The organism is Tahibacter soli, assembly GCF_025717065.2.
Taxonomy (GTDB): Bacteria; Pseudomonadota; Gammaproteobacteria; order Xanthomonadales; family Rhodanobacteraceae; genus Tahibacter; species Tahibacter soli.
Genome location: NZ_JAOVZO020000003.1, coordinates 115,344 through 172,336 on the forward strand (window position 1 = coordinate 115,344; position 56,993 = coordinate 172,336).

A 56,993-nucleotide genomic window follows, 5' to 3' on the forward strand; every position below is an offset into this window, starting at 1 on the left:
CGCACGATCGACCAGATCGCGTGGGTCGTCGACGAGATCCGCCGCAATCCCGATTCGCGCCGCCTCGTCGTCAGCGCGTGGAACGTCGGCGACCTGCCGCGCATGGCATTGATGCCCTGCCACGCGCTGTTCCAGTTCCACGTCGCGAACGGGCGACTGTCGTGCCAGCTGTACCAGCGTTCGGCCGACGTGTTTCTCGGCGTGCCGTTCAACATCGCGAGCTATGCGCTGCTCACGCACATGATCGCGCAGGTGTGCGGGCTGCGAGTCGGCGATTTCGTACACACGTTCGGCGACGTGCACTTGTACCTTAACCATCAGGAGCAGGCGCGCGAACAACTCGCGCGTACTCCGTTGCCGCCGGCGCGGCTGCGTCTGAATCCGGATGTGCGTTCTATCTTCGACTTCCGCTACGAGGACGTCGCGATCGACGGCTACGTTTCGCATTCGGCGATCAAGGCGCCCGTGGCCGTCTGACGACGAGGCCGACATGACGAACGCGATCGCAAGAATCCACAACGACATCGAACGCTGGTGCGCCCGCCCCGACCTGGGCCTGCTGTTGCTGCGCCTGGGCATCGGCGGTCATCTGATCTGGAGCACGCAGGACAACGTGTTCAGCTGGGCGCGCATGCTGGAATTTCGCGACTTTCTGGAAAAATTCGAGTTTCCGTATCCGTTGTTCTGCGCGGTGCTGTCGGTGACGGCGCAGTTCGTCGGCGGACTTGCGCTCGTCGCCGGCGCGTTCACGCGCTTCGCCGGAGCGGTGCTCGCGTTCAACTTCGTCGTGGCGATCGTCATGGTCGACGCGAAGCGCCCGTACCCGGCCGCGTTCGCGGCGCTCGCGATCGTCGTCGCGTGCCTGTGCCTGATGTTCGCCGGCGCGGGACGCTGGTCGCTCGATCACCGCTGGCGGCGCGCGTGAGCACGATCAGCCTCGTCGCGGCGGTGGACCGTCAGCTCGCGATCGGACGGCGCGGCGACATGCCGTGGCACCTGCCGGACGATCTGCGCCGCTTCAAGCGGCTGACGCTCGACAAGCCGGTGCTGATGGGGCGCAAGACGGCGCTGTCGATCGGGCGCGCATTGCCGGGACGGCGCAATCTGGTGCTGAGCCGGGCGGGGCACGCGCCGTACGAAGGGCAGACGACGGTGCGCAACCTGCAGCAGGCGGTGTCGCTGGCGGGCGTCGAGGAACTGATGGTCATCGGGGGCGGCGAGATCTACGCGCTCGCGCTGCCGCTGGCGTCGCGCCTGTACCTGACGCACGTCGACTGCGCGGCGAGCGACGTCGACACGTTCTTTCCGGCGTTCGACCGCGGCCAGTGGCGCGTCGTCGCGCGCGAAGCGCACGCGGCCGACGACCGGCACGAGTACGCGATGGAATTTGTGGACTACATCCGCGCCTGATCGTCGTCCGTGCGGACCCGTTGGGGGACGCCGCCGACTGCTTCGTCACAGTGGAACAACGTCGCCGCGTCGCGGCCGACCGCCTTCCGCACTGCACGGAGCGCAGAAATGCACTTTCGATATTTGTTGCAAAATTTGCTCGGCGTCGCGGCGGCGTTCGCCGCGGCGACGGCGACGGCCGGCGCCTCGTGGCGCTATCTCGAGCCGCAGGCGCCGCGCGCGGTCGAGCCCGCCGACTACCGGCTCGGCACCGACGGCAGCCTGTGGCTGTTCGGCAACGACGGCGTCCGCCGCGTCGATGCCGGCGGCGCGACGACCGGGTTTCTCGCGGCTCTGCCGCAGACCGGCGGCTACCCCGCGGGACAGCTGACGAGCGACGGCGGCGCGGTCGTCGCGTCGCCGAACAACTGCTCGCTGACGCGCGTCGATTCCGCGGTGCGCGTGCGCTGGAAGCGCCTGTTGCCGGAGTACTGCGTGTTCGTGCCGGCGGCCGACGACGCCGTCTGGGTGGCCGACAACGGCGGCACGCTGATCAAGCTCGGCGCGGACGGCGGCATCGCGCGGCAGGTTTCTATCGCGCCGGGTCTGCCGTTGCTCGCGGCGATGCCGGACGGCGGCGTCGCCGTCTCGATGAACCTCGGCACCCCGCTGCGTTCGACGCTGACGCGCTACAGCCGCGACGGCGAGCCGCTCTGGTCGCTGTCGCGCAATGTGTATTTTGCGGATATCGCCGCGAGCCCCGACGGCACGCTGACGGTCGGCGGCGCCGGTGCGGACACCGACGGCATTGCCGTCTACCGGTTCCGGGCGGACGGAACGCCGGTCGCGGAGTACATCGCGCCGCGCGACCCGGCGCGCAACGAAGGCAATATCGTCGTGCGGCTCGCGCGCGACGGTTCGGCGAGCGTGACGACGGCGTACTACACGACGGCGGCGATCGTGCATGCCGTGTATCGCTTCGGCACCGACGGACAGCTCGCGTGGCGCAAGGAAGCCTGCGTGCAGCCGTCGAACACGTACATGCCGACGGAAGCCGTGCTGCCGCTCGACGGCGGGGAGGCGGCCGTCGCGTGCAGCGGCACCGACGAGGCGCGCTTCCTGCGCTTCGATGCGCACGGCACGGCGGTGGCCGACACACTGCTGCCGACGCTGAGCGCGGAGCTCGGCCTGCGTGCCGACGGCACGCTGCAGGCGCTCGGCTATGCACCCGGCACCTACGCGATGCGCCTGTACGCGATCGACCGCGACGGCAAAACCGTCGACGCGCCGATGCCGTCGGCTCCCGAGCCGCTCGATCTCGCCGGTCGCGTATTCGCCGACGACGGCGCGAGCTATCTGCTGTCGCGCGCCGCGCTGCTTGCCGAGCCCAGGCGGCTGACGCTCGCGAAGATCGACGCGAACGGCGCGCTCGTCTGGCGCCGCACGTTCGCGGCGATCGCGCCGCTCGCGCAGCTGTCGGTGGCCGGTGGCCAGGCCTGCGTCGCGCAGTCGCGCCTGAGGACGTCGCCGTGGCCGTCCGGATTCACCGGACCGCCGCCGCCGCCGCCCGCGCCGGTCTCGATCGCCTGCGTCGCGAGCGGCGACGGTGCCGATCGCTGGGTACGCACGTACCCGACCGACGGCGCCCAGCACTGGTTCGGCGCGCAGGACGACGGCACGTTCGCGCATCTTTCGTCGCAGGGATCGACGCATACGATCGTGCGCCACGACGCGGCCGGCAACGAGGTCGCGCGCGTCGAGCGCAGCGGCTATGCGAACTCGGGAGCGATCGATGCCGCGGGCGACATCGCCGCGGGCGTGTACGACGCCGTGACGCCGCGCCGCTTCGTCGTGCGCTACGACGCGCAGGGCGCGGCGCATTCGGCCGACATCGAGACGACGGCCGGACTCGAAGTCGTCGGCGTCGTCGCCGGCCGCGTGCAGGCGCTCGTGGGCACGTCGTCCGGACGTGAATACCGGTGGTTCGGTACCGATGGCGCGTTCCAGTGGTCGCGCCCGATGGTCGGGCTGGTCGCGCTGCCGGTGCCGGATCGCGGCGGCGAGTCGGTCTATCTCGCCGAGCGATTGACGCTGTCAACGCCGCAGCGGCTCGCCGTGCGCCTCATGCGCCTGCGCGCGACCGACGGCTCGGTGGTCTGGAGCCGGTCGCCGGTTTTTCTCGCGCCGACCGAATTTTCGCGCGAGCGCATCGCGCTCGACGCGTCGAGCGCGCAGGTCGTGCTCGCGTACGCGACGTCGAACCGCGTGCAGGCCCAGCGTTTCGACGCGCGCGACGGCGCGCCGATCGGCGAGCAGGCCGACGCGTGCGCCGTGTATTGCGGCCTGATCGACGCGGTCGGCATCGATCCGCAGGGGCTGGTGCGCGCGGCGCTGCCGATCACGCCCGGCGACGCGACCGCCGCGACGACGGCGATCGTCGCGCTGCGCGACACGTTCGCGCAGCCGCCGGTGCGGATCGACCAGGTCGGCCTCGGCGGCGCGTGGTGGGCGCCGTACGCGAGCGGCGAGGGTTTCGTCGCCGACTGGCTGCCGGGTGCGCGCACGTGGTTCATGCCGTGGTTCACGTATTCGCGCTACGGCGCCGGCGGCGGTCTCGCGGAGCAGCGCTGGTACGTCGTCGCCGGCACCGTCGGCGAGGGCGCGACGCAGGCGCAGCTGCCGATTCTCGAAACGACCGGCGGCACGTTCGACGCCGCCGGCGGCGCGACCGTGCGCCGGGTCGGCACGGCGACGCTGCGATTTACCGATTGCGACAACGGTACTTTGAGCTACGTCTTCGACGCGCCGCACAACGACGGGGCGACCGGCGCGATCACGTTGTCGCGCCTGTCGCCGGCGACGCGCGACTGCACGCTCGCCGACGGCACGATAGAGCCGCACGCGGCGGCGACGGCCGGCGGTTTCGACGCGCGCATGTCGGGCTCGTGGTACGAGGAGGCGACGTCGGGGCAGGGGCTGCAGTTCACCGTGCAGCCGGGCGGCGTGTTCTTCGCGCCGTGGTTCACGTTCGATCCGGCGGGCGCTTCCGACGATCCGGGCCGGCAGCGCTGGTACACGCTGCAGGGTTCGCTCGCGAACGCGACGCAGGGACGCGTCGTGGTGCCGATCGCCGAGGCGACCGGCGGCGCGTTCGACAGCACGCCTGCGAGCCGCACGGTCGTCGTCGGCGCGGCGACGCTGACGATGCAGGGCTGCGACCGCGCGACGCTCGAGTACGCGTTCGACACCGCGGCGGGCGATCTTGCGGGCAGGACCGGAACGATCGACCTGGAGAAGGCCGGCGGCTGTACGCCGTAGCTCGTCCCCCTCTCCTCCAAGCGTCGCTTGGGGGAGAGGGCCGGGGTGAGGGGGAGAACGTGTGGTACTTCGTCGCGGGCGGGGAAGGGCGGAGCGTCGCTCCTCGTCCTGAGCCTCAATCCATCTCGCGCCCGGCCGGCGGCTTGCGCGTCGACTTGATCGTGACGAAGTACGGATCTTCCGCATCGAGCCGCAGCGCCGTCAGCGCGCCGCCCCAGACGCAGCCGGTGTCGATCGCGTAGATGCCGAGGCCGGCGAAGCGGCCGAGCGTCGACCAGTGCCCGCAGACGATGCGCGTATCGCGCTTGATGCCGCCCGGCACTTCGTACCACGGGTAGAGCCCCGGCGGCTGCGTGCCCGGCGTGCCCTTTTCGGCGAACGCGATGCGGCCGCGCTGATCGCAGTAGCGCAGTCGCGTGAGCACGTTGATGCTCGCGCGCATGCGCTCGATGCCCTTCAGGCGGCCGGACCAGATCGCCGGCTTGTTGCCGAACATCGACTTGAGCAGGCGTCCGTATTCGGGGCCGCGCAGCTGCCGCTCGACCTCGCGCGCGGCGCGCTGCGCCTGCGGCAAGGTCCAGCGCGGCGCGAAACCCGCGTGCACCATGGTGAAGTTGAGGCCCGCGTCGTGATGCAGCAGCGACTGGCCGCGCAGCCACGCGAGCAGCTCGTTGCGGTCCGGCGCGAACAGGATGCTGCGCAGTTCGGGATTGACCTTTTCCTGCTCGGCCTCGGTGCGTTCGGCGACAGCGAGCAGCGACAGGTCGTGGTTGCCGAGCGTCACGACCGTGCCGGCGCCGAGCGTGCGCACGAGGCGCAGCACTTCGAGCGACTGGCCGCCGCGGTTGACGAGGTCGCCACAAAACCACAATGCATCTTTTGCGGGATCGTATTGGATTTTTTCGAGCAGTCGGGCCGTCTCGTCGTAGCAGCCCTGCAGATCGCCGATGGCCCAGGTCGCCATCAATGCAGCGTCCGTGGAATCGACAGCGTGAACTGCGGTATCGCCGCGTCGAACTCGGTGCCGTCCTCGGCGACCATGCGGTAGCTGCCGCGCATCGTGCCGACGCTGGTTTCGAGCACCGCGCCCGACGTGTATTCGTAGTCCTCGCCCGGCCGCATGCGCGGCTGCTCGCCGACGACGCCGTCGCCGGTCACTTCCTGCACCTTGCCGTTGCCGTCGGTGATGATCCAGTGCCGCGACAGCAGCTGCGCGGTGATTTCGCCGAGATTGCGGATCTTGATCGTGTACGCGAAGACGTAGCGGTTGTCGGCCGGTCGCGACTGCTCGTCGAGAAAACGCGCCGCGACCTGCACTTCGATGTCGTAGGGTTGCTTGCTGCTCATGCGGAAATTCTCGGCGACGTGCGTATTTATCGCAACCTCGACGCTTTCGGGTTCACGCCGAAGCCGCCACGACTTTCGCCAGATCCACGAAGCGCTGCGGCGCCAGCTGCTCGGCGCGCGTGCGCGGATCGATGCCCGCGGCGTCGATCTGCGCCGCCGTCGCGACGCCGGAGAGCGCGTTCGACAGCGTCTTGCGGCGTTGTCCGAACGCGTGGCGCACGATGCGCTCGACGAGCGCGGGATCGGCGTCGTGACGCTTGTCCTGCGCCAGCGGCGTCAGGCGTACGACCGCCGAGTCGACCTTCGGCGGCGGGTTGAACGCGCCGGGCGGCACCTTGAACAGCGGCTCGACGCGGCAGTAGAGCTGCAGCATCACCGACAGGCGCCCATACACCTTGTTGCCGGGCGGGGCGGCCATGCGGTCGACCACTTCCTTCTGCAGCATGAAATGCATGTCGGCGATCGCGCCGGCATGGTCGAGACAGTGGAACAGGATCGGACTGGAAATGTTGTACGGCAAGTTGCCGACCACGCGCAGCGTGCCGCCTTGCGCGAGCGCCGTGAAATTCACCGTGAGCACGTCGGCGTGGATGACGCCGAGCGTGCCGATGCCGGCGGCCGCCGCTTCGATGCGCGGAATCAGATCGCGATCGAGTTCGATGACCGTAAGTTCGCCGTGTTCGCGCAGGAGCGGCAGCGTGATCGCGCCTTCGCCGGGACCGATTTCGATCAGCCGGTCGCCGGGTTTCGGCGCGACCGCCTGCACGATGCGGCGGATCAGGCCCGGGTCGTGCAGGAAGTGTTGTCCAAAACGCTTCTTGTGTACATGTTCTCCCGAAGCGTCGTCGGTGGGGGCGAGATGGCGGCGGCTCACGATGAGGGTTCCTGTGGCGGCGCGAGCGGCGAGGCGGCGGCGATTTCCTCGGTCAGCCAGGCGCGGAATCGCTGCACCGACGGCTTCTCGGCATGGGTTTCGGGACAGACGAGGTAGTAGGCGTACAGCGACGGCACGCGCAGCGCGAACGGCGCGATCAGTTCGCCGGAGGCGAGGCGGTGCGCAACGAGCGACGAGCGCGCGAGCACGACGCCCTGGCCTTGCGCCGCGGCGCGCAGCGCGAGTTCGGTATCGTCGAACACCGGGCCGCGGCGCGGTTCGGTCGTGCGCACGCCGGCCGCGCTGAACCAGCGCACCCAGTCGTTCAGGCGCGCGTGCTGCTTGATGCGCACGAGCGGCAGGTCGAGCAGTTGCACCGGTTCGCGCAGGCTTCGCCGGTTGCGGCCGAGCAGCTTCGGACTCACGACCGGAAACAGCTCGTCGTCGAGCAGTTTGTCGCAGCGCAGGCCGGGCCACGGGCCGTTGCCCCAGCGGATCGCCAGATCGACGCCGTCGTTGCGGAAGTCGGCGAGCGCGCTCGTCGATTGCAGATTGAGTTCGATTTCGGGATGCCGCGCGATGAAGCTGCCGAGCCGGCCGACGAGCCAGGCCGACGCGAACGACGGCAGCACGCTGACCGTGAGCATGTGGCCGGCGCTGCGCTCGCGCACGCGCGTGACGGTCGCGGCGAGCTGATCCATGGCCTCGCGTACGCCGATCGCGAGCTGGTGGCCCGCGTCGGTGAGCCACGTGCGCTTGCCTTCGCGTTCGAACAGCTTCAGGCCCAGTTCGTCTTCGAGCGCCTTGATCTGCAGGCTCACGGCGCCGTGCGTCAGATGCAGTTCGGCGGCGGCGCGCGTCCAGTTGAGGTGCCGCGCGGCCGATTCGAAGATGCGCAGCGTGCGCAGCGAGGGTAGATGCTGCCAGGCGCGCATCTGTGAGTTCCATTAACGTTAGCGCCCAGAAAGTATCGATTTCTTGGCTTGTTGTCGAGTCATACCATGCACATGTTGCAGCGCAACCGTTGGCGTGGCTGACATCGCTGCGAGGAGTCCGGTATGAGTCTGTCGTTGATCGTGCGTCTCGTCGTGCTTGCGATGATCTGGGGCGGATCGTTCCTGTTCATGCGCATCGCGGTGCCCGTGTTCGGCACCGGTTTCACCGCCGCGGGCCGTCTGGCGCTCGCCGCCGTCGCGCTGCTCGCGTTCGCGGCGATGCAGGGCGCGCGGCTGAATTTTCGCGCCAACTGGAAGGCGTATCTGTGGATCGGCGCGCTGAGCGCGTCGATTCCGTTCCTGCTGTTCGCGTTCACGGCGCGCTATCTGCCGGCCGGCTACTCGGCGGTGCTGAACGCGACGGTACCGCTCTTCGCGGTGCTGCTCGGCTGGTATCTGCACAAGCAGCGGCCGTCGCTGTCGAAATTCGTCGGCGTCGTCGTCGGCCTCGCGGGCGTCGTGACGATCGCGCGCTTCGGCACGGTCACGCTGACCGCGCTGACGTTCCTGTCGTTCGCCGCGGGCCTCGGCGCCGCGATGCTGTACGCGGTCGGCGCGGCCGAAGTGCGGCGCCTGTTCGCGACGACCGATCCCGTCGTCGTGGCGACCGGCAGCCAGGTCGGCGCGGCCGTTCTGCTGCTGCCGTTCCTGATCGCCGACGCGCCGACGACGGTGCCGGCACTCGCGCCGGCGCTGGCGCTCGCCGCGCTCGGCCTCGTCTGCACCGCGATCGCGTTCGTCATGTATTTCCGCATCCTGCGCGAAGCGGGCCCGGAGCGCGGCACGACGGTGACGTTCATGGTGCCGGTATTCGCGCAGGTCTGGGGCGCGGTGTTCCTGCACGAAGCGGTGACCTGGGCCATCGTGATCGGCCTCGGCCTCGTGCTGTTCGCCGTCGCGCTCGTGTTCGAGAAGGTGAAGCTGCCGCGGCGCAAGAGCGCGGTCGTGCTGCAGGCCGCGATGGCGCCCTGCGCCGAGAAGTGATCAGCGTTTGAGTGAGGCCAGCCGCAGCGCCATGCGCGCTGCGGCGACGAGGCTCGCCGCGTCGGCGGTGCCCTTGCCTGCGAGATCCAGCGCGGTGCCGTGATCGACCGACGTGCGGATGAACGGCAGGCCCAGCGTCACGTTCACCGCCGAGCCGAAGCCCTGGGCCTTGAGCACCGGCAGTCCCTGGTCGTGGTACATCGCGAGCACCGCGTCGCAGCGTTCGAGCTGCTCCGGTACGAACGCGGTATCGGCCGGCAGCGGGCCGATCAGGCGCATGCCCTCCGCGCGTAACGCGTCGAGCGCGGGCTTGATCGTCTCGATTTCCTCGGAGCCGAGATGGCCGCCTTCGCCCGCGTGCGGGTTCAGGCCGCACACCGCGATGCGCGGCTCGTCGATGCCGAACTTGTCGACGAGGTCGGCGTGCACGATCGCGAGCGTGCGCACGAGGCCTTCGCGCGTGATCGCGTCGGCGACGGCGCGCAGCGGCAGGTGCGTCGTGGCGAGCGCGACGCGCAGGCTCGGCGTCGCGAGCATCATGACGACGTCGCTGCCCGCGCGCGCGGCGAAGAATTCGGTGTGGCCGCTGAACGGCACGCCGGCGTCGTTGATGATGCCCTTGTGCACCGGGCCGGTGACGATCGCGTCGAATTCGCCGGCGAGACACCCGTCGGCCGCGCGCGCGAGCGTGTCGAGCACGTAGCCGGCGTTCGCGCGATCGAGCGTGCCCGGGACGACCGGATGCGCGGTGGCGACCGGAATGCAGCGCAGCTCGCCGGGGGCGCGTTCGGCGAGCGGGGCGCCGTCGTACTCGCGGATCGTGAGCGCGAGGCCGCGCGCGGCCGCGGCGGCGTAGAGCAGCGCCGGATCGGCGATCGCGACGAGATCGGCCGCGATATCGCCCGCGGCGAGCTCGGCGACGAGTTCGGGTCCGACGCCGGCCGGCTCGCCGGGCGTGAGCGCGAGGCGGGGCAGGCGTCGGGTCATGCGGTCCGTCAGCCGCCCGAGGCGGCCGGCGCGTCCTTCGGCTTGCCCTCGGCGTCGAAGCCGGCGAGGCGGTACTCGACGTAGGCTTCCGAACGCAGCTGGCGCAGCATGTTGCCGTATTCCTCTTCGGCCTTGCGCTGCTGGATCGCGTCGCGCGCCAGCTGGCGGCGCGCCTCGTCGGTGCGGTCCTGCTCGCGCATGCCGAGGCGCTTGACGAAGTGCCAGCCCACGTTGCTGCGGAACGGTTCGCTGACCTCGCCGTCCTTCAGGCGCGACACGACTTCGGCCACCTGCTGGCCGTACGTGTCGATCGGAAACCAGCCGAGATCGCCGCCGTTGTTCGCACTGGTGGAATCCTGCGAATTCGCCTTGGCGAGCGCGCCGAAATCCTCGCCGCCCTCGACGATGCGACGGCGCAGATCGTTCGCCTTCTTTTCGGCTTCTTCGACGCCGACGACTTCGGTCACGCGGATCATCATGTGCAGTGCATGGAATTCGGTGACGACCTGCTTGGACGACTCGCGCTTGTCGACGAGCTTCAGGATGTGGAAGCCGGCCGGACCGCGCATCGCCGGCGACACCTGCCCCGGCGCCATGCCCTGGATGAGGTCGGCGAACATCGCCGGCACTTCGTCGTAGCGGCGCCAGCCGAGGTCGCCGCCCTGCAGCGCGTCCTGACCGTTGGACGAGCGGATCGCCGCGGCGGCGAAATCGAGGCCGCCGTCGATGTCGGCCTTGACCTTCTCGGCCTTCTCGCGCGCGGCCGCGATCTGTTCGGCGCTCGCGCCCTCGGGCACGTCGATGAGGATGTGCGCCAGGTGCACTTCGCCGGTCTTGAGGCTGTTGCTGGCGAGCAGGATGTCGATTTCGGCGTCGGTCGCCTGGGTCGATTGCGCGACTCGCTGGCGCAGGCGCTGCCCGACGAGGTCGTCGTGCAGGTTGCGGCGGAATTCGTCGTAGGAAATGCCGTCGCGCGCGATCGCGGCGCGCAGCTGGTCGACGTCGAGCTTGTTCTGGCGCGCGATGCCGGCGATCGCCTGGTCGACTTCGACGTCGCCGATGCGCACGCCGGTCTGTTCGGCCTTGGCGACCTGCAGCTTGGTCATGATCAGGCGGTCGAGCACCTGGCGTTCGAGCACCGGCCGCGGCGGCAGCTGCTGCGGATTGCGCTGGTACTGCGCGAGCACCTGGTTGACCGCGCGGTCGAGTTCGCTCTGCAGCACCACGTCTTCGTCGACGACGGCGACGATCTTGTTGAGCGAGTTGGGATCGCCCGACGGCGCCTGGGCGGCGGGCTGCGTCGGCTGCAGGAACTGGGCCTGCGCGGCGCCGGCGAACGACAGAGTCAGGGCAACAGCGAACGCGAGCTTTTTCATCGGCGATCCGTGGGATTGACGCATGCCCGGCGGCGTAGCCGCGGCGGGCGTTGGAATGTGGGTCGAACCAAGAGCCGCCGAGTGTGCACGGCGACCCGTACTGCGGCCTGAACGGCGACGTCCGGGCTCATTGATAGCCAAGAATACCACGGCGCAGGAAGTCGTCGGTTTTCTGGCCGATCGCGCCGATGCCCTTGAATTCGATCTCGAAATAGAGGCCGTTGCTGGCCTTGCCGGTCGCGTCGCGCACGTACTGGCGCGCGAGCACGCGCCAGGCGATGCAGCAGTCTTCGTGCTCGACGCCGATGAGCCCCTCGAACGTGTCGTTGTCGCGCAGCGAGTAGTTCCAGCGGCCGATCAGGCGCCAGCGCTCGTTCAGCGGGATCAGCGCCGACACGTCGGTCTGCTCGAGGAAGTCGCGCCGGTAGCGGTAGCCGAGGTTGAGCACGCCGCGCTCGCCGAAACGGTACTGCAGGCTGCTGGTCGACAGGTCGGTGTGGTCGCCGTTGGGGTTCCATTGGTCGGCGAGCTTGAGGCGCCAGCGGTCGGACAGGTGCAGGTCGAGTTCCGCGACATAGGCCGAGCCTGCGTAGTCGGTCTTCGGCACGCCCGGCATCTGCACGCGCTGGTCGTCGAAATAGCGGATCTGGCCGAAGCTCGCCGACAGGCGCTCGGCGCCGGTCGCGGTTTCGGACAGGCGCGTCGTCACCGCGGCGGTCAGGTTGTTCGCGTCCATCTGGCGGTCGGCGCCGGTGAAGCGGTTCGTCGAGAACAGCTGCGGAAAGTCGAACGACAGCGGCTGCGTGTCGAAGATCGGCAGGTCGTCCTGGTTGCGGTACGGCACGTACAGGTAGAACAGGCGCGGTTCGAGCGTCTGCGTGTACGCGGTGCCGAAGAGGTTGGTGTCGCGTTCGAAGATGAGGCCGGCGTCGACGCTGGTGATCGGCGTCGTGCGCTTGGGCGAATCGTTGCGGTAGCGGAAGCGGTCGGCCGTGTTCTCGACCGTCGACCAGGCGTTCTGCGTGACGTCGTAGCGCGTGTAGCGCACGCCGACTTCGGGTCGCAGGAACCAGGACGCGCCTTCGAGCGGCAGGTTGAGGTACGGGTAGAGGTCCAGGCGCTCGCCGTTCGGCGGGCACAGGATGTTGTCGCCCGACAGCGTCCGGCTGTCCTTGGCGCATTCCTTGTAGAACGAGACGAACTCGCTCTTGATGCCGCCGCGCAGGCCGCCCAGGAGGCCCAGCTCGCCCTCGAACGTGCCGCGCGGCAGGCGCCGGTACGGTTCGAACTGGTCGCCGAGCGACGGATCGGTGATCTGGTAGCGGTCGCCGCCGATGCTCGCGGTCCAGCCGCGGCCGGAGCCGTTGAAGTACGCGTTCGACGGCAAGAGCGCGGTCGACACGGTCGACAGGCTGTCGCCGAAGTCCTCGAAGTAGCGCTTGTCGGAAACGTGGTTGAGGTTGGCGGAAAAATTCCAGTTCGACGCCAACGCGCTGAAGTTGTTGAAGTGGAAATAGCCGCGCTCGCGGTCGGCGTCGCGGTCGTGCGGCATGTAGGTGAATTCGAGCTGCCCGCGATGGCGGTCGGTCAGGTAGCGGAACTCCGCGCCGGCGAGCAGGCCGCGCTGGCCGAGGATGCGCGGATACAGCGTCGCGTCGTAGTTCGGCGCGAGATTGAGGTAGTACGGCAGCGTGAAATCGATGCCGGCGCGGTTGTTGTAGCCGAAGCTCGGGTACAGAAAGCCGCTCTGGCGCTCGTCGCTGATCGGAAAGCGCGCGTACGGCAGCCACAGGATCGGCGTATTGCCGATGCGCAGGGTCACGTCGTGGCCGCGCGCGATGCCTTCGGCCTGGTCGATCGCCATGTCCTTGGCGGTGAAGCGCCAGCGGACGTCGTCCGGATCGCAGGTGGTGAATTCCACTTTCTGCATCGTCGCGTGGTCGGCGTCGATGAGCTTGGCTTCGGCGGCGGTGCCGTTGCCGCGCGAATTGAGCATCTGGTAGCGCACGTCGGTCATCGTCGCCGTGTTCGGCGTCGTGGTGCCCTGGCCCTTGGACGCCGACATCAGGAGACCGGCGTCCTGATAGCGCACGTTGCCTTCGGCGAGCCAGGCGGTGGTTTCGGTCCAGTAGGTCAGGCGGTCGCCCTGCACCTGCTGGTCGACGCGGTTGATCTTCGCCTTGCCTTCGAGCACGTACTTCGTGCGGTCGGCCGACTCGAACCGGTCGGCCTCGAAGTCGGCCGGCGCGGCGTTGCGGTCGCCGGTCGTCGGCAGGCCGGGCGTGTAGAAGTCGAGGAGGGCGTTGGGCTTGCACAGGCTGAAATCGTCGGCCTTGCACTGGATCGCGCGGGCCGGACAACCCGTGCTCGCGGGCGCCGCGGCGAGCGCGCTCGCGCCGTACAGCGACAGCGCGGTGGCCCGGACCAGGTGGCGCAGCATCGGAGAACGCGAAAGATTGCGCGGCACGGGAAGGTCTTCAAGCGGGGATGAGGCGCGTAAGATGCCCGAAAGCGCTGCACTGCGGCAATCGGCATCGCGCCAAGTCGTTGATCGCCCATTAATCGCCGCCATGTAACGGGCAGCAAAAACTCCACGGAGAGCCCATGAACGACAAAGTCGAGAAGACCGATGCGCAATGGCGCGAAGAACTGACGCCCGAGCAATACGCGATCTGCCGCTGTTCGGCGACCGAACGGGCGTTCACCGGCAAATACTGGGACCACCACGACGCCGGCACGTACCTGTGCGCGGCGTGCGGCGCCGAGCTGTTCGGGTCGGACACGAAATACGATTCCGGCAGCGGCTGGCCGAGCTACTACCGGCCGTTCAGGCCCGAGGCCGTCAGCGAGCACGAGGACGCGACGCTCGGCATGCGCCGTGTCGAGGTGCGCTGCGCGCGCTGCGACTCGCATCTGGGGCACGTGTTTCCGGACGGCCCGAAGCCGACCGGTCTGCGCTACTGCATCAATTCGGCGGCGCTCGATTTCAAGGAAGCGTAAGACGCTTCCGCGTCGAACGACGAGGCTCGGCCGCGACGCGTCGTCGCGGCCGATTCGCGAAGATGCGTCGGTGCGTCAGTCGACCGAGTAGCTCTGCAGCTTGACCGGCACGAGATTGCAGCCGGTGCCGGTGATGGTCAGGTCGAACGGACCCGTCGCGGTGTTGAAGCCGTCCACGATGACGAAGTACTGCGTGCCGGCGGTCGCGGCGAACGTGACGGTTTCGGTGACGTTGCCGCCGCCGTCGTCGTCCATCGTGACGCACTGCCCGTCGGCCAGCGACGGCAACTGGGTGCAGGCCGCGCCGGGCGCCGCCAGCACGTACAGCGCCAGATCCCAGCTGGTGCCGGTCGGATCGGCCTGGACGGTCACGTTGCAGTTCTGGTCGGTCACGACGCTGTAGGCCACGTCGAGCGAGCCGCCGGTGCCGCCGAACAGGGTCTGGGTCACGCCGCAGGTGGTCGCGATGTCGTAGTTGTTCGTCGCTCCGACCGTGGTCGACGAAATCGTGAACGGGTTGACCGGGGCCGGAGCCGCCGGCGTGCACAGGTCGCCTTCGACCGGGCCGTTCGGCACCGGCCACGACTTGCTGACGGCCGAATATTGCGCGGCGAGCGCCTGATCGAGCGCGCTGCGCATTTCGGGCGTCGCGGTCGGATAGATCGTCTTGTAGTTTTCGAGGTCCACGGTGTTCTGGGCCAGTGCGGCGGCGCCGGGCAGCAGCGCGATCGTCGTGGCAAGGACCAGGTTCTTCAACGTCATGGCATTCTCCGCGAGGCGTGGGGCGGCGGCCCGCATCGGCACGAATGCCGCGAGCGCTGCCCGTCGAAGGGCGATGGGGGCTCGCCCCTCTCTCCCAGGGGCGAGGCTCGAACTTCGCCTAACCATACGCAGGCGTCAAGATGCCGTGCGATCGTCGGCGACGATCGGCGCGGAAGCGTCGAGGGCGCGGGGTCCGAAAAGCTGCGGCGCCGGACCCGGGGGTCGAGATCCGGCGCCGCTGTTCCCCGCCTGCGCCCGGCTTCGGGGATTGCCGGGCACCTGAGCAGTTACGTCGAACGGCGCTCGAACCTGTCAGTCCATCAGCGCCGCGACGTGCGCCGCGGTCGACTGGCGCAGCGCGGTGAGGCTGTAGCCGCCTTCGAGCGACGAGACGACGCGGCCTTGCGCGTGCCGGCGCGCGACGTCGACGAGGCGCTGCGTGACCCACGCGTAGTCGTCGGCATCGAGGTTGAGGTTGGCGAGCGGATCGAGCCGGTGCGCGTCGAAACCGGCCGAGATCATCACGAGCTGCGGCGCGAACGCGTCGAGCGCCGGCAGCACGACCGTTTCGATCGCCGCGCGGAACTGCGCCGAGCCCGCGCCGGGCGGCAGCGGCGCGTTGACGATGTTGCCCGCACCGGTTTCGCTCTGCGCGCCGGTGCCGGGATACAGCGGCCACTGATGCGTCGACGCGTACATCACGCGCGCGTCGTTCCAGAAAATATCCTGGCTGCCGTTGCCGTGGTGCACGTCGAAGTCGACGATCGCCACGCGCGCGAGGCCCCGCTCGAGCGCGTGTGCCGCGCCGACGGCAACATTGTTGAAAAAGCAAAAGCCCATCGCCTCGTCGCGCGTCGCGTGATGGCCCGGCGGGCGCACCGCGCAGAACGCGCGGTCGTAGCGTCCGTCGACGACGCCGTCGACCGCGGCGACGACCGCGCCGGCCGCGCGCAGCGCCGCTTCGAGCGAGCCGGGCGACATCGCGGTGTCGGGGTCGAGTCGCACTTCGCCGGCGCTCGGCGCGTTGCGGAACACCGTGTCGATCAGCGCCGCGTCGTGTACGCGCGCCAGCGCCTCGCGCGCGACGCGCGGCGCGTCGACGCGGTCGAGCGCGGCGAAGCGGTCGGTGTCGAGCGCTTCGAGCACGGCTTTCAGGCGCAGCGGAGACTCCGGGTGCCCCGCACCGGGCTCGTGCGCGAGGCAGCTCGCGTGCGTGACGAGCGCGAGCGGCATCACGCCTGCGGCTTCTTGCGCCGCTCGTGCTGCCACAGCACCTCGCCGTGGCCGCTGGCGCGCGCGAGCACGCGGGCGATCACGAACAACAGATCGGACAGACGGTTGAGATAGCGCGTCGCCTCGGGGCGCACCGTGTCGTGGCGCGCGAGCGTGACGACGTCGCGCTCGGCGCGGCGGCAGATGGTCCGGGCGAGATGGCACGTGCCGGCCGCGATGCCGCCGCCGGGCAGGATGAAATCCTTGAGCGGCGGCAGGTCGGCGTTGAAGCCGTCGAGCGTGTTCTCCAGGCGCTCGACGTCGGCGTCGAACACCACCGCCATGCCCGGAATGCACAACTCGCCGCCGAGGTCGAACAGGTCGTGCTGCACCTGCGTCAGGCATTCGCGCACGGCGTCGGGTACTTCGTGCGCGAGCAGCATGCCGAGCGCGCTGTTGAGTTCGTCGACCGTGCCGTAGGCGTTGACGCGTGCCGAATCCTTGGCGACGCGCGATCCGTCGCCGAGGCCGGTCGTGCCGTCGTCGCCGGTGCGCGTGTAGATTTTCGAAAGCCGGTTGCCCATGGCGTCCTTTCGCGTGAAAGCGTTCGTGCGCTACATCGCCTCGAAGCGCGAGGCGTTCAAATAGCTTACTTCAAACTGTCCGTTGCGACAGACGACGGCGCTCGCCTGCGCGTGGCCGATGCGCAGCGCGAACGCGCGCGCCGGCGGCAGGCCGAGCGCATGGCACAGGAGCGCGCGTATCGACCCCGCGTGCGCGATCGCCAGCACCACGTCGTCGTCGTTGGTCGACGACAGCAGCGCCGACAGCCACGCGCCGGTGCGCCGTACGACGTCGGCGAAACTCTCGCCGCCGGGCGCTTCCTGGATCACCCAGTTGTCGGCCCAATGGCGGTAGCGCGCCGCGTCGGTGCGTGCGATCTCGTCCCAGTGGCGGCCGTCCCATTCGCCCAGATCGACCTCGCGCAGACGCGGATCGGCGAGCGGCTCGGTCGCGAAGCGCGCGGCGAACACCTGCGCCGACTGCTGCGCGCGGCGCAGGTCGCTCGAAAACAGAAAGCGAGGCACTCGCCCGATCCACTGCGCCGCGAGGCGCTGGATCGCGGTGAATCCGGTCGCCGACAGCGCGACGTCGGTGCAGCCGATGCACAGGCCCGGCGCGGCTTCGACGTCGCCGTGGCGCACGAGGATCAGTTCCATGGGAAGGTTCGTTGCGCAGGATCGGCCGATCATAGCGAACCGCCGCATCCGCCCGTTATCATCGTGCGATGGATACCGACGTCGATGTACTGATTGCCGGCGGCGGCCTGGTCGGTTCCAGCCTCGCCATCGCCCTGGACGGCTGCGGCCTGTCCGTCGCCCTGATCGAAGCCGCCGCGCCGCGTGCCGACGCGCAGCCGAGCTACGACGAACGCAATCTCGCGCTCGCCCGCGCCAGCGTCAACGCGCTGACCGCGCTCGGCGTGTGGCCGCGCGTGGCCGCGCGCGCCACGCCGATCCGCCGCGTGCACGTGAGCCGCGCCGGCGAGTTCGGCGCGCTGCGGCTCGACGCGGCCTCGCAGTGCGTCGACGCGCTCGGCGCCGTGCTGCCGGCGCGCGAACTCGGCAACGGCCTGCTGCAACAACTGGAACAATGCACAACGCTGGTCCGCCGCGCGCCGGCCACGGTCGAGGCGCTGACGCCGTCGGCCGACCGCGTCGCGCTGCGTATCGCAGGCGCGCACGGTGTGGAAACCTTGCGCGCACGACTCGTCGTCGGCGCCGACGGCACCGCTTCGTTCGTGCGCGGCGCGTGCGGCATCGGCACGCGGACGCTCGACTACGGCCAGACGCTGATCGTCACGACGGTAACGCCCGAACGCGCGCTCGACGGCTGCGCGATCGAGCGCTTCAGCGACTCCGGGCCGGTCGCGCTGCTGCCACTGACCGAGCGTCGCGCCGGGCTCGTGCTCAGCGTCGCGAACGACGAGGCGCAGGCCATCGCCGCGATGGACGACGCGGCGTTCGTCGCCTATGCGCAGACGCGCGTCGGCTGGCGCGCGGGACGGCTCGCGCGGCCGGGGCGTCGGCAGGCGCACGCGATCCGCCGCGTGCTGGCCGATACGCTCGTCGCGCCGCGCGCGGTGCTCGTCGGCAACGCCGCGCAGACGATCCATCCGATCGGCGCGCAGGGATTCAATCTCGGCCTGCGCGATGCGCTGACGCTGGCCGAGCGCGTGATTGCCGCCGCGCGCGCCGGTGGCGACCCGGGCGCGCCGGAACTGCTCGCCGGCTACGCCGCCGCGCGGCAGGAAGACCGCGACGGCACGCTCGCGTTCAGCGACGGCCTCGTGCGGCTGGCGTGCAATCCGGCCTCGCCGCTGCGCCCTTTGCGAACTTTGGGATTGGTATTGATGGATACGTTTACACCGCTCAAGAGCGCCGCCGCGCGTCGCGGCATGGGATTCCGCGGCACGCCGACCGCGTACGCGCTGGGGCGCAGGCCGTGAGCCGGCGCGGCGCGTACGACGCCGTCGTCGTCGGCGCCGGCATGGTCGGCAGCGCGACCGCGCTCGCGCTCGCGCAAGCCGACCTGCGCGTCGCGCTCGTCGAGGAACGCGTGCCGCCGCCGTGGCGCGCCGACGACGAGGTCGACCTGCGCGTCGTCGCGCTCGCGCCGTCGTCGGTCGACCTGCTCGACGGGCTCGGCGTCTGGCGCGACATCGCCGCCGCGCGAGCATCGGCCTACCGGCGCATGCACGTGTGGGATGCCGAAAACGGCGCCGCGCTCGACTTCGACGCCGCGCAGTACGCGCAGCCGGAACTCGGCTGGATCGTCGAAAACCGCCTCATCCAGCACGCGCTGTGGCAGGCGGTGGAACGCGACGGGCGCATCGAGCGGCCCTGTCCGGCGCGCGTCGTCGCGACGAGCGACGACGGCGACGTGCGGCAGCTGACGTTCGCCGACGAGGCGCGCGTCGCGACGAAGCTCGCGATCGCCGCCGACGGCGCGGCCTCGCCGCTGCGCGAACTCGCCGGCATCGCGACTCGCGGTCGCGACTACGGCCAGCGCGCGATCGTCGCGCACGTCGCGACCGAACGCGCGCACGAAGAAACGGCGTGGCAGCGCTTCACGCCGCAAGGGCCGCTCGCGTTCCTGCCGCTCGCCGACGGGCGCAGTTCGATCGTCTGGTCGGTGCCGGACGCCGAAGCCGAGCGCCTGCTCGCGCTCGACGACCATGCGTTTCGCGCCGAACTCGGCTGCGCGTTCGACTTCCGGCTCGGACCGATCCTCGCAACGACGCCGCGCGCGAGTTTTCCGCTGAAGCTGAAGCTCGCCGAGCGCTACATCGCACCGCGCTTCGCGCTGATCGGCGACGCGGCGCATCAGGTGCATCCGCTCGCGGGGCAGGGCGTCAATCTCGGCTTTCGCGACGTCGCGACGCTCGTCGAAGCGATCGGCGCGGCGCGTGCGCGCGGCGCCGATCCGGCGGCGGAACCCACCTTGCGGCGTTATGAACGTCGCCGGCGCAGCGACAACGCGATCAGCGCGTGGAGCTTCGACGGCATCGACCGGCTGTTCCGCAGCGGGTTCGAACCGCTCGTCGCTGCGCGCGGCGTCGGCGTGCGCGTGGTCAACGCGCTGGGGCCGGTGAAGCGATTGCTGATGGGGCATGCGGCGGGGCGGTGACGTCGCCGGCCGCGCGCGTCACCCCGTCAACGCCTGCAGCTGATCCGCCTGATACTCCTGCACCAGCCGTCCGATCAGATCGTCGAGATCGCCCTCGACGATTTCCGGCAGGCGGTACAGGGTGAGCCCCTCGACGCGATGGTCGGTGATGCGGCCTTGCGGAAAATTGTAGGTGCGGATGCGCTGGCTGCGGTCGCCCGAGCCCACCTGCAGGCGCCGGTTTTCGGCCTGTTCGGCCTGCTGCTTGCTGCGCTCGGCGTCGAGCAGGCGCGCCTTGAGCAGCGCGAACGCGCGGGCGCGGTTCTTGTGCTGGCTGCGCTCGTCCTGGCATTCAACGACGATGCCGGTCGGCAGGTGCGTCACGCGGATCGCCGAGTCGGTCTTGTTGACGTGCTGTCCGCCGGCGCCGGATGCGCGGAACGTGTCGACCTTGACGTCGGCGTCGCGGATTTCCACGTCGTCGATGTCGTCCATTTCCGGCAGGATCGCGACCGTGGCGGCCGACGTGTGGATGCGGCCCTGCGATTCGGTCGCCGGCACGCGCTGCACGCGGTGCGTGCCCGATTCGAACTTGAGCTTCGCATACGCGCCCTTGCCTTCGACGCGCGCGATCACTTCCTTGTAGCCGCCGTGTTCGCCGTCGCTCGCCGACAGCACCTCGACGTTCCAGCCCTGCCGCTCGGCGTAGCGCGCGTACATGCGAAACAGGTCGCCGGCGAAGATCGCCGCCTCGTCGCCGCCGGTGCCCGCGCGCACTTCGAGAAACAGGTTCGCATCGTCGCGCGGATCTTTCGGAATCAAAAGAACCTGCAGTTCCTTGTCGAGCGACTCGCGACGCAGCGTCAGCGCGGGAATCTCCGCTTCGGCGAGTTCGCGCATGTCCGGATCGCGCAGCATCGCCTCGGCCCCGGCGAGTTCGGCCTCGTTCGCGTCGTACGCCTTGAGCGCCGCCGTCACCGGTTCGAGCTGCGCGTATTCGCGGCTCAGGTTGCGAAAGCGGTTCGCGTCCGAGAGCGCGTCGGGCTGCGCGAGCAGCGCGCCGACTTCCTCGTGGCGTTCGGCGAGTTGTTCGAGCTTGCGGCGGATCGAGGGAGTCATACGTCCTTGTCGTCGGTCGCGGCCGCGGGATCGAACAGTCGCGCCGCGGCCTTTATCAGTTCGGTGTCGCCGCGCAGCGTCGCGGCACGCAGGTTCGCGCTCGGCGCATGCAGCAGCTTGTTGGTCAGCGTGTTGGCGAGAAACGCGAGCGCTTCTTCCGGCGTCTTGCCGCGCGCGAGCAGCGCCTGCGCACGGGCGAGCACGTCGTCGCGGTCGGTTTCGGCGTGGCGGCGCAGGTCCTGCACCGGATTGCCGAGGTCGAGCGCGCGGCGCCACGCCATGTAGCGCTCGACCTGCAGCTCGATGATCGCCTCGGCCTCGCGCGCCGCGGCTTCGCGCGAGCGCAGGTTCTCGTCGATCACCTGCTTGAGATCGTCGATCGTGTACAGGTATACGTCTTCCACTTTCGCGACGTCGGCGGCGATGTCGCGCGGCACCGCGATGTCGACCATGAACATCGGCTTGCGCCGGCGCGCGCGGATCGCCGCTTCGACCATGGGCTTCGTGACGATCGGCTCGCGGCTCGCGGTCGAGGCGATCACGATGTCGGCCTCGGCGAGGTGCTGGCCGAGATCGGACAGGCCGATGGCGTAGCCGCCGCAGCGGTGCGCGAGGTTCTGCGCGGTTTCGATCGTGCGATTGGCGACGATCAGCCGGCGCACTTTCGCGTCGGCGAGATGCCGTGCTGCGAGTTCGATCGTTTCGCCGGCGCCGATCAGCAGCACGCAAGCGCCGGTGAGATCGGCGAAGCGCTGTTCGGCCAGGCGCACGGCGGTATAGGCGACCGACACCGGATTGGCGCCGATGCGCGTGTCGGTGCGCACGCGCTTGGCGACCGCGAACGTGTGCTGCAGCAGGCGTTCCATCGGCGCCTTGAGCGTGTGCGCCTCGCGCGCGAGCTGGTAGGCGTCCTTGACCTGGCCGAGGATCTGCGGCTCGCCGAGCACCATGGAATCCAGACCCGTCGCGACGCGAAACATGTGCCGCACGGCCGCCGCGTCGTCGTGGCGGTACAGGAATTCGTCGAGCTTGCCGCCGGTCAGCTGGTGGTGGCGGTGCAGCCAGTCGGCCGGCACCGGCTCGGCGCCGTCGGCCACGGAGCAGTACAGCTCGGTCCGGTTGCAGGTCGACAGGATCATCGCCTCGTGCACGCCGTTCTGGCCGACGAGTTCGCTCAACGCCGCACGCGCCTCGTCGGGCCCGAACGCAATGCGTTCGCGCAGATCGACGGGGGCGGTGAGGTGATTGAGTCCGAGGGCTAGCAGTGCCATGGATGACGGGGCCGCACGGGCGACAATCGGCTAAGCTTTCGAGGAAGGGAAGCGTCCGCGTCCTTGAGCGTCGCGCGGCAAGTTTGGAGGCGCGACCTTGCAAGATCAAGCAATGGCCCCGATCCCGATGATGCGAGGGGCCGCCGCCGGGGAGCCGGTTGCGCGCCGCGCACGCCGGGAACATCGGCGCGCCGAAACGTTCTGAGGCCGACGCATCACGCACTCTGGAATCCGATGACTGCAATCGTGGATCTACGCAAGACGTTGATTTTCGTGGCTGCTTTCGCGCTGACGGCCTGCGCGAGCGTGCCGGCGCCCAAGCGCGGCGCGACGGCGGCCCAGCCGCTGGCGACGCACAAGGTGACGCAGCCGCCGGCCGACGAGGACGCCCTCGCGCAGATGCTGGCCGGCGAGTTCGCGCTCGGCGACGCCAATCTGCCGGACGCGGCGCGACGTTATGCCGCGGCGGCGGCGCTGTCGGACGACCCGTCGGTTGCCGCACAGGCGACGCGCCTGGCACTCGCGGCGAAGGACTACAAGCTCGCGCGCGAGACGCTGACGCGATGGCGCGCGCTGCGCCCGGGCGATTCGGGCGTCGTGCAGACCGACGCGGCGCTCGCGCTCGTCGAAGGCGACACGGAAGCCGCGTTCCGCGCGCTCGATTCGCTGAACGCGCAGCCGCAGGGGCAGGGCTGGCGGCTGATCGGCCAGGTGCTGCTCGGCGCAACCGACAAGGAAGCCGCCGGCAAGCTGCTCGAACGGCTGGCGATGCCGTCGGCGCTCGCCGCGGCGAACGAGGAGACGTGGGTCGCGCTGAGTCAGCTCGCCTACAAGCTCGAACGCAAGGCTTACGCACGGCAGCTCGCCGACGCGGCCGTGAAAAAGTTCGGCGGCAGCAAGGCGTATTCGTGGTCGGCGCAGCTCGCCGGCGAAGAAGGCGACAAGATGCGGGCGCGCATGCAGTACGCCGAGGCGATCAAGCGCTCGCCCAAGGACATCCGCCTGCGCGCCGCATACGCGATCCTGCTCGGCGAGGAAGGCGACAACCCCGCCGCCGCGCGCGTGCTCGCCGAAGGGCCGCAGGACGAATACACCTACGCGGCGCGTGCCGCGTACGTCGCGCGGTCGCGCGACAAGGCGCTGATCCAGGCGCTGTACGACGAGCTCAAGAACAAGCCGGCCGACGAGCGCGTCGCGCGCGCGGAACTCCTCGGCCAGCTGGCCGAAATGCTCGAACAGAAGTCGACCGCGCTGACGTGGTACCAGCAGGTGCGCGACGACGACGAGCACTGGTTCGAATCGCAGGTGCGCGTGGCGGTGCTGCTGCAGGACCAGGGCAAGCACGACGCCGCGCTCGCGATCACGCACGAGCTGCAGGCGCGCGCGGGCGACGAACCGAAGAAGCTCGGCGATGCGTACCTGCTCGAAGCCGAACTCGTCGACGATGCGTCGAGCGAGGCGGCGCTCGCGGTGTACTCGCGCGGTCTCAACGTGCTGCCCGACGATACGCGGCTGATCTACGCGCGCGCGCTGCGTTACGCCAACGACGGCCGCACCGCCGAAGCCGAGCGCGACCTGCGCCGCGTACTCGAATTGAAGCCGGCCGACGTCGACGCGATGAACGCGCTCGGCTACACGCTCGCCGATGCGAACCAGAAGCTCGAAGAGGCGTACACGCTGATCCAGGCCGCGCTCAAGGCCAAACCCGAAGAGCCGGCCGTGATCGATTCGCTCGGCTGGGTGCAGTTTCGCCGCGGCCATCTCGCCGAGGCCGAAACCGCGCTGCGCCGCGCCTACGAGAAGCAGCCCGATGCGGAAATCGCCTCGCACCTGGGCGAAGTGCTGTGGCACCGCGGCAACAAGGACGAGGCGAAGACGATTCTCGAAGCCGGCCGCAAGAAAGACGCGAAGAACAAATCGCTGCTCGATACCTTGAAGAGGCTCGGCCTGTGAGCCGCTTGCGCGCATTGGGCGTGGGCCTCGTCGTGCTTGCGCTCGCCGCGTGCGCGCCGCAGCGCATCCGCGAGGATGACGCCACGCTGTCGGCGCAGGCCGAACGCGAGGCGAGCCTCGCCGACGCGACGCGCTGGCAGCTGGCCGGACGCATCGCCGTTTCCAACGGCGAGGACGGCGGCAACGCGCAGATCGACTGGCGCCAGGACGGCAAACGCTACGATCTGACGCTCAATGCGCCGGTTACCGGCAAGCGCTGGCGCCTCCACGGCGACGCCGACCGTGCGACGCTCGAGGGCGCGCGCCCCGAAGCTTTGGTCGAGCGCGACGCGGCGAGCCTGCTCGAACGCGAAATCGGCTGGCACGTACCGGTGGTCGAACTCGAATACTGGGTGCGCGGCCTGCGCGCGCCGAAGGCGAAGGCCGAGCTCGTGTTCGACGAGCGCAACCGGCCCGCGACGCTCAAGCAGTCCGGCTGGACGATCGAATACCGCGACTGGTTCGACGATGCGACACCCGCGCTGCCGCGCAAGGTGTTCGCGACGCGCGGCAAGTACCGCGTGCGCCTGTTCGTCGAGAGCTGGCAGGCGCAATGACCGCGTGGACCCGCTGGCCGGCGCCGGCCAAGCTGAATCTGTTTCTGAACATCACCGGGCGCCGCGCCGACGGCTATCACACGCTGCAGACGATGTTCCAGCTGCTCGACTGGGGCGATGAAATCGCCCTCGCGCCGCGCGCGGACGGACGCATCGAACGCGTGCGCGGCATGGCCGGCGTCGCGCCGCACGACGATCTCGTGGTACGCGCCGCGCAGGCGCTGCAGCCCCACGCGGCCCCCGGGTCCGGGGTCGACATCGCTGTCGACAAACGTGTGCCGGCCGGCGGCGGGCTCGGCGGCGGCAGTTCCGACGCCGCGACCGTGCTCGTCGCGCTGAACGCGATCTGGCGCTGCGGCCTGTCGGTCGACGCGCTCGCCCACATCGGCCTTGCGCTCGGCGCCGACGTGCCGGTCTTCGTGCGCGGCCGTTCGGCCTGGGCCGACGGCATCGGCGAAATTCTGACGCCGGTGGACCTGCCCGAACGCTGGTACGTCGTCGTCGATCCGCAGACGCCGGTGCCGACCGGTCCGTTGTTCCAGGCGCCGGAATTGACACGCGATGCCGCGCCCACGACAATTCCGCGCTTCCTTTCCGGGGCCGAGGTCTCGAACGCGTTCGAGCCGGTGGTCGCTGCGCGCTATCCCGCGGTGGCGCAGGCGCTGATCCGGCTCGGTCGTTACGGCCGGGCGCGGTTGTCGGGTTCGGGCGGCTGCGTCTTCGTCGACGTTGCCGGCGAGGCGCAGGCGCGGCAGATCGTGCGCGACTGCCCGGAAGGATGTGCAGCGTATGCTGCGCGCGGCGTGAACCGTTCGCCGCTGCTGGCAGCGCTCGAGGATTACGGCGACGGGAAACCGTAGCCGCACCGCGGTCCAGGGAGGGACCGCACGGCCGGGGTTCGCGCAGCGAGCGCCGGCCGGAGAACGGTCGCAAGCTCGGCTTGCGCCGTTCGAACGACGAGCGGGCTGGATGCCCGTCCGTCGTCAAATGCTGGGGCGTCGCCAAGCTGGTAAGGCACGGGATTTTGATTCCCGCATTCGTAGGTTCGAGTCCTACCGCCCCAGCCACAGCGTTGAAGAACGTCGTCCGAAACGAAAGGCGCAGATGAGATGAACACGACGGGCTTGATGCTGTTCACCGGCAACGCGCACCGGCGCCTCGCCGAAAACGTGTCGCACCGCCTCGGCGTGCCGCTGGGCAAGGCGCTCTGCGGCCGGTTCTCCGACGGCGAAGTTCAGGTCGAGATCGAAGAAAACGTGCGCCGCCAGGACGTCTACGTCCTGCAGCCGACGTGCGCGCCGACCGCCGACAATTTCATGGAACTCCTGGTGCTGATCGACGCGTTGAAGCGCGCGTCGGCCGCTTCGGTCACCGCCGTGATGCCGTACTTCGGCTACGCGCGGCAGGATCGCCGCCCGCGTTCGGCGCGCGTGCCGATCACGGCGAAAGTGGCCGCCGACATGCTCGGCGCGGTCGGCACCGACCGCGTGCTGACGGTCGACATCCACGCCGACCAGATCCAGGGCTTCTTCGGCATTCCGGTCGACAACGTCTATGCGTCGCCCGTCCTGCTCGCCGACATCTGGCGCAACCAGGGCAGCGACAATCTGATCGTGGTCAGCCCCGACGTCGGCGGCGTGGTGCGCGCGCGCGCGATCGCCAAGCGCCTGGACGACGCCGACCTCGCGATCATCGACAAGCGCCGCCCGCGCCCGAACGAATCGACCGTGATGAACATCATCGGCGACGTGAAGGACAAGACGTGCGTGCTGATCGACGACATCGTCGACACGGCCGGCACGCTGTGCGCCGCGGCGAACGCGCTCAAGAAGCAGGGCGCGCGCAAGGTCGTCGCGTACTGCACGCACCCGGTGCTGTCGGGTTCGGCGCTGACGAACATCACCAATTCGCAGCTCGACGAACTCGTGGTCACCGACACGATTCCGCTGTCGCCCGAAGCGCAGGCGTGCAACCGCATCCGCGCGCTGACGGTGGCCGAGCTCCTGGCCGAAACGATCCGCCGCGTCGCCTTCGGCGAATCGGTCAGTTCGTTGTACGTCGACTAAAGTTTTCAATGTCGAGAAACACGCTTCCTGCGTGTTTCTCGATCGAACGACGCAAGCAAAGCTCGCGTACGTTCTCCGGCCCCGGTCGCTCATGCGACCGGGGTCGGGCGATCCATCCGTGGATCGCGTCACCCTCGTTTGGTCGCGAACGAGGTTTTTCCGCCGCGAGGCGGGTTTACTCAACCACAGGCAACAGTGTCATGGCAAAAGTTCACGAAATTCCGGCAGAAGGCCGCAAGGACGAGGGGAAGGGTGCGAGCCGCCGCCTGCGTCGCAGCGACAAGGTGCCGGCCATCGTCTACGGCGGCAAGGAAGCGCCGCAGAGCATCCAGTTCGACCACAAGGACGTCTACATGGCGTCGCAGAACGAGTGGTTCTACTCGGCGATTCTCGACCTGAAGATCGGCGGCGCGAACCAGAAGGTTCTGCTGCGCGACATGCAGCGCCACCCGTACAAGCAGCGCCTGCTGCACCTGGACTTCCAGCGCGTCAACGAGAACGAAGCGCTGCGCGCCCGCGTGCCGCTGCACTTCCTGAATCAGGAAAAGTCGCCGGCCGGCAAGACCGCGGGCATCCTGATCACGCACGAGCTCAACGAAGTCACGGTGTCGTGCCTGCCGCGCGACCTGCCCGAATACCTCGAACTCGACCTGTCCGAGCTCAAGCTCGGCGACATCGTCCACCTGTCGGACATCAAGCTCCCGGCCGGCGTGGAACTGCCGGAGCTCAAGCTCGGCAAGGAACATGACGTCGCGGTCGTGCTGGCGAAGGTCGGCAAGGAAGAAGTCGAGGCGGCTCCGGCCGAAGCGGCGGCGGCTGCTCCGGCGGCTCCGGCCAAGGGCGCGGCGCCGGCCAAGGGCGGCGCCAAGCCGGCCGCGGCGGCTCCGGCGGCTCCGGCCAAGAAGAAGTAATCGGCGCGCCCGCTTCGCGCGGGCGCCGTCCGACTTCCGATGGCAGGCTTGCGCCTCATCGTCGGCCTCGGCAACCCCGGGGCCGAATATCTCAGAACCCGGCACAACGCCGGGTTCTGGTTTATTGACGCTCTCGCGCAGGACCGCGGCGCGCGTTTCGGCATCGAAACGAAGCTGCATTCGGAAAGCGCGAAGGTGACGCTCGACGGCCACCAGATACTGCTGCTCAAGCCGACGACATACATGAACAAGAGCGGCATCGCGGTCGCCGCCGCGCTGCGCTACTACAAGATCGAGCCCGACGAGATGCTCGTCGCGCACGACGAGCTCGACCTGCCGCCCGGCGTCGCGCGGCTGAAGTTCGACGGCGGCCACGGCGGCCAGAACGGTCTGCGCGACATCGTGGCGCACCTCGGCCACGGCAAGTTCCACCGCTTGCGCGTGGGCATCGGCCATCCCGGACACAAGGACCGCGTGACGCCGTGGGTGCTCGGCCGCGCCGGCGCGCAGGACGAGGACGCGATCATCCGCGCCGTCGGCGATGCGCTCGGCGTGCTGCCGCTCGCGCTGGCCGGCGACATGAACGAAGCGATGAAACGGCTGCACACCGCGCCGAAGTAGTCGTCATTATCCATCTCCAGCAAAAGATACGACTACCATGGGCATCAAATGCGGCATCGTCGGCCTGCCTAACGTCGGCAAATCCACGTTGTTCAACGCGCTGACGAAGGCCGGCATCGCGGCGGCGAACTTTCCGTTCTGCACGATCGATCCGAACGTCGGCGTCGTGCCGGTGCCCGATCCGCGCCTCGGCGCGCTGGCCGACATCGTCAAGCCGCAGAAGGTGATTCCGACGTCGATGGAATTCGTCGATATCGCCGGCCTCGTCGCCGGCGCGTCGAAGGGCGAAGGCCTCGGCAACAAGTTTCTCGCGCACATCCGCGAAGTCGACGCGATCGCGCACGTCGTGCGCTGCTTCGACCATCCGGACATCGTGCACGTCGCCAACCGCATCGACCCGATCTCCGACATCGAGACGATCGATACCGAGCTTGCGCTGGCCGACCTCGAATCGGTCGACAAGGCATTGAACCGCGTCGAGCGCGCGGCCAAGGCGAACGACAAGGAGGCGCTGGCCAAGCGTCCGGTGCTGCAGAAGCTCGCCGCGGTGCTCAACGACGGCAAGCCGGCGCGCGCGGCGGGTCTCGACGACGACGAAAAGGCGCTCGTGCGCGACCTGTTCCTGCTGACGTTGAAGCCCCTGATGTACATCGCGAACGTGCTCGAGGACGGCTTCGCGAACAATCCGCATCTCGACCGGGTGCGCGAACGCGCGCAGGCCGAAGGCGCCGAGGTGGTTCCGGTGTGCGCGGCGATCGAAGAAGAACTGTCGCAGCTCGAAGACGCCGACCGCGACGCGTTTCTCGCCGACATGGGCTTCGACGAGCCGGGCCTGAACCGCGTGATCCGCGCCGGCTACAAGCTCCTGGGCCTGCAGACGTACTTCACCGCGGGCGTCAAGGAAGTGCGCGCGTGGCAGGTCAAGATCGGCGCCACGGCGCCGCAGGCGGCCGGCGTGATCCACACCGACTTCGAGCGCGGCTTCATCCGCGCCGAGACGATCGCCTACGACGATTTCATCAAGTACAAGGGCGAAGCCGGCTCGCGCGACGCGGGGCGCCTGCGCCTGGAAGGCAAGGAATACATCGTCAAGGAAGGCGACGTGCTGCACTTCCGCTTCAACGTCTGACGCACCGGAAGGCGGCGGACTCGCGTCCGCCGCCTTCCGTGCGCTACTGCTCGAAGCCGTCGTCGAAGATCCGATCGGTATCGGGCTGCAGATTCAGCGTCGACGTGTTGTTTCCCGCCTGCGGATCGGTCGTCGGCGCGCCGACCACCGCGGTCGCCGAGTTCGCGAGCGTACCGGTCGTTCCCGCCGCAACCGTGCCGGTCACCGCGTAGGCGACCGAACCGCCGACCGGCAGATTGACCGACTGCGTGATGTTGCCGCTGCCGGTCGACGCGCAGCTCGCGCCGCCGCTCGCGACGCAGGCCCAGCTCGGCGTCGTGTACGCCGCCGGAAAGATGTCGACGACGCTGGCCGACGCGGCCGACGGCCCGTTGTTCGTCACCGTGACGAGATAGCTCAGCGCTCCGCCTGCGATATAGCCGGTGCTGTCGGATTCGACGGTCACCGCGAGATCGGCCGTCGTCGGCGCGGTCGGGCAGTCGACGACCGCGCGGATCGCCCAGTCGCCCTGCACGCCGAGCGTCGACGAATTGAACCAGACGAAAGTGCCGCCGAGATCGGCCAGCAGCGCGTTCTTGCCGCTCTGGTTGCCGTTCGTGTCGCGCAGGAGGCTCGCGCCGCCGACGAGAGGTTCTTCGGCGAACGCGAACGACACGACGATCGTTTCGCCCTGCGTCACCGGCACGATCAGCGGGATCGTGTTGTTCTCGTCGAGATATCGGTACTCGTTGAAGACGCCGTCGGTCAGCACCGGTCCGCCGATCGTCGTGACGAGCGTGCCGGGGTTCGGGAACGTCCCGGCGCGATAGATCTCGATCGCGTCCTGGATGCTGATCGGCTGGTCGGCGTTCGGCGAGCGCCAGAAGATCTGCACCGCGCGGACGTCGCCGGTGCACGGCGACGTCAGCCACGATGCCGCCGCTTCGTTGGCGACGAATCCGTAGACGATCGCCGCATTGGAACTGGACGTGATCGAGTCGTTCTGCATCGTCTGCTCGGCCGCGCCGGCCGAACCGCAGAAAAGGAGTGCGCAAAGCAATACGAGCGTACGCTTCATGACTTGCCCCTGTAGCGCCGCCCAGGGGGAGGCGGCGTCTGAAAAAGTATAGGTGCGGTTGCGTATGTGTATTGACTGAGTTCACATTGCGCGCATCGGCTACCATCGTCTTTTTCCAGTGCGAGCCGCATATGCCCGGGCACCAACGCGAAACGAGCTTCCGCTTCCTGGCGCAGCCGACCGACGTGAACTTCGGTGGCAAGGTGCACGGCGGCATGGTCATGAAATGGATCGACCAGGCCGGCTATGCGGCGGCGGTCGGCTGGAGCGGCCAGTACTGCGTGACGGTCGCCGTCGGCGGCATCCAGTTCGTGCGGCCGATCGTCATCGGCGATCTCGTGACGGTGCGCTGCAAACTGATACGCACCGGGCGCACGAGCATGCACTTCGGCGTCGACGTGTTCGAGCGCGACCTGAAAACCCAGGCCGAAACGCTCGCGACGCACTGCGTCATCACGTTCGTGGCGCTCGACGCGCCGAACGGCAAGCCGGCGCCGGTGCCGCCGTGGGAGCCGAAAACCGAGGAAGACCGGCTGCTCGAAGCCTACGCCGTGCGCGTGACCGAGCTGACGCGGCAGCTCGAGGCCGAGATCGAACGCGTACGCGAGGCCATCGCACCGGACGATCTCGACGGCAAGGCCGTCTGAGTTACGGCGTTTCGAAGCCGTCGGCGAACAGCGTGTCGTCGCCGGCGGGCGGATGTTCCGGGTCGAACCAGCAGACGGCGCTCGCGGCCGTCAGCGCACGGCCGCCGTTGCAGCTCCACGCGCCGCCGTCGCCGGCGTCCGCGTTCTGGATGCCGACGCAGGCCGAACTGCCGGCGCTGGCGTCGAGTGCGGCGTGCTGGATCGCGATCTCGCCGCTGGCGTGATACAGCACGAGCGCCACGTCGATGCCGTCGCCGCCCGCGACGCGGCCCCAGTTCTTCCACGCGACGACCGTGCACGCCTCGCCGGCGATCGCGTCGGAGGCGCGCGGGCAGTTCGCGTAGTGGTTCGCGCGCAGGTCGCTGCCGGACGCCTCGCCGGTCAGGTCGTCGTGATAGGCGTAGATGCGGCCCGAGATCGACGGCGTGTTGTCCGGCACGGCCGGCAGGTACGGATCGTTGCTGAAGTCGCCGCCGTTTTCCGCATCGAGACCGTCGGCGAACGCGACGTAGCCGTTGCTCGAGACGACGAGGTTCGAATGGCTCGCGCCGTAGAACGCGAACGGTTCGGCGAGCGCGAGCACGGCCGCGCCGTCGTCGAGCGCGGCGACGCCCGGGCCGGCCGCGGTCAGCGTCAGCGGCGTGCCGGCCGAAACGTCGAGCGCGGCGTACGGGCAGCTCGCGCCGCCGACCACGAGATGGCCGTAGTCGTCGGCCTGCACTATCGCGCGCGGATCGCCGGCGAGGGCGCTCGTGCCGACACCGGCGAGGACGAGGAACGAAAACAGCGTCGTTGCGCGGTTCATTGCACCCGTCCTTGCCAGACTTCGGTGTTGCCGTCGGCGTTCGTGTTGAGGAAATTGGCGCTCGACAGGAAGTTGACGATCGGCACGACGCCGGAAAGACCCAGGCGCGCGCCGTTCACCGAGATGCCGGTTGCGAGGTTTTCTTCCGGGTCGGCCGCGCCGGCGGTGCCGTTGACGCGGCGCTTGCCGACCGACGTCAGGAAGTTCAGGCGGCTGATGCGCTCGTAGGCGTAGTCGAGATTGCCGTTCAGGCTGACGTCCAGACCGATATAGTCGTCGTCGGAACTGTTGGTGCGCTGCGTCAGGGTCGAGCCGGTCACGTCCTGGCGGAAGATCTCGTACGAGAGGTCCGAATTGAAGATCGGCGCCGACGGCGTGAGATTGCCGTTCGAGATGAAGTAGACGTACTGGCCGGTCGCGCTGCCGTCGAGGACCGGGAAGGTGTTGACCACCGTGGCCGCCGTGTTGGTGATGCGAGAGAACGAATTGCCGGTACGGTCGTAGCGGTAGATTTCGACGTTGTTGTCGGCGTTCGTGCCGCTGTGCACGCAACTTGACGCAAAAACCAAATAGCGGCCATTGGCATTTTTGGTCAAATTCGGACTATTCATGTCGCACCCGGCCGTCGTGCCGAGCGGCCGGTCGATCGTCGAGCCGTTCCAGATCACGATCTTGCGCGTCGTGCCGGCGTTCGTCAGCGCGTTGCAGGTCGATTCGAACGCGATCACGCCGCCGTCGCCGCTGATCGTCGGCGCGGTGTTCTCGCAGCCGCTGGTGCCGGTGATCGTCGTCAGCGTATTGGTCGCGCGGTCGTAGCGGTAGATCTCGGCGTTGTCGGCCTCGGTCAGCGACGCCGAAATCGCGACATAGCGGCCGAGCCAGGTGGTCGACGAGACCGTCGCCGACTGCGCCGACATCGCGATGCCGCGAATCTGGCCGCCGCTCTGTACGGTCAGCGCGGCAGCGCGCGAGAACGCGGTGCCGTTCCAGAAATACAGCTGGTCGAGATAGTTCGGGTTCGCGCCGAGATTGCCGCTGTGGACGAACGCGACGTTCGTGCCGGTCGCGTCGCTGGAAATCAGGCGCGCGTTCGGCCGGCGCACCGCGAAGCCGCCGCCCTTGGCCTCGACGAAAGCGTCGAACGGCGTGTTCGTGAGCTGGACGATGCTGCCCACCTCGTTGCACGACGTCTTGAGCTGCACGTTGTCGATGAACAGGGTCGAGTCGACGTTGCGGTCGTTCTCGTCCGCGACCGAGAAGCGCAGCGTGACGTTGTTCGTGCCGGCGACGGTGTTCGGAAGCTGAATGCAGGTGCGCTGGAAGCTTGGCGGACCGAAGCGCAGGTTGACGCCGTCGAGCGCGTTCGGGCTGGTGATCTCGTTGTTCACCTGTGCCGCGTTCTGGCAATTGGAATTCGGGAAAGGTGAATAGCTGGAACCGTTCAGTTTGCAGCTCGAGCGCGAGAAGATGCGCGTGCCGTTGGACTTGACGTCCATGACGTCGTCGTACTGGTCGGGTTCGTTCTGCTCGCTCGATGCGAACGCCCAGTCGAAAGCGATGAAGGCTGGCGTGAAGTTGAACGTCATCGTGGTTTCGAGCCACGACACGTCATAGTCGTTGTTGCCGCCGAAGTCGTCGAAGTTGAGCGGGCCGCTCGAGCGTGCGCCGGGACCGGTCGAGATCGCCGCGGCCCAGGTGCCGTCCGGAATCACCAGCGTGCCGGTGACGTCGGCGTCGCGCACGGCGCCGGCGCGGTTGTCGCCGCCGATCGTCCAGCCGGTGATCGGGTTGCCGGCTTCGAAGCTGCCGTTGGCCGGGATCTGCGCGAGCGCGGGCGAGGCGAGCGCGCACAGCAGCAGCGCGGCGCACCACGAACGGAAGGCCGGGTGCAGGGTCATGGCGGAGAACTCCGGTTGGGATCGGCCGGCAGAACGAGTTCGCGGCCGAAGAGGAAGCGCTCGCCGAGCGTCAGCGAGGTTTCGACGAGCGTGCGTTCGAGGCGGTCGACCGCGCGCAGCGCGTAGGTGCCGGGGGGCAGGCCGTCGAGCCGGTAGTAGCCGTTCGTGTTGCTGCGCGCGCGCGCGCGAATCGCGCCGGTCGCGTCGACGACGAGCACGTCGATGTCAACGGCGGGCTTGCCGTCCGCACCGCGCACCTGACCGGCCAGGCCCAGGCGCAGCTCGAGGCCGAAGTCGACGCGCGTGAGGCTGCCGGCGCGCACTTCGACGCGGCGCGGCGCCTCGTGCACGGCCAGCTCGATCGGCAGACCCTCGTTGTCGAGTTCGACGCGATGCACGCCGGGGTCGAGGTTCTGCACGTGGTAGTGGCCGCCTTCTTCGGTGCGCGTACGCACATGTCCGTCGACGAGCACCGGGATGCCCGAAAGATCGAAGTCGGCGCGGGCGCCGGCCGGGCGCTCGACGATGCCCGAGACGCCGCCTTCGCGTTCGTAACCCTGGTTGACGCCGCCGCGCGCAAGGCCGGCGCCGGTGACGGCGAAATCGGCGACGATCGAGAAGCCGATCACCGTGCCGTCGCTCGCATGCAGCGGATCGCGCAGGGCGGTCAGCCGCGCCGACAGGCCGGGCCGCAGTTCGGCGCTCGCCTCGGCGAGAAAGCCGGTGCGGCCTTCGCCCCCCAGCACGCCGGCCGCCCACGCCAGATGCGCGCGGCCGCCCTCGTAGCGATTGAAGGTCGCGGTGTAGCGATTGCCGAGTTCGGTGTCGCGCTGGGCGGTGAACTGCAGGCGCGAGCGCGAGCCGAGATCCTGGTCGAGCGCGATTTGCGAGATATCGGCGTAGCGCGACGCCGACAGACGCGTGCCGCGGCGCACGGCCCATTGCGCGTCGTACGAATAGCGGCCGTCGTATTCCGGGCGGGCGCCGAGCGAGAAACGCGGCGTCGGGCGCCACGTCACGGCCGGCTTGGTGTAGCGGATGTCGCTGTAGGCGTCGCCGCTGATGTCCGAATGGATCAGCGATACGCGCAGCTGGTCGCCGAACGTGCGGCCGGCTTCGGCGCGGCGGTTGCGCGTGCCGAGAGAACCGTCGGCCTGGTAGTCGTCGTCGTAGTCGAGCCAGTTCGCGCGCCAGAACCACGGCCCGTACTGGCCGTCGCCGAGCACCTGGCGCGCACCGGCGCCGCTGTCGTCGCGGCCGGCGTACGCGGCCCATGAGCCCGCCATGCCGAGGTTCAGCGCGGTGCCGGCGACCGTCTGCCGCCGGCCGCCGATCGACTGCACGATCGCCTCGGCGGTCACGCGGTCGGTAAAGCCGCGGCGAAACTGGTAGAAGCCCGCGCCGCCGGTGCCCGAACGATTGTCGTCGAGCAGAAATCCGTTCGAACCGAGGCCGACGTAGTGGACGTTGACGCCTTCGGGCAGCTGCAGGTTGCCGGCCTGCGAATAGGTCTGGTCGACGCGCAGCGGCGTGCCGGTTTCGCCGAACGCGTACACCGCGACTTCGATCGGGATCGCGTCGCCCGGCGCGGCCGGCACGTCGCGGAATTCGTAGCGGCCGTCGAGCCGGATCGTCTGGCGCTGCAGCACCTGGCCGCCGTAGCGCAGCTCCGCCGTGCCGCCCGGCGGACCGCTGCCGCGGATCACGCTGGTCGGCCGCGCCTGGTACGGCACGAGCTGGCCGTAGTAGCCGCCGGCCGCTTCGTAGACGAGGTCGGGACGATTCGTCTGCGCGTACTGCACGCCGGTCATCTCGAACGAGGCGAGCAGCGGATGCAGCGCGAGGCGTTCCTGGCCGACGAGCCAGCGCGACTTGCCGCGATCGAGCAGCCACGACAGCGCCTGCACGTCGACGTCGTGGCTGTCGCCGCTGACGCCGTGGCTGAAGTCGGCGTGCCAGTAGCCCGGGCCGAGCGCGCCGGCGATGCGATGATTCATGTAGGCGGCAGCCTCGCCGTCGACGACGGTGCCGGACAGCTCGCTGCGCCAGCGCGACAGGCTCGCCTGCGGCGCGCGCACGTCGACGCTCTGGTCGGCGTCGCCGGCAGCCGGCGATTTGTCCGCGGCGCCGGGCTGCCAGGGGAGGTCGATGCGCAGTGCGAACTCGGCATCGTCGAACGCGACGCGTGCGGCGAGCACGCTCGACAGCGTCTGCAGCCCCGCATAGACGACGCCGCCGTCGGTGCGCAGCGACGCGGCCGGCAGCAGCGTCTGGCCGATCGGCGTCGTCAGTTGATAGTTGCCGTCGGCGTCCTTGGTCGAATCGATCGCGCTCGCGTGCAGGAACGCGTCGAGGTTGACGAAATCGGCGCCGTCCGGCTCGCGCCAGAGTGCAAGGTTGTCGTTGAGCTCGCGCCCGTTCAGGATCGGCACCACGAGCAGGATGCGTTTCTGCTGCGAGCCCGGCACCGAACCGCCGCCGTAGTACGAGAATCCCGGCGCGGCCGGCGCCGCCGGTTCCGCATGCGCGGCCGGCTGCGCGAGGACGAGCAGGGCCGAGCCGACGGCGGCGGCCAATGGGCGGACGCGCTGGCGCATCGGGCTACCGTGGCGCTTCCGTCACGGTGAACTCGACCGAGCGGTCGAGCGCCGCGTCGCCGAGCTTGCCGTTGAGATCGAGGACATAGCGGCCGGGCTTGAGCTTCGCCGCGCCGAACGGCGCGGTCAGCGTGCGCGTATCGCCCGGCAGCACCGGGTTGCCGGGCAGCACTTCGACCAGCATCTGGCCTTTCTTCAATTCCGGCGTCTGGTTGCCGACGCCCGGGACGATGTCGGTCGACGCGGTGCCCGGGTAGGCGGCGGCTTCCCACACGCTGTATTGGCCGGTGAAGCGCACGTTCGCGTTGCCGTCGTTTTTGATCGAGAAGCGCGCGCCGTTGCCGTCGGCCGCGATGGATTCGATCGTGCCGGCGCGCGTCGTCTTGCCGACCTGGACGTACAGCGCCGAGCGGAACTGGAATCGCGTGCGCATCTTCGCGTTTTCGACCGGCGGCACGACTTCGTCGAATACCAGCATCACGCGATGTTCGCCGGGCGGCAGTTCGACGGCCGGCCGCACGGTGAAGCGCACGGCCTGCGAAGAGCGCGGCTTGACGTCGAATTCGACCGGATTGACGACGACCCACTGGTCGAGCGTGGTCGGTCCCGACGGCAGCAGGCGCGGCTGGTTGTCGGCATCGGCGTCCCACGGCGCGAGCGACACGCGCACGCGCTTGGGCTGCTCGGTGTAGTTGAACATGCGGAACGTCTGGGTCTTGCCGGCATCCTCCAGGCTGAGGTCGTAATAGGCCGGGCTGATGCCGACCTGGGCGAACGCGTTCGTCGTCAAACCGAGCAACAGAACGATCAGAACAAGGATGCGCACTCAATAGCCCTCGATGCGGATGACGAGCCGACCCCGGTAGCGCGACGCGCTGCCCAGGGCCGAGGTGGGAATTTCAAGGACGATATCGCCCTCGGTCGCCTGGATCTGTGGACCAAGCGAGATCTGCCGTGCGGCGGCCTGCGTGACCGCCACCGGCAACTGCTGGCGAGGATCGTCGACTGATGACAAGACGCCGGGGCTGCCGTCGACGCCCTCGAGCGCGACGCGTACGCGTTGGGAGCCCGGTGCGCCGGCCGGATTGTCGAGCCGCCACAGGCCTTGCAACGGCCGTCGGATGACCGCCGGCAGCGGCGCCGGAGCGAGCGCGCCCTGGGCGACGAAGGCACCGTTCTGGTAGTGCCCGGTTACCGTCGCCTCGGGGCTCGGCTGGCGCGTGTCGCCGACGAGTTCGTGCACGGTGATCGGTTCGAGATGGATGGTATCGCGGGGCAGCGACAACACGCCGACGCCGGTCGCGTTGAGTGCGGCGAGCGGGTCCGCCGATCGCTGCGTCCCGCCGGGGGACGCAGCGATCGCCTGGACCAGCATGGCGGTGACGAGGGTCGTCAGCATGTCGGTTGCGGCGGGGACCGGATCAGGTGCTGGTGACGGTCAGCACGAAATTGACGTCGGTGTTCGAACCGGCCGTCGTGCTGTACAGACCCAGCGCCGTCGCGTTGGTCAGGTTGAGGTTCAGGCGCACGTCGCCCGAGCGCGGCGTTCCCAGGCCCGGGTCCGGGAACTGGATCGAGGCGGCCGGACCGGCGGCGCCGGACTGCACCTGATAGCCCGACAGGCCGATCGTGTTGCCCGCGACCGGGCCGGTCAGCGTCGTGCCGGCACCGGCGGCGACGGCAACCGTCGTCGTCGAGGCGCCGCCCGCGGCGCGGACCGCCCAGATGTTCTGCAGCACCAGCGGCAGCGCCGAGGCCGACAGGCCGAGCGCGGGCGGGGCGATATTGAAATTCGCGACGAGCGCGGTCGGCGTGACGGCCGGCGTCGGCACCGCGGTGACGGCGGCGGCCGCGGCACCCTGGTTGCAGGCGAACGTGTCGGTGCTGCCGGCGCAGCTCGCCGGCAGCGTGCCGGCGACGTCGGTCAGGTTGATGTTCACGTCGACCGACGAGTAGTAGTACAGAATGGTGATGCCGTTCTGCAGGTTGATGTCGACGTCGACGTTGCCGGTCGCCTGCGCGAACGCGGCAGTCGGAAACAGGCTGGAGGCGGCCAGGGCGCAGGCGGCAGCCAGTGCGAGGCGCTTGGTATGTTTGACGATCACGATGGGATTCCCCGTAGTGGATTGAAAACGCACTGCTGAGTACGTCTTTTGAGCAGCGCGTACGGCAAAGCACGCGGCATGCCGAAATGTGCGCTTCATCACACTTTGTGACACTCCGTAACAATCGCGGGGGATTTGCGCCGATTTCGATGAGCCGGCGGCTTGTCGGATTGCGAGTTACGGCGACTTCGGGAATCACGGTGGAGCAGTGCAGAAATGTCTGGCGTTTCCTGCCGGCAGTCTGTACGCTTCGCGCCCCGCTCGACGGCCGGCTCCGCTCGAGCGAATACTTGCAACGACGGCATTGACTTTCGTCCTGCAGGTCACGAAAATGCCGGGCTCCGTGCTGGAGGGATACCCAAGCGGCCAACGGGGGCAGACTGTAAATCTGCTGGCTTACGCCTTCGGTGGTTCGAATCCACCTCCCTCCACCAGTAACTGGTTCCGCACGAGCGGGAGTAGTTCAATGGTAGAACCTCAGCCTTCCAAGCTGATTGTGCGGGTTCGATTCCCGTCTCCCGCTCCATTGAATCATTGCCGCACGTTGCATTCGCTCACGTAGCTCAGTCGGTAGAGCACTTCCTTGGTAAGGAAGAGGTCGAAGGTTCGATTCCTTTCGTGAGCACCATCTGCGAGTTGTCGTTAACGCGTCAGTACTCGTCCACCTCCTTTGATTGATCTCTCGGGGTTTTGCAGGCATGGCCAAGGGTAAATTCGAGCGTACCAAGCCGCATGTCAACGTCGGCACGATTGGTCACGTGGATCACGGCAAGACGACGCTGACGGCGGCGCTGACGAAGATCGGCGCGGAGCGTTTCGGCGGCGAATTCAAGGCGTACGACCAGATCGACGCGGCGCCGGAAGAGAAGGCGCGCGGCATCACGATTTCGACGGCGCACGTGGAATACGAATCGCCGAACCGTCACTACGCGCACGTGGACTGCCCGGGCCATGCCGACTACGTGAAGAACATGATCACGGGTGCGGCGCAGATGGACGGCGCGATCCTGGTGTGCTCGGCCGCTGACGGCCCGATGCCGCAGACGCGCGAACACATCCTGCTGGCGCGCCAGGTCGGTGTGCCGTACGTGGTGGTGTTCCTGAACAAGGCTGACATGGTCGACGACGCCGAGCTGCTGGAGCTCGTCGAAATGGAAGTGCGCGAACTGCTGAGCAAGTACGAGTTCCCGGGCGACGACACGCCGGTGATCAAGGGTTCGGCGCTCAAGGCGCTGGAAGGCGATCAGAGCGAAATCGGCGTGCCGGCGATCATCAAGCTGGTGGAAGCGCTGGATACGTACATTCCGGAACCGGTGCGCGTGCTGGACAAGCCGTTCCTGATGCCGGTGGAAGACGTGTTCTCGATTTCCGGTCGCGGTACGGTGGTGACCGGTCGCGTGGAGCGCGGCGTGATCAAGGTCGGCGAAGAAATCGAAATCGTGGGCATTCGTCCGACGGTGAAGACGACGGTGACGGGCGTTGAAATGTTCCGCAAGCTGCTCGATCAGGGCCAGGCGGGCGACAACGTGGGCCTGCTGCTGCGCGGCACGAAGCGCGACGACGTGGAGCGCGGCCAGGTGCTGTGCAAGCCGGGTTCGATCAACCCGCACACGAAGTTCGAAGCCGAGGTGTACGTGCTGTCGAAGGAAGAGGGCGGTCGTCATACGCCGTTCTTCAAGGGTTACCGCCCGCAGTTCTACTTCCGCACGACGGACGTGACGGGCAACGTGGAACTGCCGGAAGGCGTCGAGATGGTGATGCCGGGCGACAACGTGAAGATGGTCGTGACGCTGATCGCGCCGATCGCGATGGAAGAAGGTCTGCGCTTCGCGATCCGCGAAGGCGGCCGTACCGTCGGCGCCGGCGTCGTCGCCAAGATCTTCGCTTGATGTAGCGACGACGAACCCCCAGCTGGACGGTTCGTTTCGCGAGGATGAGGCTTTGGCGGCGCAAGCCGCCGAAGCTGTTTAGGAAAGACCAGGTTTTACGCGGTACGCCAGTAGCTCAATTGGCAGAGCAGCGGTCTCCAAAACCGCAGGTTGGGGGTTCGAGTCCCTCCTGGCGTGCCATTCGTCGGGTTTTCGGCTTGGCTCAAGCGCGCAAGCGCCGACGCGGGGCCCGTAACGGCCGCTAGAGATAATGAACGCGAAAGTCGAACAAGCTTCCGGCGTCAACGCCACCGACATCGTCAAGCTCGTGCTGGCCGCCGCTGTCGGCGTCGCCGGCATTGTCGGTTTCTACTACTTTGCCGATACGGCGAAGATTCTGCGCGTGCTCGGCCTGCTCGCCGCGCTCGTCGCCGCCGGCGCGCTCGTCGTCATCACGGCGCCGGGCCGCGCGCTCGTCGAGTTCCTGCGCAAGTCGCACCTCGAGCTGCGCAAGGTCGTGTGGCCGACGCGCGACGAAACGATTCGTTCGACCGGCGTGATCATCGTCGTCGTGATCATCATCAGCATCATCCTCGGCCTCATCGACCTGCTGCTGAAGGTCGTGGTCATGGACTGGCTGCTCAAGCTCTGAGCACAGGGAAGATCATGGCCAAGCGTTGGTATGTGGTTCACGCCTATTCGGGATTCGAGCATCAGGTCGCGCGCGCCCTGAAGGATCGCGTCGTGCGGTTCGAGATGCAGGACAAGTTCGGCGAGATTCTCGTTCCGACCGAGGAAGTGATCGAGATGCGCGGCGGCCAGAAGCGCCGCAGCGAGCGCAAGTTCTACCCGGGCTACGTGTTCGTCGAAATCGAAACCGATTCCGAGAACAAGGCGCCGAAGATCGACGACGAATCCTGGCATCTCGTCAAGGAAACGCCGAAGGTGATGGGCTTCATCGGCGGCACCGCCGACCGCCCGCTCCCGATCAAGGACGCCGATGCCGAACGCATGCTCCAGCGCATTCGCGAAGGCGCCGAGAAGCCGCGTCCGCGCGTGCTGTTCGAGCCGGGCGAGATGGTGCGCGTCATCGACGGTCCGTTCGTCGACTTCAACGGCGTGGTCGAAGAGATCAACTACGAAAAGAGCCGCCTGCGCGTGGCGGTTCTGATTTTCGGGCGCTCGACGCCGGTCGAACTCGAGTTCGGCCAGGTCGAGAAGGCCTAAAGGTGTAAGGCCGTCCACGGACGGCTTTACGGCTAAAACAGAGCGAGGAGCCGCAAGGCGTCTGCACTCGCAGGAGTAAATCATGGCAAAGAAAGTCGTCGGCTATATCAAGCTGCAGGTGAAGGCCGGTCAGGCCAACCCCTCGCCGCCGGTCGGTCCCGCGCTCGGTCAGCGCGGCCTCAACATCATGGAATTCTGCAAGGCGTTCAACGCCGCGACGCAGAAGCTGGAACCGGGCCTGCCGATTCCGGTCGTGATCACGGCGTATTCCGACCGTTCGTTCACGTTCATCACCAAGACCCCGCCGGCTTCGATCCTTCTCAAGAAGGCCGCCGGCATCGCGTCGGGCTCCAAGCGCCCGAACACGGAAAAGGTCGGCAAGGTCACGCGCAAGCAGCTCGAAGAAATCGCGACGACCAAGATGCCGGATCTCACCGCCGCTGACCTCGAAGCCGCCGTGCGCACCATCGCCGGCAGCGCGCGCAGCATGGGCCTGAACACGGAGATCTGACGTCATGGCAAAGATCAGCAAGCGTTTCAAAGCCCTCCAGGGCCTCGTCGAGCCGGGCAAGGCGTATGCCGTCGATGCCGCTCTGAAGATCCTCAAGGACAATTCGAAGACGAAGTTCGTCGAATCCGTCGACGTCTCGGTCCGCCTCGGCATCGACGCCAAGAAGTCGGACCAGGGCGTGCGCGGCTCGAGCCTGCTGCCGCACGGCACCGGCAAGACGATCCGCGTCGCGGTGTTCTGCCCGCCGGGCGAGAAGGCGGAAGCGGCCAAGGCCGCCGGTGCCGACGCCGTGGGCATGGACGACCTCGCCGAAAAGATGCAGGCCGGCGAACTCAACTACGGCCGCATCATCGCCACGCCGGACGCGATGCGCGTCGTCGGAAAGCTCGGTCAGCTGCTCGGCCCGCGCGGCCTGATGCCGAACCCGAAGGACGGCTCGGTCACGGCCGACGTCGCCACCGCGGTGAAGAACGCCAAGGCGGGTCAGGTGAAGTTCCGCAACGACAAGGCCGGCATCATCCACGCGACGATCGGCAAGGCGAACTTCGGCGCCGACGCGCTCAAGGACAACCTCAACGCGCTGCTGGCCGACCTCGTCAAGGCGAAGCCGTCCACCGCGAAGGGCCAGTACCTGCAGAAGGTTTCGCTGTCGACCACGATGGGCCTCGGCGTGATCGTCGACCAGTCCACGCTCGGCGTGAAGCTGTAAGTTTTCTTTCAACGCGATTCGCCCGGAGACGGCGAAGCGCAAACCGGTGCGAGAGCGCCGGACGATTTTGAGGGCTCCCGGTCAGTGACGACCGGGCGCCGTCAAAGACCGCAGGCGATCGGAACGATTCGCCCGGGAGTGCAAGGAAGCGCTGCACTGCGAAGGATGCTCCCGGCCGTATCGCGAAGGTCTTAATCGCACGGCCTGCGCAGATGGTGCTGCCCGAACAGGTTTACCTGGAACGGCCACCAAAACCGGTATCGAGAGATACCAGCGGATCAAAGAAGGACGATCGATCCGTCGTCGCTTTGGATCTCGTCGCGCAGGAGCGCGGACGGATCCGGTTCGGAGAACGCAATGGCGCTCAATCTTGCGCAAAAGAAAGAGGTCGTTGCCGAACTGGCGAATGTGGCTTCCTCGGCTTATTCCCTGGTTGCCGCCCAGTATGCCGGTCTTACCGTCGGCCAGCTCACCGAGCTGCGCAAGAAGGCGCGTCAGAACGGGGTGTATCTCAAGGTTGCGAAGAACACCCTCGTTTCCCGCGCAGTGGAAGGTACCGATTACGAGTGCGTCAAGGACTCGCTGACCGGTCCCCTGCTGTATGCCTTCTCGAAGGAAGATCCGGGCGCCGCTGGGCGTCTGATCAAGGAATTCGCCAAGGGAACGGACAAGCTGAAGCCGACTCTGGTCGCCATCGGCGGCAAGGCATACCCGGGCTCGCACGTCGACGTGCTGGCCTCGCTGCCGACCCGCGATCAGGCGCTCAGCATGTTCCTCAGCGTACTCGTCCAGCCTGCCACCATGCTCGTTCGTCTGCTGTCGGAGCCCGCGTCCCAGGTGGCGCGCGTTACGAAGGCGGTCGGCGAGAAGCAGGCGGCGTAAGCCACACGCCAAGCCGGTCACGAAATTCACGTATAGCCGTTTAATCCAGGAGTTATCACAATGTCTCTCTCCAACGAGCAGATCATCGAAGCGATCGCCGGCAAGACCCTCATCGAAGTGATGGAGCTGGTCAAGGCGATGGAAGAAAAGTTCGGCGTGTCCGCCGCCGCCCCGGTTGCCGTGGCCGCCGGCCCGGCCGCCCCGGCTGCCGCCGTCGAAGAAAAGACCGAATTCACCGTCGTCCTCAAGGCCGCCGGCGAGAAGAAGGTCGAAGTCATCAAGGCGATCCGTGCGATCACCGGCCTGGGCCTCAAGGAAGCCAAGGACCTCGTCGAATCCGCTCCGGCCACCGTCAAGGAAGCCGCCAGCAAGGACGACTCGGCCAAGTTCAAGAAGGAACTGGAAGCTGCCGGCGCCACCGTCGAGATCAAGTAAGCGACGCATTGCGTCGCCTGCTAGACCAGGCAAGTCGAAAGCCTGGGGGCGTAAGCTCCCGGGCTTTCACTGTTTCACCGTTGTTCGCGATGGATCGCGACTATCGGAAAACGGTGCGTGGTGATGCGAACACCAACGTAACTGGCACGCCGTTTTCCGATATCCGTTTTCCCTTCCACGCCGGCGCATCTGTGACGGCGGCTATAACCCGAGGCGGTACCCGACCATGACCTACTCGTTCACTCAAAAGAAGCGTATCCGCAAGGATTTCGGCAAGCGTCCCGTCGTGCTCGACGTGCCGTTCCTGCTCGCGATCCAGGTGGATTCCTACCGCGAGTTCCTGCAGCTCGAAGCCGGCGGCATCACGGCGCGCGAAGACAAGGGCCTGCACGCGGCGCTGAAATCGGTATTCCCGATCTCCAGCTATTCCGGCAATGCCGCACTCGAGTACGTCAGCTATCGTCTGGGCGAGCCGCCTTTCGACGAGCGCGAATGCCGCCAGCGCGGCATGAGCTACGGCGCGCCGCTGCGTGTGACCGTGCGCCTGGTCATCTACGACAAGGACAGCCCGGCCAGCAACAAGGCGATCAAATATGTGAAGGAGCAAGAAGTGTACATGGGCGAACTGCCGCTCATGACCGACACCGGCACCTTCATCGTCAACGGCACCGAGCGCGTCATCGTCTCGCAGCTGCATCGTTCGCCGGGCGTGTTCTTCGACCACGACCGCGGCAAGACGCACAGCTCGGGCAAGCTCCTTTTCTCCGCGCGCGTGATTCCGTACCGCGGTTCGTGGCTCGACTTCGAGTTCGACCCGAAGGACTGCCTGTTCACGCGTATCGACCGTCGCCGCAAACTGCCGGTGACGGTGCTGCTGCGCGCGCTCGGCTACACCAACGCCGAAATGCTCGACCTGTTCTTCGAGAAGAACACGTTCACGCTCGGCAAGCAGGGCGGCGCCGAACTCGAACTCGTCGCCGAGCGTCTGCGCGGCGAAACGCTGAACTTCGACCTGCGCGCCGGCGAGCGCGTCGTCGTGGAGGCCGGCAAGCGCATCACCGCGCGCCACGTGCGCGACCTGCAGAAAGAAAACATCACGTCGCTCGAAGTGCCGGACGACTACCTGCTCGGCCGCATCCTCGCGCACGACGTCGTCGACAAGAAGACGGGCGAGCTGATCGCCACGGCGAACGAAGAGCTCAACGAAACGCTGCTCGAGAAGTTCCGCAAGGCCGGCGTCGAGAAGATCGCCACGCTGTGGGTGAACGATCTCGACCGCGGTCCGTACATTTCCTCGACGCTGCGCATCGATTCGACCAAGACGCCGCTCGAGGCGCTGGTCGAAATCTACCGCATGATGCGTCCGGGCGAGCCGCCGACGAAGGAAGCGGCGCAGAACCTGTTCTTCAACCTGTTCTTCACGTTCGAGCGCTACGACCTCGATCGCGTCGGTCGAATGAAGTTCAACCGCCGCGTCGGCCGCAAGGACGACAACGGCCCGGGCATCCTGTACGACCACAAGTACCTGAACGAGCGCAACGACGAAGAGTCCAAGCGCCTGGTGCGCGAGCTCGGCCAGACGTCGGACATCCTCGACGTGATCCGCACGCTGTGCGAAATCCGCAACGGTCGCGGCACCGTCGACGACATCGACCATCTCGGCAACCGCCGCGTGCGTTCGGTCGGCGAAATGGCCGAGAACGTGTTCCGCATCGGCCTCGTGCGCGTCGAGCGTGCGGTCAAGGAGCGCCTGTCGCTCGCCGAGTCGGAAGGCCTGACGCCGCAGGAACTGATCAACGCCAAGCCAGTGGCCGCGGCGATCAAGGAGTTCTTCGGCTCGTCGCAGCTGTCGCAGTTCATGGACCAGAACAACCCGCTGTCGGAAGTGACGCACAAGCGTCGCGTGTCGGCGCTCGGTCCGGGCGGCCTGACGCGCGAACGCGCGGGCTTCGAAGTGCGCGACGTTCATCCGACGCACTACGGACGCGTGTGCACGATCGAAACGCCGGAAGGCCCGAACATCGGCCTGATCAACTCGCTCGCGGTGTACGCGCGCACGAACGACTACGGCTTCCTCGAGACGCCGTACCGCCGCGTGACGGACGGCAAGGTGACGAGCGAAGTCGACTACCTGTCGGCGATCGGCGAAGGCGAATTCGTCATCGCGCAGGCGAACTCCTCGCTGACCGAAGACGGCCGCTTCATCGACGAATACGTCGCGTGCCGCTTCCGCGGCGAATCCGAACTGCGCCTGTCGAGCGACGTGCACTACATGGACGTCTCGCCGATGCAGACCGTGTCGGTCGCCGCGGCGCTCGTGCCGTTCCTCGAACACGACGACGCGAACCGCGCACTGATGGGCGCGAACATGCAGCGCCAGGCCGTACCGACGCTGCGCGCCGAGAAGCCGCTCGTCGGCACCGGCATCGAGCGCGCGGTGGCGCGCGACTCGGGCGTGCTCGTGCTCGCCAAGCGCGGCGGCGTGATCGACCAGGTCGACGCGGGCCGCATCGTGGTGCGCGCGCATGAATCGGAAGTCGACGACAACGACGCCGGCGTCGACATCTACACGCTGACGAAGTACACGCGTTCGAACCAGAACACCTGCATGAACCAGCGTCCGCTGGTGAAGGTCGGCGACATCGTGGCCCGCGGCGACGCGCTCGCCGACGGCCCGTCGACCGACATCGGCGAGCTCGCGCTCGGCCAGAACATGCTGGTCGCGTTCATGCCGTGGAACGGCTACAACTTCGAAGACTCGATCCTGATCTCCGAACGCGTCGTCGAAGAAGACCGCTACACGACGATCCACATCGAAGAACTGACCTGCGTCGCGCGCGACACGAAGCTCGGCCCTGAAGAAATCACGGCCGACATCCCGAACGTCGGCGAGCAGGCGCTTTCGCGCCTGGACGAATCCGGCGTCGTCTACATCGGCGCGGAAGTGAAGGCCGGCGACATCATGGTCGGCAAGGTCACGCCGAAGGGCGAGTCGCAGCTGACACCGGAAGAAAAGCTCCTGCGCGCGATCTTCGGCGAGAAGGCGTCCGACGTGAAGGACAGCTCGCTGCGCGTGCCGCCGGGCATGGACGGCACGGTCATCGACGTGCAGGTGTTCACGCGCGACGGCATCGAGAAGGACAAGCGCGCGCGCCAGATCGAAGAGATGGAGATCAAGCGCGTCAAGAAGGACTTCGACGACCAGTTCCGCATCCTCGAAAGCGCGATCTACGCGCGTCTGCGTTCGGCGCTGCTCGGCAAGGTCGCCAACCACGGCCCGAACGGCCTGAAGAAGGGCGCCGAGATCACCAACGAGTATCTCGACGAACTCAAGAAGGACGAGTGGTTCAAGCTCGGCGTCAAGGACGACGACGCGGCCGACTTCCTCGAGCGCGCGGCCGAGCAGATCCGCCGCCACCGCGAGGAGTTCGACCGCCGCTTCAAGGAGAAGCAGGGCAAGATCACGCAGGGCGACGATCTCGCCCCGGGCGTGCTCAAGATGGTCAAGGTCTACCTCGCCGTGAAGCGCCGCATCCAGCCGGGCGACAAGATGGCCGGCCGCCACGGCAACAAGGGTGTCGTGTCGATGATCGTACCGGTCGAGGACATGCCGTTCTCGGCGGACGGTCGTCCGGTCGATATCGTGCTGAACCCGCTCGGCGTGCCGTCGCGTATGAACATCGGCCAGATTCTCGAAGTCCACCTCGGTTGGGCGGCGAAGGGCCTGGGCCACAAGATCGAAGCGATGATCGCGGCCAACGAGAAGGTGGGCGAACTGCGCAAGTTCCTCGACCAGATCTACAACCACGACAAGTCGGCGTTCGGCGATCGCGTCGACCTGAGGGAATTCAGCGACGACGAACTGCTGAACCTCGCCAAGAACCTCGTTCGCGGCGTGCCGATGGCGACGCCGGTGTTCGACGGCGCGGCCGAAGAAGAGATCAAGGCGATGCTCGCGCTCGCCGATCTGCCGTCGTCGGGTCAGACGACGCTGTTCGACGGACGCACCGGCGAATCGTTCGACCGCAAGGTCACGGTCGGCTACATGCACATGCTCAAGCTCAACCACCTGGTCGACGACAAGATGCACGCGCGTTCGACCGGCCCGTACTCGCTCGTCACGCAGCAGCCGCTCGGCGGCAAGGCGCAGTTCGGCGGCCAGCGCTTCGGCGAAATGGAAGTGTGGGCGCTCGAAGCGTACGGCGCGGCGTACACGCTGCAGGAAATGCTGACGGTCAAGTCCGACGACGTGCCGGGCCGCAACCAGATGTACAAGAACATCGTCGACGGCAACCACGAGATGGCCGCGGGCATGCCGGAATCCTTCAACGTGCTGGTGAAGGAAATCCGCTCGCTCGCGATCAACATCGAACTGGAAGAGACGAAGTAAGCGGCCGGCTTGAGGAGATTACGAGATGAAAGACTTGCTCAACCTGTTCAACCAGCAGCGACAGACGCTGGACTTCGACTCGATCCGTATCGGCCTTGCGTCGCCGGACCTGATTCGTTCGTGGTCGTTCGGCGAAGTGAAGAAGCCGGAAACGATCAACTACCGCACGTTCAAGCCCGAACGCGACGGCCTGTTCTGCGCGGCGATCTTCGGACCGATCAAGGACTACGAGTGCCTGTGCGGCAAGTACAAGCGCATGAAGCACCGCGGCGTCGTGTGCGAAAAGTGCGGCACGGAAGTGACGCTGGCCAAGGTGCGCCGCGAGCGCATGGGCCACATCGAACTGGCCTCGCCGACCGCGCACATCTGGTTCCTGAAGTCGCTGCCGTCGCGCATCGGCCTCATGCTCGACATGACGCTGCGCGACATCGAGCGCATTCTGTACTTTGAAGCCTATGTCGTCGTCGAGCCGGGTCTGACCGCGCTCGAACGCGGCCAGCTCCTGACCGAAGAGCAGTACCTGCAGGCGGTCGAAGAGCACGGCGACGAATTCGACGCGCGCATGGGCGCCGAAGCGGTGTACGAACTCTTGAAGTCGATCGACTTGAACCAGGAGCTCGTCAAGCTGCGCGAAGAAATCGCCTCGACGAATTCGGAAACGAAGCTGAAGCGTCTGTCCAAGCGCATCAAGCTCGTCGAGAGCTTCATCGAGTCGGGCAACCGTCCCGAGTGGATGGTCATGACCGTGCTGCCGGTGCTGCCGCCGGACCTGCGTCCGCTCGTGCCGCTCGACGGCGGCCGTTTCGCGACGTCGGACCTGAACGACCTGTACCGTCGCGTCATCAATCGCAACAACCGCCTGAAGCGGCTGCTCGAACTCAATGCACCGGACATCATCGTGCGCAACGAAAAGCGCATGCTGCAGGAGTCGGTCGACGCGCTGATGGACAACGGCCGTCGCGGCCGTGCGATCACGGGCACGAACAAGCGCCCGCTCAAGTCGCTCGCCGATATGATCAAGGGCAAGCAGGGCCGCTTCCGCCAGAACCTGCTCGGCAAGCGCGTCGACTACTCCGGCCGTTCGGTCATCGTGGTCGGTCCGACGCTCAAGCTGCACCAGTGCGGCCTGCCGAAGAAGATGGCGCTCGAGCTGTTCAAGCCGTTCATCTTCTCGAAGCTGCAGCGTCGCGGCCTCGCCACGACGATCAAGGCGGCGAAGAAGCTCGTCGAGCGCGAAGAAGCGCAGGTGTGGGACATCCTCGAAGAGGTGATCCGCGAACACCCGGTCATGCTCAACCGCGCGCCGACGCTGCACCGCCTCGGCATCCAGGCGTTCGAGCCGGTCCTGATCGAAGGCAAGGCGATCCAGCTGCATCCGCTCGTCTGTACCGCGTTCAACGCCGACTTCGACGGCGACCAGATGGCCGTGCACGTGCCGCTGTCGCTCGAAGCGCAGCTCGAAGCGCGCGCGCTGATGATGTCGACGAACAACATCCTGTCCCCGGCGAACGGCGATCCGATCATCGTGCCGACGCAGGACGTCGTGCTCGGCCTGTACTACATGACCCGCGAACTCGTGAACGCGAAGGGCGAGGGCATGGTGTTCGCGAACGTCGCCGAAGTGCATCGCGCCTATCAGAACCGTGCGGTCGACCTGCACGCGAAGGTGAAGGTGCGCCTGCGCCTCGTCGAGCTCGACGACACGACCGGTCAGCGCACCGAGCGCACGTCGATCGAAACGACGACGGTGGGCCGAGCGCTGCTGCACGAAATCATTCCGCCGGGCCTGCCGTTCGCGCTCGTCAACACCGAGCTGACGAAGAAGGCGATCTCGCGCCTGATCAACGCGTGCTATCGCAAGCTGGGTCTGAAGGACACCGTCGTGTTCGCCGACCAGCTGATGTACACGGGCTTCCACTACGCCACGCGCGCCGGCATTTCGATCGGCATCGACGATATGAAGATCCCGGGCGAAAAGCGCGCGATCCTCGAAGTCGCCGAGAAGGAAGTCGTCGAGATCCAGGAGCAGTTCCAGTCGGGTCTCGTGACGTCGGGCGAGCGCTACAACAAGGTCGTCGACATCTGGTCGCGTACGAACGAGCAGGTCGCGCAGGCCATGATGCGCGGCATCGGCTTCGAGAAGATCACCAACTCGAAAGGCGAAGTCGTCGAACAGAAGTCGATGAACTCGATCTACATCATGGCCGACTCCGGCGCGCGCGGCAGCGCGGCGCAGATCCGCCAGCTCGCCGGCATGCGCGGCCTGATGGCCAAGCCGGACGGCTCGATCATCGAAACGCCGATCAAGGCGAACTTCCGCGAAGGCCTCGACGTTCTGCAGTACTTCATCTCGACCCACGGCGCCCGCAAGGGTCTGGCCGATACGGCGCTGAAGACCGCGAACTCGGGTTACCTCACGCGTCGTCTCGTCGACGTGGCACAGGACATGGTCGTTACCTCGGTCGACTGCGAAACGTACGCGGGCCTGACGATGACCGCGATCGTGGAAGGCGGCGACGTCGTCGAACCGCTTCGCGATCGCGTGCTGGGTCGCGTCATCGCCGAAGACGTGTACGCGCCGGGCAACGACGATCAGCCGATCGTCACGCGCAACACGCTGCTCGACGAAGCGCTGGTCGACAAGATGGACCAGGCCAGCGTGCAGTCGGTCAAGGTGCGTTCGCCGATCACCTGCGAAACGCGTTTCGGCGTGTGCGCGCAGTGCTACGGCCGCGATCTGGCGCGCGGTCACCTCGTGAACCAGGGCGAAGCGGTCGGCGTCATCGCGGCGCAGTCGATCGGCGAGCCGGGCACGCAGCTGACGATGCGTACGTTCCACATCGGCGGTGCGGCGTCTCGTGCGGCGGCGGTCGACAACGTGCAGGTCAAGACGACCGGCGCGCTGCGCTTCAACAACTTGAAGACCGTGCAGCACAGCCAGGGTCACCTGGTCGCCGTGTCGCGTTCGGGCGAAGTGTCCGTGCTCGATACGCACGGCCGCGAGCGCGAGCGCTACAAGGTGCCGTACGGCGCCACGATCTCGGTCAAGGACGGCGCGCCGGTCAAGGCCGGCCAGATCGTCTCGAACTGGGATCCGCACACCCATCCGATCGTGTCGGAAGTCGCGGGCGTCCTGCGCTTCATCGACTTCATCGACGGCGTGACCGTGCAGTCGCAGACCGACGAACTCACCGGCCTCGACAGCGCGGTGGTCACCGATCCGAAGCGTCGCGGCACGCAGGCGAAGGATCTGCGTCCGACCGTGCGCATCGAAGACAAGAAGGGCAAGGAACTCAAGCTGCCCGGCACCGACATTCCCGCGCAGTACTTCCTGCCGGCCGGCGCGATCGTGTCGCTGCAGGACGGTTCCGAAGTCGGCGTCGGCGACGTCGTGGCGCGTATTCCGCAGGAAACGTCGAAGACCCGCGACATCACCGGCGGTCTGCCGCGCGTCGCGGACCTGTTCGAAGCGCGCAAGCCGAAGGAACCGGCGATCCTCGCCGAGCGCTCCGGCATCATCAGCTTCGGCAAGGACACCAAGGGCAAGCAGCGCCTGATCATCAAGGACTCCGACGGCAACGAGCACGAAGAGCTCATTCCGAAATGGCGTCACGTGATCGTGTTCGAAGGCGAACACGTGGAGAAGGGCGAAACCGTCGTCGACGGCGAACCCAATCCGCACGACATCCTGCGTCTCCTGGGCGTCGAGCCGCTCGCGGCCTACCTCGTCAAGGAAATCCAGGACGTCTACCGCCTGCAGGGCGTGCGCATCAACGACAAGCACATCGAAACGATCATTCGCCAGATGCTGCGCAAGGTCGAGATCACGGTCGCCGGCGATACGCGCTTCCTGCGCGGCGAGCAGGTCGATCGTCTGCGTACGATCGAGGAGAACCGTCGCGCCGAGGCCCGCAACGAACTGCCGGCCCAGTACGATCCGGTGCTGCTCGGCATCACCAAGGCGTCGCTCGCGACCGAGTCGTTCATCTCGGCCGCGTCGTTCCAGGAAACCACTCGCGTCCTTACCGAAGCGGCGGTTCGCGGTACGCGCGATACCTTGCGTGGCCTGAAGGAGAATGTTATTGTCGGCCGCTTGATTCCCGCGGGTACGGGTCTCGCCTTCCACGCGACGCGCCGCCGCAATGCGGCCGGCGGTCTGTCGGATTCGGACATCGAGACCCTGCGCGGCGGCGTAACGGAGTTCGTCTCCGATTCCGCCGACGACGGCGGCTGAAATCCGTGCGCCCCTGGCGGCGCACAAAACCAACATCGAAAAGAGGCGCAGGACGCGCCTCGTGTTCGAGGACACGGATGTGGAGACGGGGCGTCGTCGTGTTGACGCCCTTGTCAACCGCTTGTTAAACTCTTGCGTCTTGGCAGGCCGATTTGTCTCGGCCTGTCTTTTGTTTCTTAAGGCATCCACGAATGGCGACTATCAACCAGCTGGTGCGTAAACCGCGTAGCCCGAAGACCTACAAGAGCGCGTCTCCGGCGCTGCAGAGCTGCCCGCAGCGTCGCGGCGTCTGCACCCGCGTGTACACGACCACCCCGAAGAAGCCGAACTCGGCGCTGCGCAAGGTGGCGAAGGTTCGTTTGACCAACGGCTACGAGGTCATCAGCTACATCGGCGGCGAAGGCCACAATCTGCAGGAGCACTCGGTGGTCCTGATCCGCGGCGGTCGCGTGAAGGATCTGCCGGGCGTGCGCTACCACACCGTGCGCGGTTCGCTCGACGCCGCCGGCGTCACGAAGCGTCGCCAGGGTCGTTCGAAGTACGGCGCCAAGCGCCCGAAGTCCTGATAGAGAAGGCTTGAATCATGTCGCGTAAAGGTTCCGCCCCTACCCGTGTCCTGCTCTCGGATCCGAAGCATGGCAGCCAGTTGATCGCCCGCTTCATCAACATGGTGATGAAGAGCGGCAAGAAGTCCGTTGCCGAAGGCATCGTCTACGGCGCGCTCGACCATATCGGTCAGAAGAACGCCGATTCGCTCGGCCTCGTCGAGAAGGCGTTGAACAACGTCGCTCCGGCGGTCGAAGTGAAGTCCCGCCGCGTCGGCGGTGCGACGTATCAGGTGCCGGTCGAAGTCCGTTCGGCTCGCCGCACGGCGCTGGCGATGCGCTGGGTCATCGATGCGGCGCGCAAGCGCAGCGAAAACTCGATGCCGCGCAAGCTCGCCGCCGAGCTGCTTGAAGCTGCCGAGAACCGCGGCTCCGCGGTCAAGAAGCGCGAAGAAACGCATCGTATGGCGGAAGCCAACAAGGCGTTCTCGCACTATCGCTGGTAAGAGTTGAGGGAACGACTGTGGCCCGTACTACCCCTATCGATCGTTATCGCAACTTCGGCATCATGGCTCACATCGATGCCGGCAAGACGACGACGACCGAACGCATCCTGTATTACACCGGCGTCAACCACAAAATCGGCGAAGTGCACGAAGGTGCCGCGACGATGGACTGGATGGAGCAGGAACAAGAGCGCGGCATCACGATCACGTCGGCCGCGACGACCTGCTTCTGGAAGGGCATGGACATGTCCTTTCCGGAACACCGCTTCAACATCATCGATACGCCGGGCCACGTCGACTTCACGATCGAAGTCGAGCGCTCGCTGCGCGTGCTCGACGGCGCCGTGTTCGTGCTGTGCGCGGTCGGCGGCGTTCAGCCGCAGTCGGAAACCGTGTGGCGTCAGGCCAACAAGTACGGTGTGCCGCGTCTTGCGTTCGTCAACAAGATGGACCGCACCGGCGCCGACTTCAAGAAGGTCGTCGGCCAGCTGAAGTCGCGCCTCGGCGCGAACCCGGTGCCGATGCAGGTGCCGATCGGCGCCGAAGAAAACTTCGAAGGCGTGATCGACCTCGTCAAGATGAAGGCGATCTACTGGGATCCGGATTCGCAGGGTACGAAGTTCGAGTACCGCGACATTCCGGCGCACCTCGCCGACGAGTGCAAGGCGGCGCACAACTACCTCGTCGAGTCGGCCGCAGAAACGTCGGACGCCTTGATGGACAAGTATCTCGGCGGTGAGGAACTCACCGAAGCCGAAATCATGTCGGGTATTCGCGCCGGCACGCTGGCGACGAGCCTGATCCCGGTGTTCTGCGGCACGGCCTTCAAGAACAAGGGCGTGCAGGCGATGCTGGACGCGGTGATCCGCTACCTGCCGGCGCCGTCCGATCGTCCGCCGGTCAAGGGCATCGACGAAAACGAGAAGGAAGCGCAGCGCGCTGCCGGCGACACCGAGCCGTTCTCGGCGCTCGCGTTCAAGATCATGACCGATCCGTTCGTCGGCTCGCTGTCGTTCTTCCGTGTCTACTCGGGCACGCTGAACTCCGGCGACACTGTGTACAACCCGGTCAAGAGCAAGAAAGAACGCGTCGGCCGCATTCTGCAGATGCACGCGAACCAGCGTGACGAAATCAAGGAAGTCCGTGCCGGCGACATCGCCGCGGCGGTCGGCCTCAAGGACGTCACGACCGGCGACACGCTGTGCTCGCAGGATCACGTCATCACGCTCGAGCGCATGATCTTCCCGGAGCCCGTCATCGCGATGGCGGTCGAGCCGAAGACCAAGTCGGACCAGGAAAAGATGGGCATGGCGCTGTCGCGCTTGGCGCAGGAAGATCCGTCGCTGCGCGTGCGCACCGACGAGGAATCCGGCCAGACCATCATCGCCGGCATGGGCGAGCTGCATCTGGAAATCATCGTCGACCGCATGAAGCGCGAGTTCAACGTCGAGGCGAACGTCGGCAAGCCGCAGGTCGCCTATCGCGAAACCATCCGCAAGATGGTCAAGCAGGACGGCAAGTTCGTGCGCCAGTCGGGCGGTCGCGGCCAGTACGGTCACGTCGTGCTCGAGCTGCATCCGCAGGAGCGCGGTGCGGGTTACGTGTTCGAGAACGCGATCGTCGGCGGCGTCGTGCCGAAGGAATACATCCCGGCGGTCGACAAGGGCATCCAGGAAGCGATGCAGAACGGCGTTCTCGCCGGCTTCCCGGTCGTCGACATCAAGATCCGCGTGATCGACGGTTCGTACCATGAAGTCGACTCGAACGAAATGGCGTTCAAGATCGCGGGCTCGATGGGCTTCAAGGAAGGCTTCCACAAAGCCAATCCGGTACTGCTCGAGCCGATCATGAAGGTCGAAGTCGTGACGCCGGAAGACTATATGGGCGACGTGATGGGCGATCTTTCCCGTCGTCGCGGCATCCTGCAGGGTTCGGACGACAGCCCGTCGGGCAAGGTCATCAACGCGAACGTCCCGCTGGGTGAAATGTTCGGTTACGCCACGTCGCTGCGCTCGATGTCGCAGGGTCGTGCGACCTTCACGATGGAATTCGATCACTATGCCGAGGCGCCGAACAATATCGCCGAGCAAGTGATGAAGAAGGCCGGTTAAGTCATCTTCCAGATATTCACAGTTTGAGGTTTTGAGTCATGGCTAAGGGTAAATTCGAGCGTACTAAGCCGCACGTCAACGTCGGCACGATTGGTCACGTGGATCACGGCAAGACGACGCTGACGGCGGCGCTGACGAAGATCGGCGCGGAGCGTTTCGGCGGCGAATTCAAGGCGTACGACCAGATCGACGCGGCGCCGGAAGAGAAGGCGCGCGGCATCACGATTTCGACGGCGCACGTGGAATACGAATCGCCGAACCGTCACTACGCGCACGTGGACTGCCCGGGCCATGCCGACTACGTGAAGAACATGATCACGGGTGCGGCGCAGATGGACGGCGCGATCCTGGTGTGCTCGGCCGCTGACGGCCCGATGCCGCAGACGCGCGAACACATCCTGCTGGCGCGCCAGGTCGGTGTGCCGTACGTGGTGGTGTTCCTGAACAAGGCTGACATGGTCGACGACGCCGAGCTGCTGGAGCTCGTCGAAATGGAAGTGCGCGAACTGCTGAGCAAGTACGAATTCCCGGGCGACGACACGCCGGTGATCAAGGGTTCGGCGCTCAAGGCGCTGGAAGGCGATCAGAGCGAAATCGGCGTGCCGGCGATCATCAAGCTGGTGGAAGCGCTGGATACGTACATTCCGGAACCGGTGCGCGTGCTGGACAAGCCGTTCCTGATGCCGGTGGAAGACGTGTTCTCGATTTCCGGTCGCGGTACGGTGGTGACCGGTCGCGTGGAGCGCGGCGTGATCAAGGTCGGCGAAGAAATCGAAATCGTGGGCATCCGTCCGACGGTGAAGACGACGGTGACGGGCGTTGAAATGTTCCGCAAGCTGCTCGATCAGGGCCAGGCGGGCGACAACGTGGGCCTGCTGCTGCGCGGC

49 protein-coding genes and 5 tRNA genes (2 of these 54 cut by a window edge) are annotated in these 56,993 nt (G+C 67.3%); 34 read left to right on the plus strand and 20 right to left on the minus strand.

The genetic code is table 11. The features are described 5' to 3' along the window. From OD750_RS02835 to OD750_RS02850, 4 genes are all read left to right on the plus strand, one after another. A protein-coding gene (locus OD750_RS02835) for a thymidylate synthase (RefSeq protein WP_263542703.1) crosses the window boundary here: on the plus strand, positions 1-477 show its 3' portion. The gene continues 318 nt to the left of window position 1, outside the view; 477 of the gene's 795 nt are visible here — the last part of the coding sequence; its start codon lies off the left edge, out of view; it ends in the stop codon at positions 475-477. Positions 478-490: 13 nt separating this feature from the next. Beyond that, the gene (locus OD750_RS02840) at positions 491-925 is read left to right on the plus strand and encodes a DoxX family protein (RefSeq protein WP_263542704.1); all 435 of its coding nucleotides are present in this window, start codon (positions 491-493) and stop codon (positions 923-925) included. A 5-nt stretch (positions 926-930) separates the two neighbouring features. After that, positions 931-1,410 carry a dihydrofolate reductase gene (locus tag OD750_RS02845; RefSeq protein ID WP_263542981.1) on the plus strand — a complete coding sequence of 160 codons (480 nt, stop codon included), beginning with the start codon at positions 931-933 and terminating at the stop codon, positions 1,408-1,410. A gap of 108 nt (positions 1,411-1,518) precedes the next feature. Beyond that, positions 1,519-4,707, plus strand: coding sequence for a hypothetical protein (locus OD750_RS02850; RefSeq protein ID WP_263542705.1), 3,189 nt, complete (start codon positions 1,519-1,521; stop codon positions 4,705-4,707). 115 nt (positions 4,708-4,822) lie between these two features. Here OD750_RS02850 and OD750_RS02855 read toward each other — a convergent pair whose 3' ends face one another. From OD750_RS02855 to gcvA, 4 genes are read right to left on the minus strand one after another with little or no spacing between them, the layout of a single operon-like run. Then, a complete protein-coding gene (locus OD750_RS02855; RefSeq protein WP_263542706.1) occupies positions 4,823-5,671 on the minus strand; it encodes a symmetrical bis(5'-nucleosyl)-tetraphosphatase in 849 nt (282 codons plus the stop codon). Further along, positions 5,671-6,054: a Co2+/Mg2+ efflux protein ApaG gene (apaG, locus tag OD750_RS02860; RefSeq protein WP_263542707.1), complete on the minus strand. Its 384-nt coding sequence runs from the start codon at positions 6,052-6,054 to the stop codon at positions 5,671-5,673. Before apaG ends, OD750_RS02855 begins: the two co-directional genes overlap by 1 nt. 52 nt (positions 6,055-6,106) lie before the next feature. Further along, positions 6,107-6,928 (minus strand): 16S rRNA (adenine(1518)-N(6)/adenine(1519)-N(6))-dimethyltransferase RsmA, encoded by an 822-nt coding sequence (gene rsmA / locus OD750_RS02865; protein WP_263542708.1) that lies wholly within the window; start codon positions 6,926-6,928, stop codon positions 6,107-6,109. Further along, positions 6,925-7,863 (minus strand): transcriptional regulator GcvA, encoded by a 939-nt coding sequence (gene gcvA, locus OD750_RS02870; protein ID WP_263542709.1) that lies wholly within the window; start codon positions 7,861-7,863, stop codon positions 6,925-6,927. The genes rsmA and gcvA overlap by 4 nt, the downstream gene beginning before the upstream one ends. A gap of 123 nt (positions 7,864-7,986) precedes the next feature. Here gcvA and OD750_RS02875 point away from each other — a divergent pair, with 123 nt between their 5' ends. After that, on the plus strand, positions 7,987-8,907 hold the full coding sequence (locus OD750_RS02875) for a DMT family transporter (RefSeq protein WP_263542710.1): 921 nt from the start codon (positions 7,987-7,989) through the stop codon (positions 8,905-8,907). Here OD750_RS02875 and pdxA read toward each other — a convergent pair whose 3' ends face one another. From pdxA to lptD, 3 genes are all read right to left on the minus strand, one after another. After that, a complete protein-coding gene (gene pdxA / locus OD750_RS02880; RefSeq protein ID WP_263542711.1) occupies positions 8,908-9,894 on the minus strand; it encodes a 4-hydroxythreonine-4-phosphate dehydrogenase PdxA in 987 nt (328 codons plus the stop codon). An 8-nt stretch (positions 9,895-9,902) separates the two neighbouring features. Beyond that, a complete protein-coding gene (locus OD750_RS02885; RefSeq protein WP_263542712.1) occupies positions 9,903-11,270 on the minus strand; it encodes a peptidylprolyl isomerase in 1,368 nt (455 codons plus the stop codon). A 127-nt stretch (positions 11,271-11,397) separates the two neighbouring features. Further along, positions 11,398-13,710 carry an LPS assembly protein LptD gene (lptD, locus tag OD750_RS02890; RefSeq protein ID WP_263542713.1) on the minus strand — a complete coding sequence of 771 codons (2,313 nt, stop codon included), beginning with the start codon at positions 13,708-13,710 and terminating at the stop codon, positions 11,398-11,400. Positions 13,711-13,874: 164 nt separating this feature from the next. On the opposite strand from lptD, the gene msrB reads away from it, so the two are divergent. Then, positions 13,875-14,270 (plus strand): peptide-methionine (R)-S-oxide reductase MsrB, encoded by a 396-nt coding sequence (msrB, locus tag OD750_RS02895; RefSeq protein WP_263542714.1) that lies wholly within the window; start codon positions 13,875-13,877, stop codon positions 14,268-14,270. A 75-nt stretch (positions 14,271-14,345) separates the two neighbouring features. Here the strand turns inward: msrB and OD750_RS02900 are convergent, their stop codons facing one another. The 4 genes from OD750_RS02900 to OD750_RS02915 all read right to left on the minus strand — a co-directional run bounded on the left by OD750_RS02900 (position 14,346) and on the right by OD750_RS02915 (position 17,464). Next, positions 14,346-15,032, minus strand: coding sequence for a hypothetical protein (locus tag OD750_RS02900; RefSeq protein ID WP_263542715.1), 687 nt, complete (start codon positions 15,030-15,032; stop codon positions 14,346-14,348). Positions 15,033-15,344: 312 nt separating this feature from the next. Next, positions 15,345-16,265 carry a histone deacetylase family protein gene (locus OD750_RS02905; protein ID WP_263542982.1) on the minus strand — a complete coding sequence of 307 codons (921 nt, stop codon included), beginning with the start codon at positions 16,263-16,265 and terminating at the stop codon, positions 15,345-15,347. Next, the gene (locus tag OD750_RS02910; RefSeq protein ID WP_263542716.1) at positions 16,265-16,828 is read right to left on the minus strand and encodes a cob(I)yrinic acid a,c-diamide adenosyltransferase; all 564 of its coding nucleotides are present in this window, start codon (positions 16,826-16,828) and stop codon (positions 16,265-16,267) included. The genes OD750_RS02905 and OD750_RS02910 overlap by 1 nt, the downstream gene beginning before the upstream one ends. Before the next feature lie 30 nt (positions 16,829-16,858). Further along, positions 16,859-17,464, minus strand: coding sequence for a histidine phosphatase family protein (locus OD750_RS02915; protein ID WP_263542717.1), 606 nt, complete (start codon positions 17,462-17,464; stop codon positions 16,859-16,861). Positions 17,465-17,532: 68 nt separating this feature from the next. Between OD750_RS02915 and ubiH the strand changes: the two genes are divergently transcribed. Together ubiH and OD750_RS02925 are read left to right on the plus strand one after the other, a co-directional pair. Continuing rightward, positions 17,533-18,753, plus strand: a complete 1,221-nt coding sequence (gene ubiH, locus OD750_RS02920) for a 2-octaprenyl-6-methoxyphenyl hydroxylase (protein WP_263542718.1) — start codon at positions 17,533-17,535, stop codon at positions 18,751-18,753. Then, the gene (locus OD750_RS02925) at positions 18,750-19,934 is read left to right on the plus strand and encodes a UbiH/UbiF/VisC/COQ6 family ubiquinone biosynthesis hydroxylase (protein ID WP_263542719.1); all 1,185 of its coding nucleotides are present in this window, start codon (positions 18,750-18,752) and stop codon (positions 19,932-19,934) included. Before ubiH ends, OD750_RS02925 begins: the two co-directional genes overlap by 4 nt. Before the next feature lie 18 nt (positions 19,935-19,952). Here the strand turns inward: OD750_RS02925 and prfA are convergent, their stop codons facing one another. Next, the gene (gene prfA, locus OD750_RS02930; protein WP_263542720.1) at positions 19,953-21,032 is read right to left on the minus strand and encodes a peptide chain release factor 1; all 1,080 of its coding nucleotides are present in this window, start codon (positions 21,030-21,032) and stop codon (positions 19,953-19,955) included. Further along, the gene (gene hemA, locus OD750_RS02935) at positions 21,029-22,303 is read right to left on the minus strand and encodes a glutamyl-tRNA reductase (RefSeq protein ID WP_263542721.1); all 1,275 of its coding nucleotides are present in this window, start codon (positions 22,301-22,303) and stop codon (positions 21,029-21,031) included. Before hemA ends, prfA begins: the two co-directional genes overlap by 4 nt. A gap of 246 nt (positions 22,304-22,549) precedes the next feature. Between hemA and OD750_RS02940 the strand changes: the two genes are divergently transcribed. The 8 genes from OD750_RS02940 (at position 22,550) to ychF (ending at position 29,579) form a co-directional block, all read left to right on the plus strand. Beyond that, positions 22,550-24,256, plus strand: coding sequence for a tetratricopeptide repeat protein (locus OD750_RS02940; RefSeq protein WP_263542722.1), 1,707 nt, complete (start codon positions 22,550-22,552; stop codon positions 24,254-24,256). Continuing rightward, positions 24,253-24,852: a lipoprotein insertase outer membrane protein LolB gene (gene lolB, locus OD750_RS02945; protein WP_263542723.1), complete on the plus strand. Its 600-nt coding sequence runs from the start codon at positions 24,253-24,255 to the stop codon at positions 24,850-24,852. The genes OD750_RS02940 and lolB overlap by 4 nt, the downstream gene beginning before the upstream one ends. Beyond that, positions 24,849-25,712: a 4-(cytidine 5'-diphospho)-2-C-methyl-D-erythritol kinase gene (gene ispE, locus OD750_RS02950; RefSeq protein WP_263542724.1), complete on the plus strand. Its 864-nt coding sequence runs from the start codon at positions 24,849-24,851 to the stop codon at positions 25,710-25,712. Before lolB ends, ispE begins: the two co-directional genes overlap by 4 nt. A 131-nt stretch (positions 25,713-25,843) precedes the next feature. Beyond that, positions 25,844-25,919: transfer RNA gene (locus OD750_RS02955), tRNA-Gln, on the plus strand. Positions 25,920-25,961: 42 nt separating this feature from the next. Continuing rightward, complete coding sequence (locus tag OD750_RS02960; RefSeq protein ID WP_263542725.1) at positions 25,962-26,918, plus strand: ribose-phosphate diphosphokinase; 957 nt, start codon at positions 25,962-25,964, stop codon at positions 26,916-26,918. A gap of 200 nt (positions 26,919-27,118) precedes the next feature. Further along, on the plus strand, positions 27,119-27,829 hold the full coding sequence (locus OD750_RS02965) for a 50S ribosomal protein L25/general stress protein Ctc (RefSeq protein WP_263542726.1): 711 nt from the start codon (positions 27,119-27,121) through the stop codon (positions 27,827-27,829). Positions 27,830-27,868: 39 nt separating this feature from the next. Further along, positions 27,869-28,450 (plus strand): aminoacyl-tRNA hydrolase, encoded by a 582-nt coding sequence (gene pth / locus OD750_RS02970; RefSeq protein ID WP_263542727.1) that lies wholly within the window; start codon positions 27,869-27,871, stop codon positions 28,448-28,450. A gap of 37 nt (positions 28,451-28,487) precedes the next feature. Beyond that, positions 28,488-29,579, plus strand: coding sequence for a redox-regulated ATPase YchF (ychF, locus tag OD750_RS02975; RefSeq protein WP_263542728.1), 1,092 nt, complete (start codon positions 28,488-28,490; stop codon positions 29,577-29,579). Between the two features lie 43 nt (positions 29,580-29,622). Here the strand turns inward: ychF and OD750_RS02980 are convergent, their stop codons facing one another. Next, entirely contained in the window at positions 29,623-30,636 is a 1,014-nt protein-coding gene (locus tag OD750_RS02980; RefSeq protein ID WP_263542729.1) for a DUF11 domain-containing protein, read from the minus strand. A gap of 131 nt (positions 30,637-30,767) precedes the next feature. On the opposite strand from OD750_RS02980, the gene OD750_RS02985 reads away from it, so the two are divergent. Next, the gene (locus tag OD750_RS02985; RefSeq protein WP_263542730.1) at positions 30,768-31,283 is read left to right on the plus strand and encodes an acyl-CoA thioesterase; all 516 of its coding nucleotides are present in this window, start codon (positions 30,768-30,770) and stop codon (positions 31,281-31,283) included. 1 nt (position 31,284) lies between these two features. Here OD750_RS02985 and OD750_RS02990 read toward each other — a convergent pair whose 3' ends face one another. The 6 genes from OD750_RS02990 to OD750_RS03015 are packed head-to-tail and all read right to left on the minus strand — an operon-like array spanning position 31,285 to position 38,688. Beyond that, positions 31,285-32,088: a hypothetical protein gene (locus OD750_RS02990; protein ID WP_263542731.1), complete on the minus strand. Its 804-nt coding sequence runs from the start codon at positions 32,086-32,088 to the stop codon at positions 31,285-31,287. Then, a complete protein-coding gene (locus OD750_RS02995) occupies positions 32,085-33,986 on the minus strand; it encodes a TolB family protein (protein ID WP_263542732.1) in 1,902 nt (633 codons plus the stop codon). Before OD750_RS02995 ends, OD750_RS02990 begins: the two co-directional genes overlap by 4 nt. Further along, on the minus strand, positions 33,983-36,583 hold the full coding sequence (locus OD750_RS03000; RefSeq protein ID WP_263542733.1) for a carboxypeptidase regulatory-like domain-containing protein: 2,601 nt from the start codon (positions 36,581-36,583) through the stop codon (positions 33,983-33,985). Before OD750_RS03000 ends, OD750_RS02995 begins: the two co-directional genes overlap by 4 nt. A gap of 4 nt (positions 36,584-36,587) precedes the next feature. Next, a complete protein-coding gene (locus tag OD750_RS03005; protein ID WP_263542734.1) occupies positions 36,588-37,409 on the minus strand; it encodes a fimbrial biogenesis chaperone in 822 nt (273 codons plus the stop codon). Next, the gene (locus OD750_RS03010; protein WP_263542735.1) at positions 37,410-37,982 is read right to left on the minus strand and encodes a hypothetical protein; all 573 of its coding nucleotides are present in this window, start codon (positions 37,980-37,982) and stop codon (positions 37,410-37,412) included. Between the two features lie 22 nt (positions 37,983-38,004). Next, entirely contained in the window at positions 38,005-38,688 is a 684-nt protein-coding gene (locus OD750_RS03015; RefSeq protein WP_263542736.1) for a hypothetical protein, read from the minus strand. A gap of 348 nt (positions 38,689-39,036) precedes the next feature. On the opposite strand from OD750_RS03015, the gene OD750_RS03020 reads away from it, so the two are divergent. From OD750_RS03020 to tuf (OD750_RS03100), 17 genes are all read left to right on the plus strand, one after another. Then, positions 39,037-39,122 (plus strand) — tRNA-Tyr (locus OD750_RS03020). Between the two features lie 18 nt (positions 39,123-39,140). Beyond that, positions 39,141-39,214, plus strand: a tRNA-Gly gene (locus tag OD750_RS03025). A 26-nt stretch (positions 39,215-39,240) separates the two neighbouring features. Beyond that, a tRNA-Thr gene (locus tag OD750_RS03030) sits at positions 39,241-39,316 on the plus strand. Positions 39,317-39,386: 70 nt separating this feature from the next. After that, positions 39,387-40,577: an elongation factor Tu gene (gene tuf / locus OD750_RS03035; protein ID WP_263542737.1), complete on the plus strand. Its 1,191-nt coding sequence runs from the start codon at positions 39,387-39,389 to the stop codon at positions 40,575-40,577. Positions 40,578-40,681: 104 nt separating this feature from the next. Further along, a tRNA-Trp gene (locus OD750_RS03040) sits at positions 40,682-40,757 on the plus strand. Between the two features lie 70 nt (positions 40,758-40,827). Beyond that, positions 40,828-41,208: a preprotein translocase subunit SecE gene (gene secE / locus OD750_RS03045; RefSeq protein ID WP_263542738.1), complete on the plus strand. Its 381-nt coding sequence runs from the start codon at positions 40,828-40,830 to the stop codon at positions 41,206-41,208. A gap of 14 nt (positions 41,209-41,222) precedes the next feature. Next, positions 41,223-41,783 carry a transcription termination/antitermination protein NusG gene (gene nusG, locus OD750_RS03050; protein WP_263542739.1) on the plus strand — a complete coding sequence of 187 codons (561 nt, stop codon included), beginning with the start codon at positions 41,223-41,225 and terminating at the stop codon, positions 41,781-41,783. Positions 41,784-41,865: 82 nt separating this feature from the next. Beyond that, entirely contained in the window at positions 41,866-42,294 is a 429-nt protein-coding gene (gene rplK / locus OD750_RS03055) for a 50S ribosomal protein L11 (protein ID WP_263542740.1), read from the plus strand. Between the two features lie 4 nt (positions 42,295-42,298). Then, a complete protein-coding gene (gene rplA, locus OD750_RS03060) occupies positions 42,299-43,003 on the plus strand; it encodes a 50S ribosomal protein L1 (RefSeq protein WP_263542741.1) in 705 nt (234 codons plus the stop codon). A gap of 357 nt (positions 43,004-43,360) precedes the next feature. After that, positions 43,361-43,885, plus strand: coding sequence for a 50S ribosomal protein L10 (gene rplJ / locus OD750_RS03065; protein ID WP_263542742.1), 525 nt, complete (start codon positions 43,361-43,363; stop codon positions 43,883-43,885). A 60-nt stretch (positions 43,886-43,945) separates the two neighbouring features. Then, the gene (rplL, locus tag OD750_RS03070) at positions 43,946-44,320 is read left to right on the plus strand and encodes a 50S ribosomal protein L7/L12 (RefSeq protein WP_263542743.1); all 375 of its coding nucleotides are present in this window, start codon (positions 43,946-43,948) and stop codon (positions 44,318-44,320) included. A gap of 226 nt (positions 44,321-44,546) precedes the next feature. Continuing rightward, complete coding sequence (gene rpoB / locus OD750_RS03075) at positions 44,547-48,710, plus strand: DNA-directed RNA polymerase subunit beta (protein ID WP_263542744.1); 4,164 nt, start codon at positions 44,547-44,549, stop codon at positions 48,708-48,710. 25 nt (positions 48,711-48,735) lie between these two features. Beyond that, positions 48,736-52,944 carry a DNA-directed RNA polymerase subunit beta' gene (rpoC, locus tag OD750_RS03080; protein WP_263542745.1) on the plus strand — a complete coding sequence of 1,403 codons (4,209 nt, stop codon included), beginning with the start codon at positions 48,736-48,738 and terminating at the stop codon, positions 52,942-52,944. Between the two features lie 191 nt (positions 52,945-53,135). Next, positions 53,136-53,510 (plus strand): 30S ribosomal protein S12, encoded by a 375-nt coding sequence (gene rpsL / locus OD750_RS03085; RefSeq protein ID WP_263542746.1) that lies wholly within the window; start codon positions 53,136-53,138, stop codon positions 53,508-53,510. 17 nt (positions 53,511-53,527) lie between these two features. After that, a complete protein-coding gene (gene rpsG, locus OD750_RS03090) occupies positions 53,528-53,995 on the plus strand; it encodes a 30S ribosomal protein S7 (RefSeq protein ID WP_263542747.1) in 468 nt (155 codons plus the stop codon). A 17-nt stretch (positions 53,996-54,012) separates the two neighbouring features. Further along, complete coding sequence (fusA, locus tag OD750_RS03095) at positions 54,013-56,106, plus strand: elongation factor G (RefSeq protein WP_263542748.1); 2,094 nt, start codon at positions 54,013-54,015, stop codon at positions 56,104-56,106. A 38-nt stretch (positions 56,107-56,144) separates the two neighbouring features. Continuing rightward, a protein-coding gene (gene tuf, locus OD750_RS03100; RefSeq protein ID WP_263542737.1) for an elongation factor Tu crosses the window boundary here: on the plus strand, positions 56,145-56,993 show its 5' portion. Its footprint extends 342 nt past the window's final position; the window shows 849 of its 1,191 coding nt (coding positions 1-849); its start codon is at positions 56,145-56,147; its stop codon lies beyond the right edge, outside the window.

Coding starts and splice junctions, on each gene's coding strand:
- rplK (WP_263542740.1), top strand. CDS start 41,866: ATGGCAAAGAAAGTCGTCGGCTATATCAAGCTGCAGGTGAAGGCCGGT.
- secE (WP_263542738.1), top strand. CDS start 40,828: ATGAACGCGAAAGTCGAACAAGCTTCCGGCGTCAACGCCACCGACATC.
- tuf (WP_263542737.1), top strand. CDS start 39,387: ATGGCCAAGGGTAAATTCGAGCGTACCAAGCCGCATGTCAACGTCGGC.
- OD750_RS03000 (WP_263542733.1), bottom strand. CDS start 36,583: ATGCGCCAGCGCGTCCGCCCATTGGCCGCCGCCGTCGGCTCGGCCCTG.
- gcvA (WP_263542709.1), bottom strand. CDS start 7,863: ATGCGCGCCTGGCAGCATCTACCCTCGCTGCGCACGCTGCGCATCTTC.
- rpsG (WP_263542747.1), top strand. CDS start 53,528: ATGTCGCGTAAAGGTTCCGCCCCTACCCGTGTCCTGCTCTCGGATCCG.
- pdxA (WP_263542711.1), bottom strand. CDS start 9,894: ATGACCCGACGCCTGCCCCGCCTCGCGCTCACGCCCGGCGAGCCGGCC.
- OD750_RS02885 (WP_263542712.1), bottom strand. CDS start 11,270: ATGAAAAAGCTCGCGTTCGCTGTTGCCCTGACTCTGTCGTTCGCCGGC.
- OD750_RS02995 (WP_263542732.1), bottom strand. CDS start 33,986: ATGACCCTGCACCCGGCCTTCCGTTCGTGGTGCGCCGCGCTGCTGCTG.
- rpoB (WP_263542744.1), top strand. CDS start 44,547: ATGACCTACTCGTTCACTCAAAAGAAGCGTATCCGCAAGGATTTCGGC.
- OD750_RS02850 (WP_263542705.1), top strand. CDS start 1,519: ATGCACTTTCGATATTTGTTGCAAAATTTGCTCGGCGTCGCGGCGGCG.
- OD750_RS02910 (WP_263542716.1), bottom strand. CDS start 16,828: ATGGGCAACCGGCTTTCGAAAATCTACACGCGCACCGGCGACGACGGC.
- OD750_RS02855 (WP_263542706.1), bottom strand. CDS start 5,671: ATGGCGACCTGGGCCATCGGCGATCTGCAGGGCTGCTACGACGAGACG.
- OD750_RS02990 (WP_263542731.1), bottom strand. CDS start 32,088: ATGAACCGCGCAACGACGCTGTTTTCGTTCCTCGTCCTCGCCGGTGTC.
- rplL (WP_263542743.1), top strand. CDS start 43,946: ATGTCTCTCTCCAACGAGCAGATCATCGAAGCGATCGCCGGCAAGACC.
- ychF (WP_263542728.1), top strand. CDS start 28,488: ATGGGCATCAAATGCGGCATCGTCGGCCTGCCTAACGTCGGCAAATCC.
- OD750_RS02915 (WP_263542717.1), bottom strand. CDS start 17,464: ATGGAACTGATCCTCGTGCGCCACGGCGACGTCGAAGCCGCGCCGGGC.
- rpsL (WP_263542746.1), top strand. CDS start 53,136: ATGGCGACTATCAACCAGCTGGTGCGTAAACCGCGTAGCCCGAAGACC.
- OD750_RS02840 (WP_263542704.1), top strand. CDS start 491: ATGACGAACGCGATCGCAAGAATCCACAACGACATCGAACGCTGGTGC.
- prfA (WP_263542720.1), bottom strand. CDS start 21,032: ATGACTCCCTCGATCCGCCGCAAGCTCGAACAACTCGCCGAACGCCAC.
- OD750_RS02875 (WP_263542710.1), top strand. CDS start 7,987: ATGAGTCTGTCGTTGATCGTGCGTCTCGTCGTGCTTGCGATGATCTGG.
- apaG (WP_263542707.1), bottom strand. CDS start 6,054: ATGAGCAGCAAGCAACCCTACGACATCGAAGTGCAGGTCGCGGCGCGT.
- rpoC (WP_263542745.1), top strand. CDS start 48,736: ATGAAAGACTTGCTCAACCTGTTCAACCAGCAGCGACAGACGCTGGAC.
- rplA (WP_263542741.1), top strand. CDS start 42,299: ATGGCAAAGATCAGCAAGCGTTTCAAAGCCCTCCAGGGCCTCGTCGAG.
- OD750_RS02965 (WP_263542726.1), top strand. CDS start 27,119: ATGGCAAAAGTTCACGAAATTCCGGCAGAAGGCCGCAAGGACGAGGGG.
- OD750_RS03010 (WP_263542735.1), bottom strand. CDS start 37,982: ATGCTGACGACCCTCGTCACCGCCATGCTGGTCCAGGCGATCGCTGCG.
- ispE (WP_263542724.1), top strand. CDS start 24,849: ATGACCGCGTGGACCCGCTGGCCGGCGCCGGCCAAGCTGAATCTGTTT.
- OD750_RS02985 (WP_263542730.1), top strand. CDS start 30,768: ATGCCCGGGCACCAACGCGAAACGAGCTTCCGCTTCCTGGCGCAGCCG.
- lptD (WP_263542713.1), bottom strand. CDS start 13,710: ATGCTGCGCCACCTGGTCCGGGCCACCGCGCTGTCGCTGTACGGCGCG.
- ubiH (WP_263542718.1), top strand. CDS start 17,533: ATGGATACCGACGTCGATGTACTGATTGCCGGCGGCGGCCTGGTCGGT.
- rplJ (WP_263542742.1), top strand. CDS start 43,361: ATGGCGCTCAATCTTGCGCAAAAGAAAGAGGTCGTTGCCGAACTGGCG.
- pth (WP_263542727.1), top strand. CDS start 27,869: ATGGCAGGCTTGCGCCTCATCGTCGGCCTCGGCAACCCCGGGGCCGAA.
- OD750_RS02960 (WP_263542725.1), top strand. CDS start 25,962: ATGAACACGACGGGCTTGATGCTGTTCACCGGCAACGCGCACCGGCGC.
- hemA (WP_263542721.1), bottom strand. CDS start 22,303: ATGGCACTGCTAGCCCTCGGACTCAATCACCTCACCGCCCCCGTCGAT.
- OD750_RS02905 (WP_263542982.1), bottom strand. CDS start 16,265: ATGCCGCTCGCGCTCGTCACGCACGCGAGCTGCCTCGCGCACGAGCCC.
- OD750_RS02900 (WP_263542715.1), bottom strand. CDS start 15,032: ATGACGTTGAAGAACCTGGTCCTTGCCACGACGATCGCGCTGCTGCCC.
- nusG (WP_263542739.1), top strand. CDS start 41,223: ATGGCCAAGCGTTGGTATGTGGTTCACGCCTATTCGGGATTCGAGCAT.
- msrB (WP_263542714.1), top strand. CDS start 13,875: ATGAACGACAAAGTCGAGAAGACCGATGCGCAATGGCGCGAAGAACTG.
- OD750_RS02980 (WP_263542729.1), bottom strand. CDS start 30,636: ATGAAGCGTACGCTCGTATTGCTTTGCGCACTCCTTTTCTGCGGTTCG.